Annotated in this window: 51 protein-coding genes and 1 pseudogene; 26 read left to right on the forward strand and 26 right to left on the reverse strand. The window is 71.2% G+C overall.

The window, feature by feature from the left end:
- Nucleotides 1-222: 222 nt before the first annotated feature.
- A complete protein-coding gene (locus ACFU8Q_RS05045; protein ID WP_384447890.1) occupies nucleotides 223-741 on the reverse strand; it encodes a nitroreductase family deazaflavin-dependent oxidoreductase in 519 nt (172 codons plus the stop codon).
- A complete protein-coding gene (locus tag ACFU8Q_RS05050) occupies nucleotides 741-1,988 on the reverse strand; it encodes an acyl-CoA dehydrogenase family protein (protein ID WP_384447893.1) in 1,248 nt (415 codons plus the stop codon). The genes ACFU8Q_RS05045 and ACFU8Q_RS05050 overlap by 1 nt, the downstream gene beginning before the upstream one ends.
- Nucleotides 1,989-2,166: 178 nt before the next feature.
- Here ACFU8Q_RS05050 and ACFU8Q_RS05055 point away from each other — a divergent pair, with 178 nt between their 5' ends.
- Complete coding sequence (locus tag ACFU8Q_RS05055; RefSeq protein WP_384447896.1) at nucleotides 2,167-3,336, forward strand: acetyl-CoA acetyltransferase; 1,170 nt, start codon at nucleotides 2,167-2,169, stop codon at nucleotides 3,334-3,336.
- An 82-nt stretch (nucleotides 3,337-3,418) separates the two neighbouring features.
- Nucleotides 3,419-4,084, forward strand: coding sequence for a pyridoxal 5'-phosphate synthase (locus tag ACFU8Q_RS05060; RefSeq protein ID WP_384447899.1), 666 nt, complete (start codon nucleotides 3,419-3,421; stop codon nucleotides 4,082-4,084).
- A 147-nt stretch (nucleotides 4,085-4,231) separates the two neighbouring features.
- On the opposite strand, the gene ACFU8Q_RS05065 is transcribed toward ACFU8Q_RS05060, so the two are convergent.
- Entirely contained in the window at nucleotides 4,232-4,420 is a 189-nt protein-coding gene (locus ACFU8Q_RS05065; RefSeq protein ID WP_384447901.1) for a ferredoxin, read from the reverse strand.
- Nucleotides 4,421-4,450: 30 nt separating this feature from the next.
- The gene (locus ACFU8Q_RS05070) at nucleotides 4,451-5,647 is read right to left on the reverse strand and encodes a cytochrome P450 (protein ID WP_384447904.1); all 1,197 of its coding nucleotides are present in this window, start codon (nucleotides 5,645-5,647) and stop codon (nucleotides 4,451-4,453) included.
- Between the two features lie 374 nt (nucleotides 5,648-6,021).
- Between ACFU8Q_RS05070 and htpX the strand changes: the two genes are divergently transcribed.
- Both htpX and ACFU8Q_RS05080 read left to right on the forward strand, forming a co-directional pair.
- Complete coding sequence (gene htpX, locus ACFU8Q_RS05075; protein ID WP_384447906.1) at nucleotides 6,022-6,933, forward strand: zinc metalloprotease HtpX; 912 nt, start codon at nucleotides 6,022-6,024, stop codon at nucleotides 6,931-6,933.
- Between the two features lie 87 nt (nucleotides 6,934-7,020).
- A complete protein-coding gene (locus tag ACFU8Q_RS05080; RefSeq protein ID WP_384447909.1) occupies nucleotides 7,021-7,611 on the forward strand; it encodes a hypothetical protein in 591 nt (196 codons plus the stop codon).
- A gap of 193 nt (nucleotides 7,612-7,804) precedes the next feature.
- Here the strand turns inward: ACFU8Q_RS05080 and ACFU8Q_RS05085 are convergent, their stop codons facing one another.
- Both ACFU8Q_RS05085 and ACFU8Q_RS05090 read right to left on the reverse strand, forming a co-directional pair.
- Nucleotides 7,805-8,236: a Zn-ribbon domain-containing OB-fold protein gene (locus ACFU8Q_RS05085; protein ID WP_384447912.1), complete on the reverse strand. Its 432-nt coding sequence runs from the start codon at nucleotides 8,234-8,236 to the stop codon at nucleotides 7,805-7,807.
- Nucleotides 8,233-8,685, reverse strand: coding sequence for a DoxX family protein (locus ACFU8Q_RS05090; protein ID WP_384447914.1), 453 nt, complete (start codon nucleotides 8,683-8,685; stop codon nucleotides 8,233-8,235). The genes ACFU8Q_RS05085 and ACFU8Q_RS05090 overlap by 4 nt, the downstream gene beginning before the upstream one ends.
- Before the next feature lie 190 nt (nucleotides 8,686-8,875).
- Between ACFU8Q_RS05090 and ACFU8Q_RS05095 the strand changes: the two genes are divergently transcribed.
- The 4 genes from ACFU8Q_RS05095 to ACFU8Q_RS05110 all read left to right on the forward strand — a co-directional run bounded on the left by ACFU8Q_RS05095 (nucleotide 8,876) and on the right by ACFU8Q_RS05110 (nucleotide 13,976).
- The gene (locus ACFU8Q_RS05095) at nucleotides 8,876-10,063 is read left to right on the forward strand and encodes a flavin-containing monooxygenase (protein WP_384447917.1); all 1,188 of its coding nucleotides are present in this window, start codon (nucleotides 8,876-8,878) and stop codon (nucleotides 10,061-10,063) included.
- Between the two features lie 188 nt (nucleotides 10,064-10,251).
- Nucleotides 10,252-10,764 carry a DUF6333 family protein gene (locus ACFU8Q_RS05100; RefSeq protein WP_384447920.1) on the forward strand — a complete coding sequence of 171 codons (513 nt, stop codon included), beginning with the start codon at nucleotides 10,252-10,254 and terminating at the stop codon, nucleotides 10,762-10,764.
- A gap of 73 nt (nucleotides 10,765-10,837) precedes the next feature.
- Entirely contained in the window at nucleotides 10,838-13,066 is a 2,229-nt protein-coding gene (locus tag ACFU8Q_RS05105; protein ID WP_384447923.1) for an acetate--CoA ligase family protein, read from the forward strand.
- Between the two features lie 70 nt (nucleotides 13,067-13,136).
- Nucleotides 13,137-13,976 (forward strand): enoyl-CoA hydratase/isomerase family protein, encoded by an 840-nt coding sequence (locus tag ACFU8Q_RS05110; protein WP_384447926.1) that lies wholly within the window; start codon nucleotides 13,137-13,139, stop codon nucleotides 13,974-13,976.
- 139 nt (nucleotides 13,977-14,115) lie between these two features.
- Here ACFU8Q_RS05110 and ACFU8Q_RS05115 read toward each other — a convergent pair whose 3' ends face one another.
- The 3 genes from ACFU8Q_RS05115 to ACFU8Q_RS05125 all read right to left on the reverse strand — a co-directional run bounded on the left by ACFU8Q_RS05115 (nucleotide 14,116) and on the right by ACFU8Q_RS05125 (nucleotide 15,974).
- The gene (locus ACFU8Q_RS05115; RefSeq protein ID WP_384447929.1) at nucleotides 14,116-14,355 is read right to left on the reverse strand and encodes a hypothetical protein; all 240 of its coding nucleotides are present in this window, start codon (nucleotides 14,353-14,355) and stop codon (nucleotides 14,116-14,118) included.
- Nucleotides 14,356-14,474: 119 nt separating this feature from the next.
- A complete protein-coding gene (locus ACFU8Q_RS05120; RefSeq protein ID WP_384447930.1) occupies nucleotides 14,475-15,257 on the reverse strand; it encodes a helix-turn-helix domain-containing protein in 783 nt (260 codons plus the stop codon).
- A 276-nt stretch (nucleotides 15,258-15,533) separates the two neighbouring features.
- Nucleotides 15,534-15,974 (reverse strand): ATP-binding protein, encoded by a 441-nt coding sequence (locus ACFU8Q_RS05125; RefSeq protein ID WP_384447933.1) that lies wholly within the window; start codon nucleotides 15,972-15,974, stop codon nucleotides 15,534-15,536.
- A 156-nt stretch (nucleotides 15,975-16,130) separates the two neighbouring features.
- Between ACFU8Q_RS05125 and ACFU8Q_RS05130 the strand changes: the two genes are divergently transcribed.
- The 5 genes from ACFU8Q_RS05130 to ACFU8Q_RS05150 all read left to right on the forward strand — a co-directional run bounded on the left by ACFU8Q_RS05130 (nucleotide 16,131) and on the right by ACFU8Q_RS05150 (nucleotide 20,413).
- Nucleotides 16,131-17,009 (forward strand): helix-turn-helix domain-containing protein, encoded by an 879-nt coding sequence (locus tag ACFU8Q_RS05130; RefSeq protein WP_384447936.1) that lies wholly within the window; start codon nucleotides 16,131-16,133, stop codon nucleotides 17,007-17,009.
- Nucleotides 17,006-17,215 (forward strand): DUF397 domain-containing protein, encoded by a 210-nt coding sequence (locus tag ACFU8Q_RS05135; RefSeq protein WP_384447939.1) that lies wholly within the window; start codon nucleotides 17,006-17,008, stop codon nucleotides 17,213-17,215. The genes ACFU8Q_RS05130 and ACFU8Q_RS05135 overlap by 4 nt, the downstream gene beginning before the upstream one ends.
- A gap of 162 nt (nucleotides 17,216-17,377) precedes the next feature.
- A complete protein-coding gene (locus ACFU8Q_RS05140; RefSeq protein ID WP_384448013.1) occupies nucleotides 17,378-17,992 on the forward strand; it encodes a flavin reductase family protein in 615 nt (204 codons plus the stop codon).
- 295 nt (nucleotides 17,993-18,287) lie between these two features.
- Nucleotides 18,288-19,493: an NAD(P)/FAD-dependent oxidoreductase gene (locus ACFU8Q_RS05145; protein ID WP_384447941.1), complete on the forward strand. Its 1,206-nt coding sequence runs from the start codon at nucleotides 18,288-18,290 to the stop codon at nucleotides 19,491-19,493.
- The gene (locus tag ACFU8Q_RS05150; RefSeq protein WP_384447944.1) at nucleotides 19,490-20,413 is read left to right on the forward strand and encodes an RNA polymerase sigma-70 factor; all 924 of its coding nucleotides are present in this window, start codon (nucleotides 19,490-19,492) and stop codon (nucleotides 20,411-20,413) included. Before ACFU8Q_RS05145 ends, ACFU8Q_RS05150 begins: the two co-directional genes overlap by 4 nt.
- 135 nt (nucleotides 20,414-20,548) lie before the next feature.
- Here ACFU8Q_RS05150 and ACFU8Q_RS05155 read toward each other — a convergent pair whose 3' ends face one another.
- Nucleotides 20,549-21,892: an MFS transporter gene (locus tag ACFU8Q_RS05155; protein WP_384447947.1), complete on the reverse strand. Its 1,344-nt coding sequence runs from the start codon at nucleotides 21,890-21,892 to the stop codon at nucleotides 20,549-20,551.
- 174 nt (nucleotides 21,893-22,066) lie between these two features.
- Between ACFU8Q_RS05155 and ACFU8Q_RS05160 the strand changes: the two genes are divergently transcribed.
- Complete coding sequence (locus ACFU8Q_RS05160) at nucleotides 22,067-22,396, forward strand: hypothetical protein (protein WP_384447949.1); 330 nt, start codon at nucleotides 22,067-22,069, stop codon at nucleotides 22,394-22,396.
- Here ACFU8Q_RS05160 and ACFU8Q_RS05165 read toward each other — a convergent pair.
- On the reverse strand, nucleotides 22,353-22,799 hold the full coding sequence (locus ACFU8Q_RS05165; protein WP_384447952.1) for a DUF2809 domain-containing protein: 447 nt from the start codon (nucleotides 22,797-22,799) through the stop codon (nucleotides 22,353-22,355). The two genes, ACFU8Q_RS05160 and ACFU8Q_RS05165, sit on opposite strands and share 44 nt — an antisense overlap.
- The gene (locus ACFU8Q_RS05170; protein WP_384447955.1) at nucleotides 22,796-24,076 is read right to left on the reverse strand and encodes an MFS transporter; all 1,281 of its coding nucleotides are present in this window, start codon (nucleotides 24,074-24,076) and stop codon (nucleotides 22,796-22,798) included. Before ACFU8Q_RS05170 ends, ACFU8Q_RS05165 begins: the two co-directional genes overlap by 4 nt.
- Before the next feature lie 133 nt (nucleotides 24,077-24,209).
- Here ACFU8Q_RS05170 and ACFU8Q_RS05175 point away from each other — a divergent pair, with 133 nt between their 5' ends.
- The 4 genes from ACFU8Q_RS05175 (at nucleotide 24,210) to ACFU8Q_RS05190 (ending at nucleotide 26,405) form a co-directional block, all read left to right on the forward strand.
- The gene (locus tag ACFU8Q_RS05175; RefSeq protein WP_384447958.1) at nucleotides 24,210-25,193 is read left to right on the forward strand and encodes a GlxA family transcriptional regulator; all 984 of its coding nucleotides are present in this window, start codon (nucleotides 24,210-24,212) and stop codon (nucleotides 25,191-25,193) included.
- A 275-nt stretch (nucleotides 25,194-25,468) separates the two neighbouring features.
- Nucleotides 25,469-25,720: a DUF6400 family protein gene (locus ACFU8Q_RS05180; RefSeq protein WP_382943482.1), complete on the forward strand. Its 252-nt coding sequence runs from the start codon at nucleotides 25,469-25,471 to the stop codon at nucleotides 25,718-25,720.
- Nucleotides 25,704-25,949 carry a hypothetical protein gene (locus ACFU8Q_RS05185; protein ID WP_384447961.1) on the forward strand — a complete coding sequence of 82 codons (246 nt, stop codon included), beginning with the start codon at nucleotides 25,704-25,706 and terminating at the stop codon, nucleotides 25,947-25,949. The genes ACFU8Q_RS05180 and ACFU8Q_RS05185 overlap by 17 nt, the downstream gene beginning before the upstream one ends.
- Nucleotides 25,950-26,009: 60 nt before the next feature.
- Nucleotides 26,010-26,405 carry a DUF6597 domain-containing transcriptional factor gene (locus ACFU8Q_RS05190; RefSeq protein WP_384447964.1) on the forward strand — a complete coding sequence of 132 codons (396 nt, stop codon included), beginning with the start codon at nucleotides 26,010-26,012 and terminating at the stop codon, nucleotides 26,403-26,405.
- On the opposite strand, the gene ACFU8Q_RS05195 is transcribed toward ACFU8Q_RS05190, so the two are convergent.
- The 3 genes and pseudogenes from ACFU8Q_RS05195 to ACFU8Q_RS05205 all read right to left on the reverse strand — a co-directional run bounded on the left by ACFU8Q_RS05195 (nucleotide 26,402) and on the right by ACFU8Q_RS05205 (nucleotide 28,688).
- The gene (locus tag ACFU8Q_RS05195) at nucleotides 26,402-27,451 is read right to left on the reverse strand and encodes a Zn-dependent alcohol dehydrogenase (protein WP_384447967.1); all 1,050 of its coding nucleotides are present in this window, start codon (nucleotides 27,449-27,451) and stop codon (nucleotides 26,402-26,404) included. The genes ACFU8Q_RS05190 and ACFU8Q_RS05195 overlap by 4 nt on opposite strands.
- A pseudogene (locus ACFU8Q_RS05200) lies at nucleotides 27,448-27,736 on the reverse strand (acyl-CoA dehydrogenase family protein); the annotation flags it as partial. The gene ACFU8Q_RS05195 and the pseudogene ACFU8Q_RS05200, both read right to left, overlap by 4 nt.
- 37 nt (nucleotides 27,737-27,773) lie before the next feature.
- On the reverse strand, nucleotides 27,774-28,688 hold the full coding sequence (locus ACFU8Q_RS05205) for an SDR family oxidoreductase (RefSeq protein WP_384447969.1): 915 nt from the start codon (nucleotides 28,686-28,688) through the stop codon (nucleotides 27,774-27,776).
- A gap of 83 nt (nucleotides 28,689-28,771) precedes the next feature.
- On the opposite strand from ACFU8Q_RS05205, the gene ACFU8Q_RS05210 reads away from it, so the two are divergent.
- Entirely contained in the window at nucleotides 28,772-29,698 is a 927-nt protein-coding gene (locus tag ACFU8Q_RS05210; RefSeq protein ID WP_384447972.1) for a cyclase family protein, read from the forward strand.
- Nucleotides 29,699-29,825: 127 nt separating this feature from the next.
- Here ACFU8Q_RS05210 and ACFU8Q_RS05215 read toward each other — a convergent pair whose 3' ends face one another.
- The 4 genes from ACFU8Q_RS05215 to ACFU8Q_RS05230 form a co-directional block, all read right to left on the reverse strand.
- Nucleotides 29,826-30,326 (reverse strand): ATP-binding protein, encoded by a 501-nt coding sequence (locus ACFU8Q_RS05215; protein WP_384447975.1) that lies wholly within the window; start codon nucleotides 30,324-30,326, stop codon nucleotides 29,826-29,828.
- Between the two features lie 516 nt (nucleotides 30,327-30,842).
- Nucleotides 30,843-31,862, reverse strand: coding sequence for an acyl-CoA dehydrogenase family protein (locus ACFU8Q_RS05220; protein WP_384447978.1), 1,020 nt, complete (start codon nucleotides 31,860-31,862; stop codon nucleotides 30,843-30,845).
- A gap of 7 nt (nucleotides 31,863-31,869) precedes the next feature.
- Nucleotides 31,870-33,024, reverse strand: coding sequence for an acyl-CoA dehydrogenase (locus tag ACFU8Q_RS05225; protein WP_384447980.1), 1,155 nt, complete (start codon nucleotides 33,022-33,024; stop codon nucleotides 31,870-31,872).
- A gap of 7 nt (nucleotides 33,025-33,031) precedes the next feature.
- The gene (locus ACFU8Q_RS05230) at nucleotides 33,032-34,231 is read right to left on the reverse strand and encodes an amidohydrolase family protein (RefSeq protein WP_384447983.1); all 1,200 of its coding nucleotides are present in this window, start codon (nucleotides 34,229-34,231) and stop codon (nucleotides 33,032-33,034) included.
- A 149-nt stretch (nucleotides 34,232-34,380) separates the two neighbouring features.
- Between ACFU8Q_RS05230 and ACFU8Q_RS05235 the strand changes: the two genes are divergently transcribed.
- The gene (locus tag ACFU8Q_RS05235; RefSeq protein WP_384447986.1) at nucleotides 34,381-35,925 is read left to right on the forward strand and encodes a class I adenylate-forming enzyme family protein; all 1,545 of its coding nucleotides are present in this window, start codon (nucleotides 34,381-34,383) and stop codon (nucleotides 35,923-35,925) included.
- A gap of 90 nt (nucleotides 35,926-36,015) precedes the next feature.
- On the opposite strand, the gene ACFU8Q_RS05240 is transcribed toward ACFU8Q_RS05235, so the two are convergent.
- Together ACFU8Q_RS05240 and ACFU8Q_RS05245 are read right to left on the reverse strand one after the other, a co-directional pair.
- On the reverse strand, nucleotides 36,016-36,537 hold the full coding sequence (locus tag ACFU8Q_RS05240) for an EF-hand domain-containing protein (protein ID WP_384447989.1): 522 nt from the start codon (nucleotides 36,535-36,537) through the stop codon (nucleotides 36,016-36,018).
- Between the two features lie 116 nt (nucleotides 36,538-36,653).
- On the reverse strand, nucleotides 36,654-37,022 hold the full coding sequence (locus tag ACFU8Q_RS05245) for an STAS domain-containing protein (protein ID WP_384448015.1): 369 nt from the start codon (nucleotides 37,020-37,022) through the stop codon (nucleotides 36,654-36,656).
- Between the two features lie 367 nt (nucleotides 37,023-37,389).
- Between ACFU8Q_RS05245 and ACFU8Q_RS05250 the strand changes: the two genes are divergently transcribed.
- Both ACFU8Q_RS05250 and ACFU8Q_RS05255 read left to right on the forward strand, forming a co-directional pair.
- Nucleotides 37,390-37,992 (forward strand): RNA polymerase sigma factor, encoded by a 603-nt coding sequence (locus tag ACFU8Q_RS05250; protein WP_384447990.1) that lies wholly within the window; start codon nucleotides 37,390-37,392, stop codon nucleotides 37,990-37,992.
- 218 nt (nucleotides 37,993-38,210) lie between these two features.
- Entirely contained in the window at nucleotides 38,211-39,530 is a 1,320-nt protein-coding gene (locus tag ACFU8Q_RS05255; protein WP_384448018.1) for a zf-HC2 domain-containing protein, read from the forward strand.
- 61 nt (nucleotides 39,531-39,591) lie between these two features.
- On the opposite strand, the gene purU is transcribed toward ACFU8Q_RS05255, so the two are convergent.
- Nucleotides 39,592-40,470, reverse strand: coding sequence for a formyltetrahydrofolate deformylase (gene purU, locus ACFU8Q_RS05260; RefSeq protein ID WP_384447992.1), 879 nt, complete (start codon nucleotides 40,468-40,470; stop codon nucleotides 39,592-39,594).
- A gap of 28 nt (nucleotides 40,471-40,498) precedes the next feature.
- The gene (locus ACFU8Q_RS05265; RefSeq protein ID WP_384447995.1) at nucleotides 40,499-40,936 is read right to left on the reverse strand and encodes a hypothetical protein; all 438 of its coding nucleotides are present in this window, start codon (nucleotides 40,934-40,936) and stop codon (nucleotides 40,499-40,501) included.
- Nucleotides 40,937-41,119: 183 nt separating this feature from the next.
- Between ACFU8Q_RS05265 and ACFU8Q_RS05270 the strand changes: the two genes are divergently transcribed.
- Nucleotides 41,120-42,409 carry an ABC transporter substrate-binding protein gene (locus ACFU8Q_RS05270; RefSeq protein ID WP_384447998.1) on the forward strand — a complete coding sequence of 430 codons (1,290 nt, stop codon included), beginning with the start codon at nucleotides 41,120-41,122 and terminating at the stop codon, nucleotides 42,407-42,409.
- A gap of 142 nt (nucleotides 42,410-42,551) precedes the next feature.
- Here ACFU8Q_RS05270 and ACFU8Q_RS05275 read toward each other — a convergent pair whose 3' ends face one another.
- Together ACFU8Q_RS05275 and ACFU8Q_RS05280 are read right to left on the reverse strand one after the other, a co-directional pair.
- On the reverse strand, nucleotides 42,552-44,006 hold the full coding sequence (locus ACFU8Q_RS05275; RefSeq protein WP_384448001.1) for a hypothetical protein: 1,455 nt from the start codon (nucleotides 44,004-44,006) through the stop codon (nucleotides 42,552-42,554).
- 175 nt (nucleotides 44,007-44,181) lie between these two features.
- Nucleotides 44,182-45,564 carry a transcriptional regulator gene (locus ACFU8Q_RS05280; protein ID WP_384448004.1) on the reverse strand — a complete coding sequence of 461 codons (1,383 nt, stop codon included), beginning with the start codon at nucleotides 45,562-45,564 and terminating at the stop codon, nucleotides 44,182-44,184.
- A 356-nt stretch (nucleotides 45,565-45,920) separates the two neighbouring features.
- Between ACFU8Q_RS05280 and ACFU8Q_RS05285 the strand changes: the two genes are divergently transcribed.
- From ACFU8Q_RS05285 to ACFU8Q_RS05295, 3 genes are read left to right on the forward strand one after another with little or no spacing between them, the layout of a single operon-like run.
- Nucleotides 45,921-46,586, forward strand: coding sequence for a bifunctional DNA primase/polymerase (locus ACFU8Q_RS05285; RefSeq protein ID WP_384448021.1), 666 nt, complete (start codon nucleotides 45,921-45,923; stop codon nucleotides 46,584-46,586).
- Nucleotides 46,587-46,643: 57 nt separating this feature from the next.
- A complete protein-coding gene (locus ACFU8Q_RS05290) occupies nucleotides 46,644-47,483 on the forward strand; it encodes an ABC transporter ATP-binding protein (protein WP_384448007.1) in 840 nt (279 codons plus the stop codon).
- A complete protein-coding gene (locus ACFU8Q_RS05295; protein WP_384448010.1) occupies nucleotides 47,480-49,132 on the forward strand; it encodes a transporter in 1,653 nt (550 codons plus the stop codon). Before ACFU8Q_RS05290 ends, ACFU8Q_RS05295 begins: the two co-directional genes overlap by 4 nt.
- 289 nt (nucleotides 49,133-49,421) lie before the next feature.
- Here the strand turns inward: ACFU8Q_RS05295 and ACFU8Q_RS05300 are convergent, their stop codons facing one another.
- Entirely contained in the window at nucleotides 49,422-50,315 is an 894-nt protein-coding gene (locus ACFU8Q_RS05300) for an alpha/beta fold hydrolase (protein ID WP_384448024.1), read from the reverse strand.
- Nucleotides 50,316-50,585: the final 270 nt, after the last annotated feature.

The raw sequence follows: 50,585 nt of genomic DNA on the forward strand, positions 1-50,585 counted from the left end.
ACGCAGGTGGTCCGCCGTCGGCGCGCCCGGACCGTTCCGGTGATCGCCCCAACGGCCGTTTCCGCACACGGCGTTCGCGCGCAGCGTTCACGCACGCGGTGTTCCCGCACCGTTCCCGAGGCCTCGCGTCCGGCGCACCGATTCCGCCCCCGGCCGTCGCCGCCGGTCCGGCCTCCTCCGGCCACTGCCTCCGACCGTCTCAGGCCGCCGCCTCCGGCCGCCTCAGGCCGTGGCGTCGTCCCGTCGCTCCAGCCTGAAGAGCCGGATCTCCCGCTCGACCCGCGCCTGGTATGCCGCGTACGGCGGCCAGAACTTCAGCGCCGCCTGCCACACCGCTTCCCGTTCCGCGCCCTTCAGCAGCGTGGCGCGCACCGGAATGTCCCGGCCCTTCCAGTTGACGACGGCCGCGTCGGGACCGGCCAGCAGATTCGCGGTCCAGGCCGGGTGCCCCGTACGGCCGAAGTTGCTGCCGACCAGGATCCAGCTCTGCTCCGCCCCGTTGCCTTTCCGGGACTCCGGTCCTCGCTCCGGCATGCAGGCCAGCGGAGTGGACCTGAGCTGCCCGCTCCGCGCGCCCGGCACCGTCAGGATCAGCCCCGGCAGCATCCGGGCGCTGAGCAGCACCTTGCCGCGCGTGAGCCGGTGCACCGTACGGTCCATGGCGGGCACGACATGCGGGGCGATCCTCGCGAACGTGCGTGTCGAGGAGACCTTCTGGATCAGCCGGACGCCGGGCGCCATCAGACGGCCACCTGCCCGGCCGAGCCCGGGGTGACCGGTTTCGGGGCGGCCGGTTCCGGGGCGGCCGGTTCCGGGGCGGCGAAGAGCCCGGCCCGCTGGGCCGCACGGTCGCGGAGCCGTTGGACGGGGCCGAAGAGCAGTTCGTCGGCGGCGGCCCGCTTGAAGTACAGATGCGCCTCGTGTTCCCAGCTGAAGCCGTTCCCGCCGTGCAGCTGGACGGCCTCGGCGGTGGTGATCCGCAGCGCCTCCAGTGCCTGGGCGAGAGCGAGCCCCCCGGCCGTGGCCGGGTCCCGGGCCGCGTAGTACGCGGCGGAACGGGCCGCCTGCACCCGTACATACAGATCCGCGAGGCGGTGCCTCACGGCCTGGAGGGAGCCGAGTGCCCGGCCGAACTGTTCGCGCGCCTCCACGTATGCGACGGTTCGCTCCAGTGCTCCCGCCGCCGCCCCCACCGCCTCCGCCGCGAGCAGGGCGGCGGCCCCCTGTCCGACCGAGGCAAGAACGCCGGTCACGTCCGCGGAGTCGTCCGCGCCGAGCAACTCGGCCTCGGCGTCGCGGAGTTCCACCCGGGCCAGCGGGCGGGTCTCGTCCAACGAGGTCCGGCGGGTGCGGACGACTCCGGGCGCCCTGTCCGGGCGGACCAGGAAGAGGAGCGTACGGCTGCGCGGGAAGCCGCCGGCATGGGCCGCGACCAGGAGGAGCCCCGCGCTGTGCCCGTCGAGGACCTGGTCGGCCTCCCCGTACAGCCGCCAGCCCGCCCCGCCGCCGACCGGCCTCGCCTGGACGCCGCCCGCCCGGCCGCCGCCCGCCCAGGCGCCGCCGGTCGGGTCACCGGTGAGGCCGAGCGCGGTGCCGAGGGAGCCGCCGGGGACGGCCGGCGTCGCGGTCAGTCCCCCAGCGGCGATGCGCGGCAGCAGGGCGGCGCGCTGGGCCCCGGTGCCGAGTGCGGCGATCAGGGGCGCCGCGAGTGCGGCGGTGGCGATCAGGGGTGACGGCAGCAGCGCGCGGCCGGTCTCCTCGCAGGCGACGGCGAGGTCGACGAGGCCGCGGCCGACACCTCCGTACTCCTTCGGGAGGGCGAGACCGGGCAGCCCCAGGTCCTGGGCGAGCTGCCGCCACAGAGGCGCGTCGTACCCGTCGGTGGTCCGCACGGCGCTCCGAACGTCGTCGGGTCCGCCGTGTTCGGCGAGCAGTTCGCGCAAGGCGCGGCGGATCTCGTCCTGTTCCGCGGTGAAGGCGGCATCCATCTCGGGCTCCTTCTCCTCAGGGGCGTTCAGCCTCTGATCTGACGGCCCGTCATGCTAGAGGTGAATCTTCGAGATTCCCAGAGCCGCGCACGTCGGCAGCCCGCCCCGCGCCTCACAACCCTGCCCCACACCCCACTCGACGGCCCGCTCGACACGCATCTGATGTACCGTCAGATCCATGCCTTCTTCCCACCGCAAGGTCGCTGTCGTCGGCATATCCCTCGCCGACTGCGGACGCGTCGACGAGGCCACGCCGTACGCCCTGCACGCCCAGGCCGCCCGCCGGGCCCTCGCCGATTCGGGGCTGGACCGGTCCGTCGTCGACGGTTTCGCCTCCGCCGGGCTCGGCACGCTCGCCCCGGTGGAGGTCGCCGAGTATCTGGGGCTGAAACCCACCTGGATGGATTCCACCGCGGTCGGCGGCTCGACCTGGGAGGTGATGGCGGCCCACGCGGCGGACGCCGTCGCCGCCGGGCACGCCAATGCCGTACTGCTGGTGTACGGGTCAACGGCCCGGGCGGACATCAAGGCGGGCCGCCGGACGTCCAACCTCTCCTTCGGGGCGCGCGGCCCGCTCCAGTTCGAGGTGCCGTACGGGCACTCGCTGATCGCCAAGTACGCCATGGCCGCCCGCCGCCATATGCACGAGTACGGGACGACCCTGGAGCAGCTCGCCGAGGTGGCGGTCCAGGCACGGGCGAACGCGGCGGCCAACCCGGACGCGATGTTCCGTGACCCGATCACCGTGGACGACGTGCTGTCGGGGCCGATGATCGCGGACCCGTTCACCAAGCTGCACTGCTGCATCCGCAGCGACGGCGGCTGCGCGGTGCTGCTGGCCGCCGAGGAGTTCGTACCGGACACGGCGAAGGAACCGGTGTGGATCCTCGGTGCCGGCGAGCATGTCTCGCACTCCACGATGTCCGAGTGGGACGACTTCACGGTCTCCCCCGCGGCGGTCTCCGGCCGACTTGCGTTCGAACGGGCCGGGGTGCGGCCGGGCGACATCGACCTCGCCGAGATCTACGACGCGTTCACCTATATGACGCTGGTGACGCTGGAGGACCTTGGATTCTGCGCGAAGGGCGAGGGCGGCGCGTTCGTGGAGAAGGGCCGGACCAGCCTGACGGGCGAGCTGCCAGTCAATACGGACGGCGGCGGCCTGTCCGCCTGCCATCCTGGGATGCGCGGGCTGTTCCTGCTGGTGGAGGCAGTGCGGCAGCTGCGCGGCGAGGCGGGCGATCGCCAGGTGCGCAGGGCCGGCGGCCGGCTGCCCGAGCTGGCGGTGGCGTCGGGGACGGGCGGCTGGTTCTGCTCGTCCGGGACGGTGGTGCTGGGGCGGGGGTGAGCGAACACCGGCATGCGCGAGGGTGATCCTCCGGACGTCCTGCCCAAGAGTTCCTGTCCGAGAGGTCGTGTCCAATAGGGCCATGAGTGATGCGCAGAAGACCTTCCGTGACCTCCTTCACGCCCAGCGCGTCTGGGACGTCGACCTGCCGGTCTTCGTCCCGGCCACCGCACCGCCCGCCCCGCTCCCCCTCTTCCACCTGTGGTTCGCCGAAGCCGTGGACGCGGGGCAGTTGGAGCCGCACACCATGACGCTGGCCACCGTCGACGCCGAGGGCCACCCCGACGTACGGACACTGATGCTGCACGACGCGGACGAGCGCGGCTGGCACTTCGCCACGCACCGCACCAGCGCGAAGGGCCGCCAGCTCGCCGCCCACCCGTACGCGGCGCTCGGCTTCTACTGGCCGGTCCAGGGACGGCAGGTACGGGTACGAGGACCGGTCACCGCTTGCGCGCCCGCCGAGAGCCGAGCCGATCTGCACGCCCGCTCGACCGGGGCGCTCGCTTCGGCGCTGGTCGGACGGCAGAGCGAGGTACTCGGCTCGTACGAGGAACTGAACCGCGCCTCCGACGCGGCCTGGGAGCGGGCGCGGACGGAACCGGAGGCGGATGCGACGAGCTGGACGCGGTACGTGGTCGATCCGCACGAGGTCGAGTTCTTCCAGGGGGACGCGAGGCGGCGGCACCTCCGGCTGCGTTACCGCCGACAGGACGCCGCCTGGGAGCGGGAGCTGCTCTGGCCCTAGCGGCAGTGTCCCCAGGCCGTCGCAGGGGTCGTTCCCAGGTCGTCCGTCCCGAGGTCGCGCCCGTACAGCCCCACCCGGTCCGCCCGCGACGCCCGGCGGGAATGCACGGACACGGCCTGGCAGTCAGTCAGTCAGTCAGTCAGTCAGTCAAGTGAGGGTGATCGCCTGCACCGGGCAGGCACGGGCGGCCTCCTTGACCAGGGGGCCTTCGAGGGCTTCCTCGTGGTCGGGCAGTAGTTCGCTGAACCCGTCGTCGTCCTGGGTGAACACCTTCGGTGCGGTGAGCACACACTGAGCCGCGCCGACGCATCGGTTCCTGTCGATATTGATCTGCATCTCAGCAAGGCCTTTCCGGTCGAATTTCGATCACCATGTCACGGGAAGTTCCACCATGCCTTGGATGGTGTCACCCGGTTTGAACGGGATTTCTTCGGCGGGTGCCGCCAGCCGCAGGCCCGGAAGACGGTCGAAGAGCGTGAACAGCGCGATCTCCATTTCGGCTCGTGCCAAATTCTGTCCCAGGCATTGATGGATTCCGAACCCGAAGGCGACGTGGTTGCGCGCGTTCCGCCCGAGGTCCAGCTCGTCCGGCGACGGGTACGCGACCTCGTCCCGGTTGATCACCGCCGTGGACAGGATGACGCCGTCCCCCGCCCGGATGGTCACCCCGCTCACGTCGATGTCCTGGACGGCCACCCGGGAGATGCCGTCGGCGATGGACAGGAAGCGGAGGAGTTCCTCGACCGCGGAAGGCATCAGGCCGTCGGAGTCGCGCATCCGGGCCAGCTGATCGGGATGCTGGAGGAGCGTGAACGTGCCGAGCGAGATCATGTTCGCAGTCGTCTCGTGTCCGGCCACGAGCAGGATCTCGGCCAGCCGCACGAGCTGGTAGTGGTCCACGGCCCCGGTCTCCAGCTGCTTGACGATGAGCTCGTCGAGCAGTCCTTCGCCGGGCGCGGCCCGCTTCTGCTCGATCAGTACGCGGAAGTAGTCGTCGAGGGCGTCCCGCGCGGCCTCGACATCCGCGGCCGTGGGGCCGCGGAGCAGCTTGCGCGACTGCGCCTGGAAGAACTCGTGGTCGGCATAGGGCACCCCGAGCAGCATGCAGATGACCATGGAGGGCACCGGCAGGGCGAAGGCACTGACGAGATCGGTCGGTGGACCCTGCTCGACGAGTTCGTCCAGCAGCCGGTCCACAGTCTCCTGGATCTGCGGCCGAAGGGCCGCCGTCCGCTTGACCGTAAAGCTCGGGATCAGCATCCGGCGCTGGACGTTGTGCTCGGGATCGTCGACGCCGAGCAGTTCGACGCGCCGCACGGTGGTCGCGGCCAGCCGCTCGGCGAATATCGGAAACGCCGGGTTCTCCCGGTCGGACGACAGCCTCGGGTCCACCAGAAGCGAACGCGCCTCGGCGTGCCCGGTCACCAGCCACACCGTTCGGCCGTCGAAGAGCCGAGCGGGCGACACCGGCTGGTGCCCGGGACCTGCACTTCGATATCCGGTCGGCGGGTGATAAGGACAGCTGCGGTTCTGCGGAAAGGAGATGGTCTCGGCGTCTGCCATGGCGGACCTCGCAGGGGATGGGGGGAGTCCTGCTTGATTTCTGCCCACTAGATGCCTCAGGCACCTAAAGGGTCCGGGTTGTGTGCGGCCAAATGTCCTCGGAGAGATCTATTTTCCCCCCGCCGGACCGAGCGGGCATTTCGATTCACCCACTCGGTGAGCGGCGCACCCAGTCGGTGTGCGGATGGGACCGGAGATCTGGCCGGAGATCGGGGCGGGTGCCGTCAGTGAACGCGGGGCATCTCGACCGCGCCGCTCCGGACCCACCCGGGTCTCTCTTGTCTCCTCACCTTCCTTGCCTCCTCGGCTCCCTTATCTCCGCTTTCCATGGGAAAGGGGCAAGATGGAAGGCACTAGGGCGACTGGAGGCAACGATGAGCCGAACCCGTTCCCGCTACGCCCCGGACCGCGGGCTGACCACACGCATGGTGAGCACCATGTTCCTGATCGGCTTGCTGTACGTGGTCCTGGTCGGCGTGCTGCTCGCGGTGCTGCGCGGCGCCTGGCCGATCATTCTGATCCTTGTCGGCGGCATGTTCATCACGCAGTTCTGGTTCAGTGACCGCATCGCGGCCTTCAGCATGGGAGCCCGCGAGGTCACTCCGGAGGAGGCTCCCGAGCTGCACGGCGCCATCGACCGGATCTGTGCCCTGGCCGACATGCCGAAACCGCGCGTGGCCATCGCCCAGAGCGATGTGCCGAACGCGTTCGCCACCGGCCGCAACGAGAAGTCCGCTCTCGTCTGCGCCACCACGGGGCTCCTGCGCAGATTGGATCCCCCGGAGCTGGAGGGCGTGCTCGCGCACGAGATGTCACACGTCGCGCACCGCGATGTCGCCGTCATGACCATCGCCTCGTTCCTCGGTGTGCTCGCCGGCATCATCACCCGCGTCGCCCTCTGGGGTGGTCTCTCCCGCAACAGCCGCAGCAACGACCCCGTCGGCATCGCGATCATGCTCATCCCGTTGGCCAGTGCGGTCGTGTACTGCCTCAGCTTCCTGCTCACCCGACTGCTCTCGCGCTACCGCGAACTCTCCGCCGACCGCACCGCGGCCCTCCTCACCGGTCGCCCCTCGGCGCTCGCCTCGGCGCTCACCAAGGTGAGTGGTCAGATGGCCCGGATCCCGACCGAGGACCTGCGGAAGGCGGAGCCGTACAACGCCTTCTACTTCGTCCCGGCGTTCTCCTCGAAGGAGAGCCTCAGCCGGCTGCTCTCCTCGCACCCGACCCTCGAACAGCGCCTCGACCAGCTGGCCCGTATCTCCGCCGACCTCTCCCGTCCGTAGGGGCCCGCCGCAGGAACCCGTAGCGCTCCGCCGCAGGAATCCACTCGTGGCGACCCGCCCGCAAGAACCCGACCGTGAGGAACGTTCATGGGTCTTCTCGACACCATCCTGGGCCGCAGCAAACCGGTCCGCCCCGACCTCGACCAGCTCTTCGCCGTACCCTCCGCCGCCCTCACCCTCCAGGCGGGCGCCGGCTTCACCCCCACCGGTCTCGGCTCGGTCTGCTTCGCGGGCGTCGAGGGGGGCACCTTCGCCCGTATCCAGCAGGACGTACAGGAGCTCTTGGACGCCGACACCGACAAGGGCGGCATCCCGGTGGAGTTCAGTCAGGACCCCTACGGCTACACCTGGCTGCTCGCCCGCCAGTCCCCCGACGACGTGGCCTCTCTCGTCAACGACCTGCACGCGGTCAACACCCTGCTCCAGGACGGCGGCTTCGGGCCCCAGCTGCTCTGCTCACTGATCGCCTTCCGGGACGCACGGGACCGTCCGCTGGCGCTGGTCTATCTCTACAAGCGCGGCACGTTCTACCCGTTCGCGCCCCTGCCCGGCGGTGTCGAGAAGCGTGACAACCAGCTGGAGTTGCAGGTGAGGGCGGTGCTGGGGGACGACCTCCGGATGGAGAAGGACCTGGCCCGGTGGTTCCCGGTGTGGGGAGCGCCGGGACTGCAGCCGTGACGGCACAGCGAGTGCTCCCGAACGCTTCACCGGTGTCGCCGTGCCGTTCCTGAAGGGACAGTTGAAGTCCGACACGCTTCCCCAGTTCCGTGCCATGAACGAGGCCGTCGCGCGGCGCGCGGAGGCCATGGACACCCGACGGGGGCAGTGAACGCCCGGCTGCCACCCGACCGGCGGCCCCTCGGCAGCCCGGCTACTCGCGGCGTCGAGAAGGCCGAGGCCGGAAGACCGGGATCACCTCCTCGCCGGCCTCCCGCCGGAAGGCCACCCGCAGCGCCATGCCGATCGCCAGGCTCGATTCCTCGCACTCCACGACCTCCGTCATCATCCGCGGCCCCTCGGCCAGGTCGACGACGGCGGCGGTGTACGGCACGCGGGCGCCGAACGGTGGCAGGTCGTTGCGGTGGACGACGGACCAGGTGTAGAGCGTCGCGTGCCCGCTCGCCCGTTCCCAGCCGACGTCCTCGCTCCAGCAGTGCGGGCAGAACTCGCGGGGGTAGTGGTGGGCGCGTCCGCAGGCGCGGCAGCGGCGCAGCAGCAACTGCCCCTGGGCGGCGGCGTCCCAGTAGGGGCGGGTGAAGGCGTCGGGCTCGGGGAGGTCGAAACGTACGGCTGCCGGGGTCACGGGAAGAGTCCGATCGCGTCGTCGAGGGACCAGGTCTGCCAGGACATCGCGAACAGCGCGACGAGCGAGATGAGCGCCATCATCGCGTTCTGCCCCTGCTCGGCCCAGTCGTGGATCATCAGCACCAGGTAGAGGAGGTTGAGGAGGAGGCCGGCGACGAGCGCGACGGGGGTGAGGAATCCGGTGATCAGGCCGAGGCCCAGGGCGAGTTCGGCGTACACGACGAGGTAGGCCATGGCCTTGGGGCGCGGGGCGACGATCCGCCGGAAGCCCGTGCGTACGGCCGCCCACCGGTGCTTGCCCGCGACGTCGGCGGCCCAGGCGATGCCCGTACCGCGCTCGAACCACCCCTTCTTGTCCTTGTGCCGCCAGCTCTCCAGCCACCACAGGCCGAGGCCTATCCGCAGGACGGCGAGCCACTCGGCGCCACCGAGCCAGATCGTCTGCATGGGTCTCCCGCTCACTGGAAACAACATCTGACGGTACGTCAGTTCACCTGATGGCGAAGGCCGCCGCAAGAGGTGTGCGCAATCAGCCGGCCGCCCGAAGCAGTCAAGAACGTGCACGCGTGATCAATTCGCAATCGATTCCCCTCTTGACCGAGACCCATCAAGTAGGTGCGCGATTACGCTCCGAACCATGCCCGACAGCACACTGACCGCCGGCAACACCGCCCCGGCCCCCACCGACCTCACCGAGGGCCGGCCCGTATACGTCATCGGTGGCGGCCCGGGCGGCCTCGCCGCCGCCGCGGCCCTGCGCGAGCGGGGGGTACGGGCGGTCGTGCTGGAGAGGTCCGAGAACGTCGGGGCGTCCTGGCGCCGCCACTACGACCGGCTCCACCTCCACACGACCCGGCGCCGGTCCGCGTTGCCGGGGCTCGCGATGCCGCGCCGGTTCGGACGCTGGGTGGCCAGGGACGATGTGGTGCGCTATCTGGAGAAGTACGCCGAGCACCACGAGCTTGAAGTGGTGACGGGCGTCGAGGTGTCCCGGATCGACCGGGCCCCGGACGGAGCCGGCTGGCAGCTGACCGCGACCGGTGGCCGGATGCTGACCGGCCGGGCCGTCGTCGTCGCCACCGGCTACAACCACACCCCGCGCATCCCCGACTGGTCCGGGCGCGACACCTTCACCGGCGACCTCGTGCACGCCTCCGACTACCGTAATCCGGCCCCGTACGCGGGCCGGGACGTTCTCGTCGTCGGCATCGGCAACACGGGTGCGGAGATCGCCGTCGACCTGGTGGAGGGCGGGGCCTCCCGGGTACGGATCGCCGTGCGCACCGTGCCGCACATCGTGCGCCGCTCCACCGCGGGCTGGCCCGCCCAGGCGACCGGCATCCTGGTACGCAGACTGCCGGTCCGTCTCGTCGACCGGGCCGGGGGTCTGATGGCCCGGATCGCCGTTCCCGACCTCGCCGCGCAGGGGCTCCCGCGCCCCGACACCGGCCTGTACTCACGGGTCCGGGACGGCGCCATCCCGGTGCAGGACGTGGGACTGATCGACGCGGTGAAGAGCGGCCGGGTGGTACCGGTGGCAGCCGTCGAGTCGTTCGACGAGGACGCGGTGGTGCTGGCCGACGGGGACCGGATCACCCCGGACGCGGTCATCGCGGCGACGGGCTACCACCGGGCCCTGGAGAGCCTGGTCGGTCACCTCGGCGTCCTGGACGCCCGGGGCCGGCCGGTGGCGCACGGCGCACGCACGCCCAAGCAGGCCCCCGGTCTCTACTTCACCGGGTTCACCAACCCGATCAGCGGCATGTTCCGCGAAATGGCCCTGGACGCACGGAAGATCGCCAAGAGGCTGGCGCACACGCACTGAAACCGCCCGGTACGAGGCGACCCCAGGCCCCCCGCAAGGGAGGTCGGTCGGATCGCCCCGCACTCCCCACCGCGTCGGTCCGTCAAGGACCCTCGCCGTCCTGGCGCTCTTGACGCTCTCCTCCTTCGAGGGAGGGGATGCCCACGGCCCGCGCCGTGATCCTTCTTGATCGCCGCGGAGGTAATCCGATGGCTGACAACGACTTCTGGGAGTACCCGCCGGAGCAGGGCGTCGCGCAGCATGGGGAGTTCAGACTCACTCTCATCGAGCGGCCCTTGCCCACCGGCGGAGGGGTTCTGCCCGCTCATGACCCGGCACGGGCACGAGAGTTCGCCGCCGCTTTCGGCACCATCGACACGGTGGTGGAGGAGGCTGACCGGATCGAGGCGACCGAGCGGCCCCCCTTCGTCACCCGCGCGGACCTCGACCTGGTCGGCGTCGGATGCTGGGGAACGGTGACCGAGATCAACGATCCCGCCCTGGTGTTCACCGGGGGGACCTTCCCCCTCGCGGAGCAGGAGGACGAGACAGGCCTACTTGCCCCCGGAGCCTCCGGCGAAGGACCCAACCGCAGTCGGACGGGCACCGGCCCCACGCGTGCGGGGCGGGGCCGGAAGGTCCGGCACCGGCCCCGCGCCCGGACATCCGTCCTCTCAGCCTTTGCCTGCATACCCATTCCTGACGGGCCGTCAGTTCAGTAACCTGACAGAGTGTCAGCTTCACGCTGGCCGGGCACGATCACCCGACGGACCCCGAGCAGGAGTGGGCGGAACGATGCTTGGATCGACTCACGGCACCCTCACCACCGACTTCCGCGCCAGGGTGGTGGCCTGCGGCGAGGAGCCGTACGCCATCGTCCACAGCATGGCTGCCGCCGCCGCGGAAGGCGATCTCGATGTCAGCGGCCGCCCGCTGCACGCGCCCGTGCCGGATCTGGACCGGTTCTTCCGGCCCGAGTCCGTGGCCGTCATCGGCGCGTCCGACACCGAGGGGCGGCCCAACACCGGGATCACCCGACAGCTGATCGGCTGGGCCGAGCGGGTCGGGGCGCGGCTGCATCCGGTGCACCCCAGCCGGAAGTCCGTGTTCGGGCGGGCCTGTTCTCCCTCCGTCGCGGACCTGCCGGAGCAGGTCGACCTGGCGGTGCTGCTGGTCGGCGATCCGCTCCCGGTGATCGAGGAACTCGCACAGGCCAAGGTGAAGTTCGCCGTCGCCTTCGCCTCCGGGTTCGCCGAGACCGGCGAGGAGGGCGCTGCCGCCCAGGCGCGGCTGGCCGCGGCGGTGGAGCGGTCCGGGCTGCGGCTGCTCGGGCCGAACACCAACCTCAACGCCTTCGAGAAGTTCCGCGACGATCTGGAGGGGCCGGCGATCGCGCTGATCACCCAGTCCGGTCATCAGGGGCGCCCCGTCTACGCGCTTCAGGAGCTGGGTGTGCGGCTCTCGCACTGGGCGCCCACGGGCAACGAGGCTGATCTGGAGACCGCCGACTTCATCTCGTACTTCTCGCAGCGCCCCGAGGTCGGGGCCATCGCCTGTTACGTGGAGGGGCTCAAGGACGGGCGCTCCTTTCTGCTGGCCTCGGACCGGGCGGCGCGGGCCGGCGTTCCGGTGGTGGCGGTCAAGGTGGGGCGTACGGAGACGGGGGCCCGGATGGCCGCCTCACACACCGGCAAGCTGACCGGCGCCGACCAGGTGGTGGACGCGGCGATGCGGCAGTTCGGCGTGATCCGGGTGAACGGGCTCGACGAGCTCCAGGACACCGCGGCCCTGCTGGCCCGGGCCCGGAAGCCGCAGGCCGACGGCGTCGTCGTGTATTCGATCTCGGGCGGCACGGGCGCGCACTTCTCGGACCTGGCGACGGGAGCCGGACTGAAGATCCCCACCCTGTCCGAGGAGAAGCAGCGTGAGCTGCACGAGTGGATCCCCGACTATCTGAACGTGGCGAACCCGGTCGACAACGGCGGCCACCCGGTCGGCGACTGGCGCGGCCGGAAGATCATCGACGCGATCCTCGCCGACCCCGCCGTCGGCGTGCTGATCTGCCCGATCACCGGCCCGTTCCCCCCGATGAGCGACAAGCTCGCACAGGACCTGGTGGATGCGGCGGAGACCACGGACAAGCTGGTGTGCGTGGTGTGGGGCTCGCCCGTCGGTACGGAGGACGCATACCGCACGACGCTGCTCGGCTCGTCGCGCGTCGCCACCTTCCGTACCTTCGGCAACTGCATCACCGCCGTGAATGCCTATCTGGACCACCACCGGTTCGCCGCCTCGTACCGCTCGCCCTTCGACGAGGCACCGCGCACGCCGTCGCCCTCGTTCCGCAAGGCGCAGGCACTGATGCGCCCGGGCCGACAGCTGAGCGAGCACACGGCGAAGCAGCTGCTGCGGGCGTACGGAATCCGTGTTCCGCGCGAGCAGTTGGTGACCAGCGCGGCGGCGGCCGTCCGGGCCGCGGGGCAGGTCGGCTACCCGGTCGTCATGAAGGCCTCGGGCACCAGGCTCGCCCACAAGACCGAGCTCGGCCTGGTCAAGGTCGGGCTCACCTCCGCCAGCCAGGTACGGGACACGTACCGCGAACTGACCGACATCGCGCGGTACGAGGGTGTCGAGCTGGACGGGATCCTGGTCTGCCAGATGGTCGAGCGGGGCGTCGAGATGATGGTCGGTGTCACACAGGACGCGTTGTTCGGGCCGACGGTGACGGTCGGGCTCGGTGGCGTACTCGTCGAGGTGCTGCACGATGCGGCGGTACGGGTGCCGCCGTTCGGCGAGGACCAGGCGCGGTCGATGCTCGGCGAACTGCGCGGCCGGGCCCTGCTGGAGGGCGTACGCGGCGGTCCGCCGGTGGACGTGGACGCGCTCGTCGAGGTCGTGCTGCGGGTACAGCGGATGGCCCTGGAACTGGGCGACGACCTCGCCGAACTCGACATCAACCCACTGATGGTGCTCGGGCGGGGGCAGGGCGCGGTGGCGCTGGACGCGCTCGCCGTCTGCCGCTGAGCGGTCACCCCGCCGGCCGTCTCGACGACCGCGCCGCCACCGGCCACACCACCTACCCAGGAGCTGTCTCATGCCGTCCTCCCCCGAAGACACCACCGAGTCCACCGAGTCCACCGACCCGCTTGACTCATTGGTACTCCACACCACTGACAACGGAGTCTCCTGGATCACGCTCAACCGCCCCGAGGCCATGAACGCCGTCACCTGGGACCAGCGGGAACGCGTCATCGCCCTGCTCTCCGACGCCTCCGCCGACCCGGCGGTCCGGGCCGTCGTCCTCACCGCCACCGGTCGCGGCTTCTGCGCGGGCGCCGACCTGCGCGGGGCCCCCGCGACCGGCGACCGGGTGCCGGGGGATGTGGCCCGTACGATCCGGCTCGGCGCACAACGCCTGACAGCCGCGGTCCTGGATTGCGAGAAGCCGGTGATCGCGGCCGTCAACGGCACGGCGGCCGGTATCGGCGCCCACCTCGCGTTCGCCTGCGATCTGGTGCTGGCCGCCGAGTCGGCGAAGTTCATCGAGGTGTTCGTGCGCCGCGGACTCGTACCGGACGGCGGCGGCGCGTATCTGCTGCCGCGCCTGATCGGCCCGCAGCGCGCCAAGGAGCTGATGTTCTTCGGCGACTCGCTCTCGGCGAGAGAAGCGGAACGCCTGGGTCTGGTCAACCGGGTCGTACCGGACGAGAAGTTGACGGAAACAGCCGGCGCATGGGCTCAGCGGCTGGCCGAAGGACCGACCCGTTCCATCGCCCTCACCAAACAGCTGGTGAACGCATCGCTGGAGTCCGACCGGGCAACGGCCTTCGCGGCGGAGGCGACGGCTCAGGAGATCAACATGACGACGCACGACGCCAACGAGGGCGTGTCGAGCTTCGTGGAGCGACGCACTCCGAAGTACCGGGGGCGGTGAGGTCTACAGCGACGGTGCCGCCATCCGGCCTTCACAAGGCGGAACGGCCCGAGGCCACGGCCGCCGGGTTCCTCCAGCGCCGTGCGGCCGGGGCCCACCGACTAGCGCGGGCCATCGGCGGTTCCCGGCCGCGGGCCGCCTACTTCTCGGCGAAGACGTCCTCGACCGATGTCGCAGTGGGAGCACGCAGGAGCCAGCGGCTCAGAGTGTCGAGGTCGGTGCAGCTCGTGATCCGTTCGCGCGCCTCGTCGGACACGTCGATACCGGCCCGGGCAAGGAACAGCAGGATGCCCCGCGCGAGACCTTCCGTACGACCTTCTGCCCGGCCTTCGTCCCGGATTTCCTCCGAGAGGGATGACTTGTAGAAAGAAAGGTCCACGGCCACCAGGTTCCTCCACTGTTGTGCGGCCGGGCGGTTGCCCAGGCCCTGTGCGGTGAGTTCGACGATGGGGTCGGCGATGGTTTCCGGTACGTCGCGCAGAGCGGTCGACAGCGTTTTCAGTATGGCACCGATGTCCGGATCGCCTGCGTGAGCCGATGCGCGAGGAGCCCGGCCGGTCGGCGCAGCCCTTCGGCTGGGAGTTCGCTGGTCAAGGCGTGCTCCACGGCGCTGGGGCCGACCTCGCGCTCCAGCCAGGCGGCGACCCCCGGGGCCAGGACGTCCACGTCCTGCGCGGAGAGCAGCAGGCGCGGGTCCTGATGGTGCAGCCCGGCAAGCAGGTCGGTCGCGGTCCGTAGGAGGGACGCGGCGGGGAAGGCCGGCTTCGGTACGAGCAGGGGCGTGGGCTCACGACGGGGCGCGGGCTTGGTGTGGGTCCGGGGCCTGGACCTGGCCGGATGCACGTCGTCGGCCTCGGGCTCGGTACAGGGCCGGACGGGCGTAGGCGGGCGGACCGTACGCTGCGGGCAGTCGCGGCCCGGCAGAGCGGCCGTGCGCCGCTGGTCCGAAGGCTGGTTGCAGGAGACCGTACGGGTGACGATCCGACCGTTGGCCAGACGCGTCCGGGTGCGTCGCAGATAGCCGTGGGCTTCGAGTTCGCGTAACGCGGCGGCGATCCGGCCCTCGCTCTCAGGGAAGCGGGCGGCGAGGTCCTTGATGCCGATCCTGGCTCCGGCGGGCAGCGACTGGATGTGTGCGGCCAGCCCGATCGCGGTGAGGGAGAGCTCGCGGTGCTGGGTCAGGTGGTTGCCCACGACCGTGAAACGGCTGGTGTGCCGGGAGTTGTCGTGCACGACACCGGACGAGGCGCGCGAGGGCGCGCTAATCTGCTGGGTATCCATCGGGAAGCGTTCTCTTCCTCGTTGGTCAGGCCCTCGATCGGGATGCCAGTCCCGGCCGGGGGCCGTCGCATGTCTGGGGTGGTTCGTCGCGGCGAGCATATGCCAGCCAACCGGCCCGAATAGCAGCCAAGTTGCCCACTCTCACCCATGTGGGTGACGGGCGGCAGGGTGGGGGTTGGAAAGGTTCATTTCCCCAGTTATTCAAGGCTTTTGATGTCGTGCGGAGCCGCGTCGCGGACCACCGGATCGCGGAAATCCGCGACCCGGTGGCGGCGGTCACGGTACGAGGTCGAGTTCGGCCCATACGGTTTTACGGGGAAGGGGCCCGGGACTGACGCCCCAACGATCCGCGAGCGCCTCGACGATCAGCAGGCCGCGCCCGGATTCGCAGTCGCCGTCCGGGACGGCCGTGCCGCCCGGACCGGGCGGAAGGCATTCGCCACGGGCGTCGCTCACCTCGATCCGCAGCAGCGCACCGCCGTCGTAGATCGTGAGGTCGAGCCGGAAGTCCCTGCCCGGTACGCGGCCGTGCACCACGGCATTGGTGGCCAGTTCCGCGACGATCTGCACGGCCGACTCCGACGGGATCCCCCACTCGCCCAGATGCGCGGCGGTGAGCAGCCGGGCCAGCCTGGCTCCCCGGCGGGTAAGTGAGAGCAACACAGTGAACGTGCGGCCGGGGGTGGGGGGTTGAGGGAGGGTGATTTCTTGTTTCACGTCACTCAGCGTGGCCGCACACGCATACGCTGACCAGTGATCAGTCAGATGCGTACGGTGACTGTCCGGAGCTTGTCCGGCGCTGTCCGAGCTGTCCGGAGGGGGCGTGCGGGTAGGAGGCGTCGAGGTGTGACGGCACATCGGAGGTGGCGCGGGATGCAGGTGGACGCGAACGGAACGGAACGGCCCGGGGGCGAGGCGGACGAACCCGGTTGGGACGTCGACCCGGACGACGAGTCGGGTGCGGCGGTCGTCGCCACGGTGGGGCGGCAGCTGAGGCTGCGGCGAGAGGCGGCCGGCATGCGGGCGGCCGAGTTCGGCGTCGCGATCGGGTACGGGGAGGACCAGGTCTACAAGGTCGAGGCCGGGAAACGGATTCCGCGCCAGGAGTATCTGGACAGGGCGGACGAGGTGTTGGGCGCGGACGGGCTGATCGCCGCAATGAAGAAGGACGTGGCGGAGGTCCGGTACCCGAAGAAGATCCGGGATCTGGCGCGGATGGAGGCGCGGGCGGTCGAGCTGCTGTCGTACGGCGACCACAACCTGCACGGCCTCCTGCAGACGGAGGATCACGCTCGGGCGTTGCTGAGGACGAGGCGCCCAGCCCTGTCGGACGACGAAGTGGAGCGTGGTGTCGCAGCCCGTATGGCCCGGCGCTCCATCTTCGACCGCTCACCGGCCCCCGAGCTGAGCTTTGTTCAGGAAGAGGCGACGCTCAGCCGTCCCACTGGGGGCAAGGCGGTGCTGCGCAGGCAGCTGGAACACCTCCTGGAGGTAGGGCAGTTGCGCAACGTCGAAATTCAGGTGATGCCGACCGCCTATTGGGACCATCCTGGGACAGGCGGGCGGATCCAGATGCTGAAGTTCGAGGACGGCACGGCAGTCGGGCGTTCTGATGACGAGTTCAGCGGTCGTCCCGTCTCCAGCCCGAAGCAGCTACGGATCCTTGAACTCCGCTATGGCATCATCCGGGCGGAGGCTCTCAGCGCACGGGAGTCGCTGGCCTTCATCGAGCGAGCGCTGGGAGAGACATGATCCGGAAGACCTCCGCTGGGGACGGCTCCGAGTTGGCATGGTTCAAGAGCAGCTACAGCGACAGCAGCAACCCCAACGACTGCGTCGAGGTCGCCACCACCCCCGGCACCGTCCACGTCCGCGACTCGAAGAACGCGCAGGGCCCCCGGTTCGCCGTAGCCCCCGACGCATGGGCGCGCTTCGTGACGTACGCCGCCGGTAGCTGACCCTGAAGACTCGCCCCCGGCCCGGCCCGGGCGGGTTCGGGGTGCGCCTCAGCCCGGCCAGCGGCGGGACTCGCGGCCTTTCGCGCCCGGAACCCTCTTCCCTCGCCCTTCCTATCTGACGTGCCGTCAGTTTCAATGGGAAGCGTGATGGGACACGCAGGCATGGCCGCCACCGCCGTCCGGTACCTCAGGTCCGTCGGCGCCGCCACCACCGCAGGGCCGACGCCGGTCGACCCATTGCCGCGCCCGGATCTGCGGGCCGTCGCGGACGACGAGCGGCTGCCGGTCGACTCGGCCGAATTCCGGCGCGTACTGGGGAACTTCGCGAGCGGCGTCACCATCGTCACCGCACACGATCCGGACGACGCGCAGGGACCGGCGGGCTTCGCCTGCCAGTCGTTCGCGTCGCTCTCCCTCGACCCGCCGCTGGTCACCTTCATGGTCGCCCGTACGTCGACGACCTGGCCGCGCATCGCCCGCGCCGGGGCCTTCTGCGTCAACATCCTGGGCGCGGACCAGGGCGCACTGTGCCGGAGCTTCGCGGTGAGCGGGGCCGACAAGTTCGCGGGAGTGGCGTACGAGGCGGCTCCCGCGACCGGGTCGCCGCTGCTGGACTCCGTACCGGCCTGGATCGACTGCCGCATCCAGGCCGTCCACACCGGGGGCGACCATCTGATCGTCGTCGGCCGGGTGGAGGCGCTGGGGGCGACGGACGGTGACGGGCCGCTGCTTTTCCACCGGGGGACGTTCGGGCGCTTCGGACCGCTCGGCGGGTGAACACTCACCACACCCCGGCTCGGACCGGCATGTGAACGCACACCACGGGCCCGATCATGCCCGGCGGACGGCGGCTCGGCCGACGGCGCCGTGCAGCAGATCCCGCAGCCTCAGCGCCTCCTGGAGCGGCGCGGCGGGCTGATACGTCCTCCGGGGGGCTTCCCGGACCTCTTCGGCAGCCTCCGGCGGACCTGCCGACCTCGGCTGTGCCGTGCATCACATCCACCTCATGTCACAGACGGGGCGGCATCTTCCATCTGGTGGTCGTCAGCAGCGAGTGGAGGAGGACGGAACAATGAGCGCACAGCATGAGGCCTGCATGACGACCACCCACCGTGTGGTGATTCTGGGGGCGGGGTACGCGGGGATGGCCGCGGCCATCCAGCTCGCGGCCCGGGTCAAGGGGCGCGAGGGCGTGCAGGTCGTCGTGGTGAACGCGCAGGAGCGGTTCACCGAGCGGCTGCGGCTGCACATGACGGCGACCGGGCAGCAGCTCGCCGAGCTGAGCATCCCGGAGATGCTGGAGGGTACGGGGGCGCAGTTCGTGCGCGGCTGGGTGACGGCGGTGGACGCGGACGCGAAGACCGTGCGGATCGACGACCATCGAGTTCTGCACTACGACACGCTGGTGTACGGGCTGGGCGGGGTCGCCGAAACGTCGGCGGTGCCGGGTGTCGAGGACCATGCGTACACCCTGAGCAGTGCCCAGGACGCCGAGTTGCTGGCGGACCGGCTGGGGCGGCTCGGCAGTGGCACGGTGGTGGTCGGCGGCAGCGGGCTGACCGGCGTCGAGTCGGCCGCGGAGATCGCCGAGCGGTATCCGGAGCTGAACGTCGTGCTGCTGGGCCGGCAGGAACCCGGTGCGGCCATGAACCCGAAGGCCAAGGCGTATCTGCACGCCGCGCTCGACCGGCTGGGCGTGGCGGTGCGCAGCGAAGTCGAGGTGGCCAAGGTACTGCCCTACGCGGTCGAGTTGGCGGGCGGGGAGAGCATCGCCGCCGACGTGGTGTTGTGGACGAGCGGTACGCGGGTGTCACCGCTGGCGGCCGCCGCCGGGCTGGCCGTCGACGAGCGCGAACGCATCGTCACCGACGCCGCGCTGCGGTCGGTGTCCCACCCGGAGGTGTACGCCATCGGCGACGCGGCCGCGATCCGCCAGGGCTACGGCGTCATGCACGGTACCTGCCAGGGCGGCATGCCGACCGGTGTGCACGCCGCGCTGTCGATCGACCGTGTGCTCAAGGGCAAGCAGCCCAAACCATTCCGCTTCGGCTACTACCACACGCCGGTCAGCCTGGGGCGGCACGACGCGGTCGTACAGTTCACCCGCCCCGATGACAGCCCGCGATCAGTTCATCTGACCGGCCGCATGGCGGCCCGGTATAAGGAGACGGTGACTGCCTCGCCCTGGCCGGCCTACGGCCGTATGAAGAAGATGCCCGCCTCGGGCGCGTTCTGGCCCCGCGGCGGCCGCTCCACCCGGGTCCGGGAGGCCCGGTGAACGACCTGTCCGCCCACCACCCCGGCCAGCAGGTCTTCCACGAGCACCGGCGGCTGCTGTTCTCCGTGGCCTACCGCGTCCTCGGCAGCGCGGCCGATGCCGAGGACGCGGTCCAGGACACCTGGATCAAGTGGTCGGCCGCCGACCGCTCGCAAGTGGCCGACCCCAAGGCGTACTTGACGCGGATCGTGTCGAACCTGGCGCTGGAACGGCTGCGCTCCACCCGGCACAAGCGGGAGACCTATGTGGGGCCGTGGCTGCCGGAGCCCATCCTCACCGGTGGAGATGCCTCCGAGGCCGTAACGGACGCCGAGTCCGTGTCGATGGCCATGATGGTGGTGCTGGAGACGCTCAGCCCGCTGGAGCGCGCGGTGTTCGTACTGAAGGAGGTCTTCGACTTCAGCCACGCCGAGATCGCCGAGGCGGTGGAGCGTTCCGAAGCCGCGGTGCGGCAGGCCGCGCACCGGGCCCGCGAGCATGTGCGGGCCCGACGGCCGCGCTTCGCCGCCGACCGCTCAAGGCGGCGCGAGGCCACCGAGCGGTTCTTCGCCGCCACGACCGGCGGGGACCTCAACGCCCTGATGGAGTTGCTGTCCCCGGACGTCACCCTGTGGACCGACGGCGGCGGCAAGGTCCGCCAGGCCCTGCGCCCGGTCGTGGGCGCTCAAACGGTGGCCGCCTGGTTCGCAGCCATCGGCACCGTTACCTACCAGGGCATCGAGCCCGCCGACATGAAGGCCGAACTCGTCGAGATCAACGGCGGGCCGGGCATGGTGTTCAGCGGGCCGGGACGCGTGATCGCCACCGTCACCTTCGACTTCGACGCCGACGGCCGCATCACCACCATCCACAACGTGGCCAACCCGGACAAACTCCAGACCGTCGGCGACGGCACCACGTACGACATCGGGACACGGTGAACGTCGTCACCGCCTGCTGCCACCGCAGGCAGGCTGGTGACCCTCGCTGTCTTCCTGCCGGTCGCCGAGAACCTCTCCGCCCGAGACCGGCCCCGACACCGGGCGCCGGTCGGCGTCCGTTCCTGTCCGGCACCGTCAGCCGAGTCCGGCGGCGGTGCCCGACGGCTCCCGGACCCGCCGGATCACCAGCGCCATCAGTGCCGCCGTCGCGCACAGCGCCCCCGACGCGTACCAGACCACGTCGTACGAGCCGAACACGTCGCGCGCCACACCGCCCAGGAACGCCACCAGCGCGGCGCCCACCTGGTGGGAGGCGAGCACCCAGCCGAAGACGATGGCGCTGTCCTCGCCGTACTGCTCGCGGCACAGGGCCAGCGTCGGCGGGACGGTGGCGACCCAGTCCAGGCCGTAGAAGACGATGAAGAACACCATCGGCGGATGGACCGTCGGCGCCATCAGCATCGGCAGGAACAGCAGCGAGACGCCGCGCAGCGCGTAGTAGACGGCGAGGAGCCGACGGGCGTCGAAACGGTCGGTGAGCCAGCCGGAGAAGACCGTGCCGATGACGTCGAAGACCCCGATGACGGCAAGCAGCGAGGCCGCGGCGGTGATGGGCATGCCGTGGTCGTGGGCCGACGGCACGAAGTGCGTACGGATCAGGCCGTTGGTCGAGGCCCCGCAGATCGCGAACGTGCCGGCCAGCAGCCAGAACGGCCCGGTGCGCGCCGCGTCGAGCAGTACGCGCACGGTCCGCCGCGCCGCCCCGTGAGCGGGTGCGGGCTTCTCCACGTAGCTGCCGCCGTACGGGGCGAGGCCCACATCGGCCGGGTGGTCGTGCAGCAGGAGCCAGACGAACGGGACGACGACCAGGGCGGCGAGCGCGACGGTCACCGAGGCCGGGCGCCAGCCGTGTTCCGCGACGATCCACGCGCACAGCGGCAGGAACACCAGCTGGCCGGATGCGCCCGCCGCAGTGAGGATGCCGGTGACCAGGCCGCGCCGGGCCACGAACCAGCGGTTGGTGACCGTGGCGGAGAAGGCCAGCGCCATGGACCCGGTGCCGAGGCCGACGAGCAGCCCCCAATAGAGCATCAGCTGCCAGGAGGCCGTCATCCAGACGCTGGCCAGCGCCCCGGCCGCCACCACGCTCAGCGCGGCGACGACGACCCGGCGGATGCCGAAGCGGTCCATCAGCGCGGCGGCGAACGGTGCGGTGAGCCCGTACAGCGCCATGTCGATGGAGACGGCGAATCCGATCTCCCCGCGCGACCAGCCGAACTCCGTGTGGAGCGGGTCGATGAGGAGGCCGGGCAGGGAGTTGAAGGCGGCGCCGCCGATGATCGTCACGAAGGTGACGACGGCGACGATCCAGGCACGGTGAACGCGCCGACGGGAACGCCGACCGGGGACTGCGGGAGTGGCCTGCCGGTCGTCGTCCCGGGCGGCGCTTTCGGTTGTCTGGGTCACGTCACCCAGCATCGGGGCGCGGCATGTCCGTTCACGAGTGGCCCGAGGGCCACCCTTCGCAGGAATCGGGCCACGCGCCGCGAGCGGTCCCGGCACTGTGCGTACGATCACTTGTCGGCCGGCGGCCGTACGCCGCGCCGTCGTCGCGCGCCGAAGCCTTCGCCACGTACCGATCCGGGGGATCTCATGCAGTGGGTAGCACGCCAGCAGTTCCACCACCGCTCCGCGCTGATGCAGGGCTGGGGCGCCGTGCTTCTGGTCGTCGCCTGCGCCCTGTGGATCTGGCTGGGATTCCTGCTGGTGGAACAGCAGGACGCGTACTGCTACCGGATCACGAACGACTGCGAGATGATCACCGAGTGGCCGAAGCAGCTGGCCGTTCTGGCGATCTCCGCCCCCTTGTCCGTATGCGGTGCGGCGCTGCTGGTCTGCGGCAGTGTGCGCAGGCAGACCAGCGCCCATGTCTTCCAGGTCATCGAGATGCAGAAGTCCGAGGAGCGCTCCCGGAGCAAGTAGCCGAGGCCGCCACGGCCCAGGCGCACCCCGCCCCCACCGCGTACCAGAACAGGTCGGGTGCGTTGAAGGACGAGCCGAGCACCAGCCGCGCCGCCACGCTGTGCCGGGAGAGTTCCGCGGGCACCCCGGTCAGTTGCAGCAGCTCGACCGCCCAGCTGAACGCGAGCGCCGCCCCGGCCGTGACGGCCGGCCGCGCCCGCGGGGCGATCACGGTGGCCAGGGCGCAGATCAGCACGGTGTAGAGCGCGTCCCCGGCGTACTTGGCGACGGCACCGTCCGCGAACGCCCTGACCCCGAGCCCCGCGGCGACGGTCAGCGCCGCGGCCCCGGCCGCGACCGCGCGTACCCGCAGAGTCGTCCGCACCGCCCGGGGAACGACCGTCTCCGGCCCTGCGGCGGTCATCCGATCCGCTCCAGCCGCCTGATCGGCCGGGCCGCCAGCAGGACCGCCACCACCACCATGTTGATCACCGCTCCGGCCAGCAGCACCTCCGGTGCGCCCACCCGGTCCGCGACCGGTCCGGCCAGCGCCCGGCCCGCCGCCAGCATCAGCAGCGAGCCCGCCACGTCGTACGCGTGCAGCCGGTTCAGCGCCTGCGGCGGCACATGGGTCTGCACCGTCGTCGACCACATCACCAGCCAGAACGCGAACGCCGCACCCGCCACGAACTGCCCCACCCCGAGCGCGGACACCGGCATCCCGAGGCCCAGCACCACCAGGTTCACACAGACCGCGGTCAGCGCCACGGCCCCCGCCGCGAGCGGGCGGCGCGGTCTCAGGCGCAGGGCGAGCAGCCCGCCGGCGACACTGCCCGCGCCGTTCACCGCCATCATCACGCCGTACGTCCCCGAGCCGTGCGCCTCGGTGACCTCGACCGCGGTGAGCGGCAGCATCGGGCCGAGCACCGCGAAGCCGTACACCGTCCAGATCGCGATCACCCCCCACAGCCAGCTCCGGGCCCGGAACTCCCGCCAGCCGTCGACCAGTTCGGCGACGAAGGTGCCGTGCCGCGCCTCGTCCGCCGGGGCCGGGGCCAGCCGCAGCAGGAACAGGCACAGGCCGGAGACCAGGAACGTCGACGCGTTCGCCGCGTAGACCGCTCCGGCGCTGGCGAGCCCGACGAGCATGCCCGCGAAGGCCGGGCCCGCCATGGTCATCAGCGCCTCGGAGACCCGGAGCACCGCGTTGGCGCGCTGCACGTCCGAGGCCACCCGCGGCACGGTCGACGCGACGCCCGGCTGGAAGAGCGCGGCACCCACACCCGCCACCGCGCTGAGCGCGTACACCACCCACAGCGGCGGGTTGCCGGTGGCGAAGGAGACCGCCAGCACCGAGGCCCCGACCAGTCGCAGCGCATCGGCGATGATCATCATCCGGCGAGGGGTGAACCGGTCCGCCAGTACGCCGCCGAAGAGCACGAAGAGGGCCAGCGGCCCCATCCAGGCCGCGAGCGCGAACCCCACCGACGAGTGCGGCCGGCCCGCCCCCAGCAGGCCCGCGGTGAGCGCCACCGGGATCATGCCGTCGCCGAAGAGCGCGGCGGTACGGGCGACGAAGAAGAGCCGGAAGTTACGGTTCCAGAGCTCGACCGGCCGGCCGTGGCCGATCAGCTCCGGATCCGGACCCGGGCCCGATCCTGAGACCGGGCCGGACACCGGGACCGGGGCCGAATCCGGCATACGGGGTGACGGGGACGGTACGCTCGCGCGCTCCGTGGCGGGAATGCGCGGATACTTCGCTGACTTTTCCTTCACGGCAGTGACATGTATCAGCTGGAGGTCTATACCAGCTAGGGATGAAAGGGGTCCGCCCGTGCCGCACCGCATCGCAGTCCTGGCCCTCGACGGGCTGCTCCCCTTCGAACTGGGCATCCCCCAAAGGATATTCGGCCGTTCGCTCGGCTCGGATCCCCGCACCAAGGGCCGCAATCTCTATGAAGTCGTGACCTGTTCCGTCCGCCCGCCGGGCCCGGTCCGCACCGACGCCGACTTCACGATCACCGTGGAACACGGCCCGGAGGCCCTGGCCACAGCCGACACCGTCGTGATCCCCGCCAGTTACGAACTCGGCCCCGTCTACACGAAGGGCAGGCTCACCGACGAACTCGCCGCCGCGTTCGCGCACATCAGGCCGGGCACCCGGATGGTCTCCATCTGCACGGGCAGTTACGTGCTGGCCGCCGCCGGATATCTCGACGGGCGGCCCGCCACCACGCACTGGTCCTCCGCCGACCATTTCCAGCGGCTCTTCCCCAAGGTCCGCGTCGATCCGGACGTCCTGTTCATCGACGACGGCGACGTCCTGACCTCCGCCGGGGTCGCCGCCGGAATCGACCTCTGCCTGCACATCGTGCGCCGCGACCACGGCACGGCCGTCGCCAACGACGTCGCCCGCCGCACGGTCGTACCCCCGCACCGGGACGGCGGGCAGGCGCAGTACATCCAACGCCCCGTGCCCGAGACGCAGTTCGCGACCACCACCACCGCGCGCGCCTGGGCGCTCGGGCGGCTGGAGCGGCCGATCCTGCTGCGCGACATGGCGCAGCAGGAGTCGATGAGCGTACGGACGTTCACCCGCCGCTTCCGGGAGGAGGTCGGGGTCAGCCCCGTCCAGTGGCTGACCCGGCAGCGGGTCGAACGGGCCCGGCAACTGCTGGAGTCGACGGACCTGTCGATCGACCAGGTGGCGCGGAACGCGGGCTTCGGGACGGCGACGTCGCTGCGCCAGCATCTCCAGGCGGCGCTGGGGGTGTCCCCGACGGCGTACCGGCGCACATTTCGCGCGGGGAAGGCCTGACCGGGCGCTCCGGCCGTCGCCCCTCCGCATCGTTCGGATCACCCCGCCCGACACCCTGGACGACCACGTGAAGTACGTCACAGTGCCGCCCGTGGAACGCGTCGGCCGTCGGGGCCCCGATGCCGGCAACGCCCCACCCCTGCCGACCGATCCGAGGGTTCCTCCCCCGGAGGCCGGGGGCCGCTTCTCCTCGGAGCGACTTAGGTCACCCTTCCCTGTCGCCGCTTCCGCCTGATAGGCATGTGGAGTTCCACCGGCACTTCGGAAGTTTCGCCATGAAAAAGGGAAATTCAGACAGCCTCATACCCTTCACGATCGATCTGACGTTCGAGGAAGCGCGGCGCCGGGCCGAGGTCGTGACCGCACTCGGGCCCGACTGGGACCCGATCGCCGCCCTCCAGGGCGAGGACGAGGCGTACGCGCTCCTCTACTCGGGCCTGGACGCCGAACAGCAGCGCACCTACGACCTGCTGGTGGCGACCGGCGTCCTGCCGGGAAGGGGGCCGGGTCGTGCGACTGCCGATTGATCCGCAGGCGGACGTGGCCCGCCGCGCCTGGATGCCCTGCCCCGTCTGCGACGACGCCCGTCATTGCGAGAACTGCGCCGACCTCCGTACCTGCCGTGAGCACTGGCGCTATCTGATATCCAACAACGGACCGGTCGTTCACCTCCAGTGCCCGCAGTGCACCCACATGTGGTCCGTGAACACGCGTCCCGACGTCACCCCGCGCGACAGCAGCGCCTTCGGCGACTGACCGACGGCAACCTGGGAGATCGAGCGACCGTCGCGGGCTACCGCGCTCCCTGGGATCGACGTGGCCGGATTCCGCATTCACGGCGACAGCCCCATCGAACTACGAGCCATCCCCCACCCAGCCGTCACCGTGGCCGTCGAGTTCGGTGACCGCCTGTTCGACATCAACAGCGCGGCCGGCCCAATGCGGTCGGAGAGCCTGGCCGCCGGGCTCGCCTTCAGCGCGTTCCAGGTGCGCGCCGAGGGCGTCGAGTGTGTGCAGATACGCCTGTCTCCGCTTGCAGCGCACCCCGTGCTCGGGTTCCCGCTCGCGGAGTTGCGCGGGAGCGTCATCGCACTCGACGACCTGTGGGGCCGCGACACGCCGCGCCTGCGGGAGCGGGCTCCCGGCCGCCTTGCGATCGCACGCACCGGACGACGCTCTTCATGGGGCAAACATTGCCGGTCACGGCACTAGAAGACGAGCACCCCCCGTGCCACCCGGCCGTGGTGCGCGTCGTCCGCCGCCTTGGCGAAGTCCTCCACCGCATAGGTCTCGGTGACGAGTTCGTCCAGGAGCAGACTGCCCTCCCGGTACAGGTCCGCATAGAGCGCGATGTCCCGCTGCGGGCGCGAGGAGCCGTACCGGCAGCCCAGAATCGACTTGTCCAGGTACATCGACGAGACGAGGAACGACGCCTCGGCCGTCGCCGCGGGGACACCCAGCAGGATCGCCTGGCCGTGCCGGTCCAGCAGGTCGATCGCGGTACGGATCAGTTCTGTCCGGCCCACGCACTCGAAGGCGTGGTCCGCGCCGCTCGGCAGGATCTCCCGTACACCGTCGGCCGATGTCAGGAAGTGCGTCGCACCGAACTGCCGCGCCACCGCCTCCTTCGCCGGGTTGGCGTCGACGGCGACGATCGTCAGGGCCCCCGCGATCCGGGCGCCCTGGATCACATTGAGTCCGATGCCGCCCGTGCCGATCACCACGACCGTGTCGCCCCGGTCGACCTTCGCCCGGTTGAGTACGGCTCCGACTCCCGTCAGCACCCCGCAGCCGATCAGGGCCGCCGAGGTGAGCGGCAGATCGGCGGGGATCTTCACCGCCTGCACGGCCTTGACCAGGGTCCGTTCGGCGAAGGCCGAGTTGGACGCGAACTGGTACAGCGGATTCCCGCGCCGCGAGAACGGCTGCCCCGGCATCCCGATCGCCTTGCGGCACATCGTCGGCCGGCCCCGGTCGCACTGGGCGCACGCCCCGCAGTTGGCCAGCGTGGACAGCGACACATGGTCGCCGGGCACCACATGGCCGACGCCCGCACCGACGGCCTCCACCACGCCCGCGCCCTCGTGCCCGAGGACCACCGGCGCCGGGAACGGAATCGTCCCGTCGATCACCGACAGATCGCTGTGGCACAGCCCGGCCGCTGCCACCGCCACCAGCACCTCACCGGGGCCCGGATCGCGTATCTCCAGATCGTCGACGACCTCGGTCCGCTTGCCGTCGAAGACGACGCCTCTCATCTCGGCTCCCTCGGTAGGCCGAGCACCCGCTCGGCGATGATGTTCCGCTGGATCTCGTCCGAGCCGCCGTAGATGGTGTCGGACCGGGTGAACAGGAACAGGCGCTGTGCCTCGTCGAGTTCGTACGGTGTCCGCGCCGACCAGTCGTCCGGGCCGACGGCACCCCGCCGCGCCCCTGATCTCCACGGTCGGCTCGCGGAGGCGCTGGCGCCGGCCGCCCCAGAGCAGTTTCGCCACGCCGGGTGCGCCGGGGTCGCCCGTGGAGCCCAGGGTGCGCAGGGCATTCGAGTGTGTCGGCCGCACCTCGATGCTGCCCGGCTGGTCACGCGTTCGGCCGCGCTCTCGCCGCCGCCGCGGCCGCCATCTCCTCCAGCTGCGCCAGCATCGGCATCGGGTCCGAGCCCACCGTCCCCGGCAGGAAGTCCGCGATCCGTTCCGGGGTCCAGGCCCCCTCCGCGTAGCCGGCCCGCAGCTCCCTCGGCTGGGCCCAGACCGCGATCTTCGGGCCGGCGATCGTGTACACCTGACCGGTGATCTTCTCCTTGCGGGCCCGCTCACTGAGCAGGTAGACGACGAGCGCCGCCACATCCTCCGGCTCGCCGATCTCCTTGAGTTCCATGGGCACGTTGGCTGACATCCGGGTACGGGCGACGGGTGCGACGGCGTTCGCCGTGACGCCGTACTTGTGCAGGCCGAGCGCCGCGCTCCGTACCAGCGAGATGATCCCGCCCTTCGCGGCGCTGTAGTTGGCCTGGGCGACGCTGCCCTGATGGTTGCCGCTGGTGAAGCCGATCAGCGTGCCGCCGTCCTCCTGCTTCCGCATCACCGCCGAGGCGGCCCGGAAGACGGTGAACGTGCCCTTGAGGTGCGTGGCGACCACCGGGTCCCACTCCTCCTCGGACATGTTGAACAGCATCCGTTCCCGCAGGATCCCCGCCACGCACACGACCCCGTCGATCCGCCCGTACTGAGCCAGCGCCGTGTCCACGATCCGTTGCCCGCCCGCCATCGTGGAGATGTCGTCGGCGACGGCCACCGCCGTACCGCCGGCCGCCTCGATCTCCTTGACGACGGACTCGGCTATCTCGCTGCTCGGCTCGCCGCCCTCGATGGACACGCCATAGTCGTTGACGACGACTCTCGCCCCCTCGGCCGCCGCCGCGAGCGCGACCGCCCTCCCGATGCCGCGCCCGGCTCCGGTCACGGCCACCACTTTGCCTGCCAAGAAGTTCCCCATGCCCGGCCCCTTCCCGCGGTTTCTGACGGACCGTTAGATTTTATGGGCCATCAGGTCCACGAACACAAGCCCCGGGAGGCTCCATGTCACTGCCGGCCGAGTTCCACGACATCGCCAAGCGGGTGAACAACTGGGGCCGTTGGGGCGCCGACGACGAGATCGGCACGCTCAATCTGATCACCGACGCGGTCGTACGGGAGGCGGCCGGCGCCGTCCGCACCGGGCTGCGTGTGCCCCTCGCGTTGCCTCTCCAGCAGGACGGCGTCCAGAGCGGACTGATCCCCGGGCGGATCAATCCGCTGCACACCATGATCCAGATCAATCAGGAGCTCTTCGGCCCCGGCACCGTCGCCACCAGCGACGACACGGCGGTCCTGAGCCTCCAGACGGCCACCCACTGGGACGCCCTCACCCATGCCTCGCACTCTGGGAAGATCTACAACGGCCGCCCGGCCGCCACGATCACCGCCCACGACGGAGCGCGGTTCAGCGGGATCGACAAGGCGCCGCACATCGTCTCGCGCGGGGTGCTGCTCGATGTGGCCCGCGCCCACGGTCTGGACAGGCTGCCCGGCGACCACGCCGTCACTCCCGAGGACCTGGACGCGGCCGAGGATCTGGCGGGGGTCCGGGTCCGGGCCGGTGGCATCGTGCTCGTACGGACGGGTCAGGTGCAGGTCTACCTGGCGGGCGACAAGCAGGCGTACGGCTATCCGTCGCCCGGCCTCTCGATCCGGACGCCCGAGTGGTTCCGGGCGCGCGATGTGGCGGCGGTCGCCAACGACACCCTGACCTTCGAGATCTTCCCGCCCGAGATCGAGGATCTGTGGCTGGGGGTGCACGCGCTGGACCTCGTCGAGATGGGCATGCTGCAGGGCCAGAACTGGAACCTGGAAAAGTTGTCCACAGCCTGTGCGGACGAGGGGCGCTACAGTTTTCTGCTCTCCGCGATGCCGGAGCCGTTCGTCGGCGCCACCGGCACTCCGGTCGCCCCGGTCGCCATCCTCTGAAGGCGCTCGGACCGGCTGAAGACGCTCGGACCGGCGCCGGATGCGCGGGCCTGTGCCGGGCGGCCGGACCCACGCCGGACCGCTCGGATCGCCGCCGGACCGCGGGCCGAACCGGCCGCTTAAACCTTTATGCGGGATTCGTCACAGCGTGCGAAGCCTTGCGCGCCCCGAGGTCCGTACCGCCCGCGCCGTGAACGCCCGGCACGGCCTCGATCAGCGGGGCGTCCCGGTCGACCTCGCACCAGATGCGCTTCCCCGCGCCCTCCGGCTGCCAGCCCCAGCGGTCGGCGAGGCCGTCCACGAGCTCCAGGCCCCGACCGCCGGTGTCCTCACCCTCCGCGTGACGCTGCTGCGGGGGGCGGCAGCTGGCGTCGGCCACCTCGACCCGTACGGTCCCGGCCGCCCCAGCCGCGCCCGTCGAGCCGAACAGCATGCGCAGCACGGCCGGGCACCCGGTGTGGACCACCGCGTTGGTGACCAGCTCCGAGATCAGCAGGATGAGCGTCTCGGCCAGCGGCTCGTCGTCTCTTATCCCGGACCCGACCAGTCTCGATCGCGCCCATCTGCGGGCCCGCCCGACCTCCGCGGGATCCGGCCCGACCTCCAGCTGAACCTGAAGCACCTGCACCGCTCACACCATCCGAACCGGCGGACACATCGCCTCGCGCCTCCTCAGGGTCACGGAACGTGATTCCCTTACGAGACAGCATGGTTGACGTACAGTCACCGCAACAAGCGCTTCGGGCATATTCCAGCGCGAAGGAGTACGCGTGATGCATACTGTGCGACGCACGCTGCGGGAAGTCGAACAGAGGCGCATCGAGGCCGTGGGAGTAGCCCCCCGAGCAGGCTCGGCGCTTCTGCGTGGAAGGCGATCAGGGCATCTCTTCCGGACCGGAGTCGCCGCACGGGCCACACCCGGATTGCCCGGTTCCAGATCCTGTCGCATCCAACGGAGCGTACCCGAGCCCGGCGCCGACTCCACCCCGTGACGAATCACGCAAAGGACACAACCCGGCTCCGCAGTCGGCCGACTGCACTGCGTAACTCCACTGTGTGAGGCTCAGCGGCCTGCTTGTCCCGTGCGGGCCCCGTCCGGCCCCCGCCGACGTGCGGAGGAAACCTGCACGGAACCCGTCGGGGATCAGCACAGGTCAGCCGCAAGCGCCTCCTCGGCCGTCGCCGCCGTCAGCCACTGGCCGGAGCGCAGCCAGGCCCGCTTGAGGTGCAGATGGACGTCTGCCTCCCAGGTGAAGCCCATTCCGCCGTGCACCTGGAGACAGTCGCGCGCGTTGCGGACCGCCGCGTCGTCGGCGAGCAGTTTGGCGCCCGCGATCTCGACCCGGTCCGCGGTCACGGCTGCCGCGTAGACGGCGCCGCGAGCCAGTTCGGTGCGGACCAGCATCCCGGCGCACAGGTGTTTGACCGCCTGGAAGGACCCGATCGGCGATCCGAACTGTTCACGTTCACCGGCGTGTTGGACGGCCATCTCGGTCGTACGGGCGGCGCTGCCGAGCTGTTCGGCGGCGGCGAGCAGGGCACCCTCGGCGCGCAGCGCCCCGCCGGGCAGGTGCGCGCCGCCGGACAGCCGCTCGACGGGCCCGACGCGGCCTGTGACCTGCCACAGGGGCGTGAACGGGTCGAGCGACCGTACGGGCTCGGCGGCCTCCCGTATCCGTACGACATCCCGCAGGATCCCGTCGGCCGGGCCCGGGGCATCCCCCGCCCCGGACCTCGCCCCGGGCCCCGACCCCGCCCCGGACGCCGCGCCCCCCGCCCCGAGCACGAGCAGCCCGTCCGCGTCGCCCAGGTGCCCCACCGGCTGCCCCGCGTCCAGCACGGCGATCACCGCCTCGCCCGTCGCCGCCCCCTTCACCGCACCGGCGGCGAGGTGGGTGGCGATCAGCGGTCCGGGCAGCAGCGACCGCCCCACCTCCTCGAAGAGGAGGACCGACTCGGGCAGGCCGAGCCCGACACCGCCCGCCGTCTCCGGCAGCCGCAGCGCGAAGAACCCGGCTTCGCCGAGCTCCCGCCACAGGGCCCGGTCGACGCCCGTACCGCCGTCGAGGGCCGCCCGCATCCGGTCCCTGCCGAAGCGTCCGGCGAGGAGTTCCCGTATCCCCGTCCGCAGAGCCCGCTGGTCGTCCGAGAGCTGGAAGTCCACCGTCCGCTCACCGCCCCTTCGGCAGGCCGAGGATCCGCTCGGCCACGATGTTCCGCTGGATCTGCGAGGTGCCCGCGGCGATGGTGTACGAGAGCGAGGAGAGCCGGTCCAGGACCCACTCCCGGTCCAGATCGGCGCCGTCCGCGCCGAGCACCTCGGCGGCCGCCTCGTACAGCTCCTGGCGGGCCTGCGAGTAGCGCAGCTTGAACACCGAGCCGCCCGTCCCCGGCACTCCCCCACTGCGCTGCGCCTCGCTGACGTTCCACTGGGTGAGCCGCCACAGCGCCCGGAATTCGGCGTTCAGCCTGCCCAGCCGGCGGCGCAGGACCGGGTCGTCCCAGCGGCCGTTCGCCCGTGCCTCGGCGGCCAGGGCGGTCAGGGTGCGGCGGCAGGCGACGACCTCGCCGACGAAGGCCGTACCGCGCTCGAAGGAGAGGGTGACCATGGTGACCCGCCAGCCGTCGTTCTCCGCGCCGACGCGGTGCGAGACCGGTATCCGCACCTCGTCGAGGAACATCTCGGCGAACTCGGTGGACCCGGCGAGGGTGCGCAGCGGGCGGACGGTGACGCCGGGGGCGTCCATCCTCATCGCGAGCCAGCTGATCCCGCGGTGCTTGGGCGCCGCCGGGTCCGTGCGCACCAGCAGCTCGCACCAGTCGGCGACCTCCGCGTGCGAGGTCCAGATCTTCTGCCCGCTCACCACGTACTCGTCGCCGTCGCGCACCGCCCGGGTCCGCAGCGAGGCGAGGTCCGAACCGGCGTCGGGCTCGCTGAACCCCTGGCACCAGATCTCGTCGCCGCGCAGCACCGGCGGCAGCCAGCGGGCCCGCTGTGCGGCGGTGCCCTCGGCCGCGATCGTCGGCCCGGCGTGCAGCAGCCCGACGAAGTTCGCGCCGACGTACGGGGCGCCGGCCTTCTCCGTCTCCTCCAGGAAGATCAGGTGCTGGGTCGGGGTGGCGCCCCGCCCGCCCGCGTCGACGGGCCAGTGCAGGCCCGCGTAGCCCGCGTCGTACAGCATCCGCTGCCAGGCGGTGTCGTACGCGCGGCGGCCCGGCCAGTCGTCGGGTCCGGGCTTCGCGGGCAGTGCGGGCAGCACGGCGGCCAGCCACTCGCGCAGCCGCGCCCGGAACGCCTCTTCTTCCTCCGTGTACGCGAGATCCACCGCGCGCCTACTTGTCGAGGTCCAGATCGAGCATCCGGATCGCGTTTCCGCGCATCAGTTTGTAGACGGTCTCGTCGTCCAGTCCCTTGACGTGGTCGAGGGCGACCTCCTTGGTGTGCGGGAAGGTCGAGTCGACGTGCGGGTAGTCGGTCTCGAAGGTGGCGTTGTCCCGTCCGACGACGTCGAGCGAGGCGACCCCGTGCTTGTCGCGGAAGAAGCAGCAGAACATCTGCCGGTAGTAGTACGTGGACGGCGGCTCAGGAATCAGATCGCGCACCCCGCCCCAGGCCCGGTGCTCCTCCCAGACGTCGTCGGCGCGCTCCAGGGCGTACGGGATCCAGCCCATCTGGCCCTCGCTGTAGGCGAGTTTCAGCCGGGGGAACTTCACCAGGACTCCGCTGAACAGGAAGTCCATCATCGAGGCCATGGCGTTGTTGAAGGAGAGGCTGGCCTGCACGGCGGGCGGGGCGTCCGGTGAGGCGGCGGGCATCTGCGAGCTCGACCCGATGTGCATGTTGACGACCGTGCCGGTCTCCTGGCAGACCGCGAAGAACGGGTCCCAGTAGCCGGTGTGGATGGACGGCAGCCCGAGGTAGGTGGGGATCTCGGAGAAGGTCACCGCGCGCACGCCACGCGCCGCGTTCCGCTTGATCTCCGCGACCGCCAGGCCGATGTCCCAGAGCGGGATGATGCAGAGCGGGATGAGCCGGCCGCCGCTGTCGCCGCACCACTCCTCCACCATCCAGTCGTTGTAGGCGCGGACGCAGGCGAGCGCCACTTCTTTGTCCCGCGCCTCTGCGAAGGTCTGGCCGCAGAAGCGCGGGAAGGTGGGGAAGCAGAGGCTCGCCTCGACGTGGTTGAGGTCCATGTCCTTGAGCCGCTCGGCCGGGTCCCAGCAGCCGGGCCGCATCTCGGCCCGGGTGATCCCCTCCAGCGTCATGTCGTCGCGGTCGAAGCCGACAGCGGCGATGTTCCGCTTGTACGGGAATTTCAGGTCCTCGTAGATCCACCAGTCGGTGGGCGGCCCGTCCGGGTCCATCGTGATGACGTACTTGCCCCCCGTGTACGCCAGCTCCCCGATGCCCGCGGTGAGCGGCTGCGGGCCGCGCTCGCGGTACTTGGCGGGCAGCCAGGTCGAGAAGAGGTGCGGCGGCTCGATCACATGGTCGTCGACGCTGACGATCCGAGGCAGTTCCGCTGACGTCATGGTGTCCCCTTCGGCGCACACTGAAATTATCTGATGGTTCGTCAGATTCAGTTTCGGCACAGGTTAGCCCCGCACCCCTGGACCGACAAGGCGCAGCGCTCTACGCTCTCCGCACTATCTGACTATCCGTCAGCTGTGAGGGGTTCGCCGTGAACGAGACCGCACACGCGCTGAGCGCATCGGGCACCTTCTGGGAGCTCGTCGAAGGCCGCGCCGCCCTGACCCCGGACCGCCCGTTCCTGATCCAGGACGACCGCACGCTGACCTTCGGGGAGCTGCGCAGCCGCGGCGAGCGGGTCGCGGCCGGGCTGTGGGGGATGGGCGTGCGCCCCGGCGGCGTCGTCGCCTGGCAGCTGCCGACCCGGATCGAGACGGTGCTGCTGTCGTTCGCGCTGACCCGGATCGGGGCCGTGCAGTCGCCGGTCATCCCGTTCTACCGGGACCGCGAGGCGGGGTTCGCGCTGCGCGAGTCGAAGGCCGGCTTCTTCGCCGTGCCGGGCACCTGGCGCGGCTTCGACCACACGGCGATGGCGCGGCGGCTGGCGGCGGAGGCCGAGCGTCCGCCGCTGGTCTTCGAGGCGTACGAGTCGCTGCCGGACGGCGACCCGTCCGTGCTGCCGCCGCCGCCCGCCGACGGCACGACGGTGCGCTGGATCTACTGGACCTCGGGGACGACCTCCGACCCGAAGGGCGTCCTGCACACCGACCGCAGCCTGATCGCGGGCGGCTCCTGCCTGGCCCACGCGCTGCACCTGTCGGCCGACGACGTCGGTTCGGTGGCGTTCCCGTTCGCCCATGTCGGCGGGCCGGACTACGCGGTGATGCTGCTGCTGTACGGGTTCCCCGCGGTCCTGTTCGAGCACTTCACGATGCCGGACTCGCTGGCGGGCTACCGGCGTCACGGGGTGACGGTCGCGGGCGGGTCCACGGCGTTCTACTCGATGTTCCTGACCGAGCAGCGCAAGGCGCCGGACCGGAAGCTGATCCCCACCCTGCGGCTGCTGGCGGGCGGCGGGGCGCCGAAGCCGCCGGAGATCTACCACGCGGTGGTGCGGGAGATGGGCGTCCAGCTCACCCACGGCTACGGCATGACCGAGGTCCCCATGATCACGATGGGCGCCCCCGACGACACGGCGGAGCACCTCGCAGGGACGGAGGGGTGCCCGCCCGCGGGGATGGAGATACGGATCACCGACGAGGACGGCAAACCACTGCCGTACGGCACCGACGGCGAGGTACGGCTGCGCGGCGAGGCCGTCTGCTCGGGCTATCTGGACCCGGCGGCGACCGCGGCGGCCTTCGACGCGGACGGGTTCCTGATCACCGGCGATGTCGGCCATGTCGAGACGAGCGGGCACCTGGTGCTCACCGGCCGGCTGAAGGACATCATCATCCGCAAGGGCGAGAACATCTCCGCCAAGGAGATAGAGGACCTGCTGCACCGGCACCCGGGCGTCGGCGACGCGGCGGTGATCGGGCTCCCGGACCCGGAGCGCGGCGAACGCGTCTGCGCCGTCGTGGAACAGCCGGCGGGGGCGGCCCCGCTGACGCTGCCGGACGTCACGGGGTACCTGCGCGCGGAGGGGCTCTCCGTGCACAAGCTGCCGGAACAGCTGGAGGTGGTGGCCGCGCTGCCGCGCAACGAGGCCCTGCGGAAGGTGCTCAAGTACCGGCTGCGCGAACAGTTCTCCTGAGCCGCCCCCCGGACGGGGCGGCCGCCGGGGCGGGCCGCCGCACGACGACCGCCGGACGGGACGGCCCTGCCCCGGCTGCCCCGGCCCCGGCTACGCGTCCGGTGCGATCACCGTGAAGTAGTCGGCGAACGCCGCCACCACGGCGTCCTCGGCGACCTTGCCCTCGTGGTCCGCGTCCAGGCTCTGCGCCGCGAACGCCGCCGTCTCCGGGGTCGCGCCCAGCACCCGGAGCGCCCGCTCCACGGCGGGTACGGAGGCCGCGCCCTCGTTGTCCCGGTCCGCCACGGCGAGCGCGGCGCGCAGGAACGGGCGGGCGATCTCCGCGAAGCGCTCGGGGTTGTCGCGCAGCCGTTTCACGGCTCCGCCCACGAACTCCGCACGGGTGACGCGCTGGTCCCCGTCGACGTCCGCGATGCCCGCCATGCCCTGCCAGAGGGCTTCGGCCCCGGTGTAGAGCGCCTGGCCCTTGTCGCAGCGGGCCGTCGTACCGAATTCGGTGAGCAGACGGGCCGCGGCGGCACTGAAATCCGCGCGATCGATGTATCCGTTGCCGTCCTGGTCGAAGGCGGCGAAGCGGAAGGCGATCTTGCGCTCGTACTCTGCGCTGTCCATGCGGGGAGCGTACGACGCCGACCGGCGCCACGTGTCACTTACGCGCGCCGCCGGGGTGACGACTCGGTCGGCGGCGGCCCTTACGTCACATGCATGCGCGTCGCTCGCACGCACGCTCACGCCGAGAGCGGCTGGGCCTCGTCGTCGACGGCCGTGTACCGGTCGGGGTAGACGTCGAAGAGCCGACGCACGCCGAGGGCGGCGAGCACCCGGTTGACGTGGGAGCCCTCTTCCGCGCCGCGGGCCGGGAGGATCAGCCGCAACCGGCCCCCGCAGGAACGCATCAGGCGGCGGGACGCGATCAGCACGCCGACGCCGCTGGAATCGCAGAACAGGACCTCGGAGAGGTCGAGCACCACGTCGTGGCGGCCGGTGGCGACCGCCTCATGGACGGACTGACGTACGACGGGCGACGACACCAGATCCAGTTCGCCGCGTATGCGCAGCACCGTCCAGTCGTCCTGCACGGTCTCGACCACTTTCAGTGACTTCCGGGAATGTTCCTGGGCGAGCCAGGGGGCGTGGGTGGCCGCAGCCGGAGGGTGGTTTCCAGGAGGGCAAGGATTCCTCACGCGACTGGGCCTCTCGTTCCGGGGGATTCCGACGATCCGGAAGTTTCCGTTCCTCCTCGCGGCTGCCCGCGCCGCGGAGCCATGAAACACCGGACCGCTCGACAGACTCAGCCAGGTTCGGACCGAAATGATCGATTCGGGTCCGACCCCCGTCATCCGTGGATGGCGCATTCCTTATCATCTCCGGCCCCTTCAGGGGCGTACTTACCGTAAAGGGACGTACATGGCCGGTGCCGCCGACTACATTCGATGTGACGAGGGGAACAGGGCTGGGGGTCGCATGGCGAGAAACGCACCACCCCGCTGGGACCGCAAGATGCAGCAGCGGCTGGCACGCGGTGAGGCGGCTGCGCTCGGCGAGCTCTACGACCGGTTCGCCGCGCTCGTGCACAGCCAGGCCCACCGGATGCTCGACGACGCGACCGCCGCCGACCTGGTGACCCGTGAGGTCTTCGGTTACGTGTGGGAGAACCCGGACGCGTACGACCCGAAGCAGGGTTCGATGCGGTCCTGGGTGGCCCGGCTCACGCACCGCCAGTCCGTGCGTCGGCTGCGCGAGGAGGCGGACGGCCTCCATGACGGTACGCCCGGCACGGATGAGGATTCCGGGGCCGCCTCCCCCGTGGATCTGGAGGAGCGGGTGCGCCGGGCCACCGCCGCCGCCCGCGCCGACTACATCGTCGCGTCCATGCCCGCCCCACTGCGGGCCGCGCTGGAGCTCGCGTACGTCCAGCGCCGGGACTACCGGCAGACCGCGACCGACCTCGGGGTCACCGAGGACGAGGCCCGCCGCCGGCTGCGGCTCGGGCTCCAGCTGCTCTCCACCGCGCACACCCGCCCGCTGGAAGGGTCCTCGCCACCCGGATACGGACGGCCGCTGTGAGCAGTGACGACGACGCGAACGGACGCGAGGACGGCAAACGCGAGGACGCCCGACCCGGGGACGGCAGACGCGAGGACGCCCGACCCGAGGACGGCAGACGCGAGAACGCCCGACCCGAGGACGGCAGACGCGAGAACGCCCGACCCGAGGACGGCGAGCCCGAGGACGGCGCACGCGGCGACGGCGGGTGCGGCGACGAGACGTGGGGCGCACGGCGCATACCGGGACCGCGGGCCGCCGCGGACGACTTCGACCTCGGCGCCGTACCCCTGCCGCCGCCCGTTCCCCCGTCCGAGCCTCAACCCCAGTCCTCGCGGCCGACCCCGCGGCCGACGACACCGGAACCGGAATCTGCCGTGGCACCACCGGACCCACCGGGCTCACCCGTCCCCTCGGACCCGCCCGCCGCACCGGCCCTGGTGCTCCCCCACCGCATCCTCAAGGCCCTCCTCGGCGCCTGGGCGCTGGCCGCCTGCTCGGCGGAGGAGACCGAGGCCGTCGAGGCGCATCTGACCGAGTGCGCCGCCTGTGCCGACGAGGCCCTCCGGCTGCGCGACGCGGTCGGCCTGCTCCAGACCGACCGCAGTCTGGACCTCGATCCGACGCTGCGTTCCCGGGTGATCGACACCTGTCTGAGCCGCCGCCCGGCCAGGATCCCGGTGCCGGACTGGGCCGCTCCGTACGACGCGGAGACCGCGCGGCTCGACGCGCTGCTGCGTGACATCGGTGGCTCGGAGTGGCATGCCCCGTTGCGGCTGAGATGGTTCGAGGGCGAGACGCAGGTCAGCCGCAAGACGACGGTCGCGGGTGTCATCGGCCATCTCATGACCGTCGACGGGCTGGTCGCCACCGCCCTCGGCCTCGACGTACCGCTCGGCGACGGCACCACGGGCCGCGGCGACGACTGGCCGCTCCCACCCGCCGCGCGCACCGAGAAGTACTGGTCCGCGGCCCGCCGGCCACCCACTCGCGCGGTCCACGAACCGTGGCGCGGGCAGAGCCACACCCTCATCCGCACGGTGTCCTTCGCCGGCCGCGGATCCGCCGAACTCTCGGTCTCGTACGGCGACTTCGCCCTTCCGATGCGCGACGCGCTGCTGGACCGGGCCTTCGAATGCTGGGTGCACGGCGGTGACATCGCGGGTGCGGTGGACTACCCGTACGAGGCGCCGTCCGCCCCCCATCTCCACCGGATGGTCGACCTGGCGGCCCGGCTCATCCCGGCCGCCCTCGCCCAGCGCCGCAGATCGGGACTGACCGGGCCGGCCCGCCATCTGGTGACGGCGGGTTCACCTGGCCGTTCGCTGCACCTGGAGATCGAGGGCACGGGCGGCGGCAACTGGTACATCCCGCTGGACTCCCCCGCCGCGATCGGCTCGCCCGCCCACGCGGTGGCGCAGGTCGCGCTGGACGGCGTCGAGTTCTGCCAGCTGGTGGCCGGACACGTGCCTCCGATGGAGGCGGCGGCCGGCCAGGAGGGCGACCGCGAGGCGATCCGCGACGTACTGTTCGCGGCGGCGTCCCTGAGCAGGCTGTAGGAACTCCGTACCGTCCGGCTTCCCCGGTACCGCTCCGCGGCCGGCTCCGCCCGTCACGGCACTACGCGAAGATCACCGTACGGCGGCCGTTGAGCAGAATGCGGCGTTCCGCGTGCCACTTCACCGCGCGCGCCAGTGCCTGGCATTCCACGTCGCGGCCGATGGCGACCAGCTGGTCCGGGGTGACGCCGTGGCCCACCCGCTCGACCTCCTGCTCGATGATCGGCCCCTCGTCGAGGTCGGCCGTCACGTAGTGCGCCGTCGCACCGATCAGCTTCACGCCGCGGGCGTGGGCCTGGTGGTACGGCTTCGCGCCCTTGAAGCTCGGCAGGAAGGAGTGGTGGATGTTGATGATCCGGCCGCTCAGCTGCTTGCACAGATCGTCGGAGAGGACCTGCATGTAGCGGGCGAGGACGACCAGCTCGACGTTCTCCTCGCGGACCAGCTCCAGCAGCTCCGCCTCCGCGGCGGCCTTGGTCTCCTTGGTCACCGGGATGTGCCGGAAGGGGACGTCGTAGGAGGCGACGAGCTCGGCGAAGTCCGTGTGGTTGGAGACGACGGCGGCGATCTCGATCGGCAGCGCCCCGATCCGCGAGCGGAACAGCAGGTCGTTGAGGCAGTGGCCGAACTTGCTGACCATCAGCACGACCCGCATCCGCTCCGAGGAACGGTGGATCTGCCAGTCCATCCGGAAGGAGTCGCCGATCGCGGCGAAGCTGGCCCGCAGCTTCTCCACCGTCACCGGGCTGTCCGCCGAGAAGTGGACCCGCATGAAGAACAGACCCGTGTCGTGGTCGCCGAACTGCTGACTGTCCTCGATGTTGCAGCCGGTCATGAAGAGATAGCTCGACACGGCGTGCACGATGCCCTTTTTATCCGGGCAGGAGAGGGTGAGGACGTACTGCTCCGGTGCGGTTTCAGCAGGCTGCGGCGCGGTCATCCCCGTAGCGTGCCACATCGGGCCGGTATCAGGCCGACCTGGTCAGGATGCGGAGCACGTCCAGGGAGCGCGGCGGGGTGTCCGGGTCCTCGCCGTCGTTGGTGGCGAGCAGCACATGGGCCTCGCGGGCGGCCCGTACGGCCTCCGGCCAGCCGTGGTGCTCCAGATAGGCCGAGACGGCGGCGTCCGCGCCGACCTGGTGCATGATGCGCAGCACCCGGAGCACGGCGACGTCGACGAGGGCGGACTCGTTGGCGTCGCGGAAGATCGTCCCGATGTACTTCTCGGCGGACCAGTTGTCCAGCCAGGTGTCCTCGACCAGGCGGTACACGGCGTCGGTGACGTCGCCGTACCCTTCCAGGCCGGCCAGCCAGCACTCGTGGTGGAAGACGGGGTCGGAGAGCATGTGCAGCGCCGAGCGCACGTTGCTGCGCCAGCGCCACCAGGGCATGTCATTCAGCGGCATGCCGCCCATGGTGGAGGAGCGACGGCCGCGACGGGAAGTGTTCTCCGAACCTTGCTGCACGGTTGTCGATCGTACGTTCCCTTTCCGCCTCCCCGCACAGGCCCCCGCAATTCACCTGGATGTCACCGAGCGTTGCACGGAGCACACTGCGGCGTTACCCCGCGGGCGGAAATGTTCATCCCCATGACCGGACGGCTACGCCCCACCTCACAACGCCCCTACAGGTTCCTCATGAGTACGGCGGCGGCCGGGGCTTTGCTGGTCACCGGCTGCGGTGTGCTCCCTGGGGCCTCGGGGGACTCCAGAGAGACCCTCACCGTGGTGACGTTCGCCCCCGGCGGCGCGGCGAAACCGGACATGGTCGACACGTTGAACATGTCGGGCATGACCGCCATGGCGCGTGCGTACGCGCGCTGGGTCAACAACAACGGCGGGCTCGACGGTCACCGGCTGCGCGTCGTGACCTGTGACGAGTCGGACACCTCGACCGGCGCGGGGAACTGCGCCCGGCTGGCCGTCAAGGAGAAGGCGGTGGCGGTCGTCGGCTCGTACAGCCGGTACGGGTCGTCGTTCATGCCACCGCTGGAGGCCGCCGGAATCCCCTACATCGGCGGTTACGGGGCCTCCGAGGAGGAGTTCAGCAGCTACACCTCCTACCCCGTCAACGGCGGCCAGGCGGCGCTCCTCGCGGGCAACGCCGGGCAGCTCGCCCGCAGTTGCGAGCGGGTGTCCGTGGTGCGGCCCGACACCCTGGGCGGCGACGGCCAGGCCTGGCTCCTGGGCACCGGTCTCACCGACGCAGGCCGGCCCGAGCCCGTCGACATCCGGGCGGAGGAGTCGGCGACCTCGTACGACGAGGCCGCCGGGCGGGCGCTCCAGGCCGCGGGGGCGGACGGCGGCTGTGTGACGGCCGTGCTCGGGGACCGTACGGGGACGTTCTTCGACTCCTTCCGGCGGCTCGAACCGTCGTACGGGAACGTACGGATCTCGTCCGTCCTCGGCAGCGTCGCGCAACCGCTGATCGACAGCACCGGCGGCCGGAACAGCCCGTTCGAGGGGGCGTACGTCACCGGCTGGTACCCGGCCTCGGGCGACGCCCGCTGGGACCGGATGCGGGAGGTGATCCGTAAGCACGCCTTCGGCGACAACCGGATCGACCCGGCCGACACGGGCGTCCAGACCACATGGATCGCGTACACCGCGCTGAGCGAGGCCGTGAAGGCGATCGACGCCCCGCGGATCACCGGCCGGAAGCTCGCCTCCGCGCTCAACCGCGGCACCCCGGTCGACACCGGCGGCCTCACGCCGAAGCTGCGCTGGCGCTACGAGGACATGCTCGGCTCGTCCGCGTACCCGCGCATCGTGAACACCAAGGTGACGTTCCAGGCGGTACGGGACGGGCGGCTCGTTGCGGACAAGAAGGGCTTCGTGGACGTCACGAGGACGCTGTCGGACGCGAGCACCAAGGGGTGAGCTGCCGGGGTCGCGACCCGGCACCCCGCTCCCGGACCGCCCGGGACCAAGGCCTCTCGTTCGGATCAAGCCGGGCTCGCGTGCCCCGGCACCGGACCCCGCTCCCTGATCCGGCCCGATCCGAACGAAAGGCCCTGGATCCTCAGAGCTCGGTCGCCGCTCGCCGGGTCAGGCCGTACTTCGACGCGACCGAGTTCCACAACCCCGACGCCTCCTGCTTCGCCTGGCTCGCCTCACCGCTCTTCACGGTGGCCTGCTGGAACTCGGAGGTGTTGGTCCGGGCCTTGCCGTGCTTGCAGAACTTCTTGCCGTTCTTGGCCTGGCCGGCCCACGCGGCGTAGTGCTCGTCGGCGGCGGCGGACGCCTGCCAGGCCTTGGTGAGGGAGGCGGTGAGCCGTTCGTGGTCCGGCAGCTTGTCGACGCTCAGCCCCTGGAGCCGGGTCACCAGATCACGGCGCTGCTGGGCGGCACCCTTCAGATCGGTCATGGCCTGGTCCAGGTCTGTGCACTTCTTGGTCTTGTCGACGGCCCCGATGACCGCGGCACGGCTGTTGTTGCTGTCGGCCAGGAGCTTGTCGAGCGCCTCGGCCTGCGGCTTCGCCGGATCGGCCGCGGCCTGCGCGGAGGGCTGGTCGGCGGGCGAACTCGCGGCCGCCACCGGCTGCTTGTTGTCCTTGCCCTTGTCGTCGCCACCGCTCATCAGCGCACCCGCGCCGAGGCCGACGACCGCGCAGCCGACGACGACCGCCGCGATGAGCGTGACGTGCGCCGGTCTCTTGCGCGGTGCGGCCCGCCCCTGCGGCTCGTCGTCCACGGGCTGGTACTGCGGCTGCGGGGCCTGCGACGCGTGGGGCGGCTGCGGGGGCCGGTAGGCCCCCTGGTGCTGCTGTCCGGGGTCGAACTGGGGCATCTGCTGGGTGGCGCCCGCGGACTCCTCGTTACGGAACAGGTTGTCGAACTCGGCGGGCGGCTGCCGGTCGCCGGGGGCCCCGGGCCTGATGTCGTACGGGGCGCCGCCGGGGACCGGCGGGATGTACTGGGTCGCTTCGGCGTCCCCCCCGTGTCCGGGCCGCTGCTGCTGGTACGCCTGTGTCTGGGGCTGCGGGGCTCCGTGGGTGAGGAACTGGGTGGCCTCGGCGGGGCTCCCCGGCGGGGATCCGGGGGGCACCGGCGCGATGTACTGCGTGGCGTCCGCGTCCCCGGCCATGCTCATCCCGGGCACGGCCTCGGGCGGCAACGGTTGCGCGTACGGCTGTTGGGGCTGGTGGTGCTGTTGTTGCTGGGGCTGTGCGGGGGGCAGCGGCTGGGCGGCCTGAGGCTGTCCGTACGCCTGCGCCGGCTGCCCGTACGCCTGCGCCGGCTGCCCGTACTGATCGACACCCTGCCCGTACGACCCCTGCGGCTGCGACGAGGCGTCCTGGTGCGTCGCCTGCGGCCCCCAGGGCTGCCCCCACGGCTGGCCGCCCGCCGGGGCGGCCTGATCCGCGGGCCCCCCTGGTATCCAGGGCTCACCGCCACCCGCGGGCAGCACGACACCTTCGTGCGCGGGCCGTACAGCAGGGAGCTGCGGCTCGTCACCCTGTCCGCTCTGCGTCACCGGGACTCCTACGTGTAAACCTACGGAATCGTCGGCTCACGCTACCGGGTGGCTGCCGCCGTTCGCCAAGCGCGTGTGGTCACTCACGACCCCTTCACACGAGCTGTAACACGCAGCGCCCTCAAGACGCAGTTAAAGGGGCACCCGAACGCGATCCCCCGGTCCGGCCTCCCCGTCACGCCGCCTGGAGCTCCAGCCGCGCCCCGAACTCCCGCACCGCCGCCTCGTCCTCGTAGGGCACCAGCCGCTGCTGCAGATCGTCCAGATACTCCGCGCCCCGGCTGGAGCGGACCGACGCCAACAGCTCCATCGCCCGAGTGCCCGTGTGGCAGGCCTGCTCCACCTCGCGCAGCTGGACCTGGGCCGTGGCGAGGAGCACCAGGCCGATGCCGCGACGGCGGGTCCGGGACTCCGGGTGGCCGTCCAGGGACTCCTTCGCCCGGCGTGCGGCCGCCTCCGCCTGGCCGAGGTCGCGGTGGCAGTGCGCCAGCTCGTCGGCGAGGTAGGCGTGGTCGAAGTGGGCGATCCAGTCGGGGTCGTCGCCGGCGTCCGGTTCGGCGTGCTCCATGGCCGTCAGCGCCCGGCCCGTCACCGCCTGGCAGGTGCGGGCGTCACCGAGCAGCGCGTGTCCGCGCGCCTCCGCCGCGTAGAACATCGCCTCCGCCCTCGGGGTGACCCGCCCGCGCGCGCCCTCCTGCGCGGCCCGCGCCAGTTGGGCGATCTCGCGCGGATTGCCGAGCTGCGCGGCGAGATGGCTCATCGACGCGGCCAGGACGTAACCGCCGTACGCCCGGTCGCCGGCCGCCTGCGCCAGGCGCAGCGCCTGGATGTAGTAGCGCTGCGCGAGACCCGGCTGGCCCGTGTCGATGGCCATGTACCCGCCGAGTTCGGTGAGCCGGGCGACCGCCGCGAACAGTTGCCGGCCGACCGATTCGCGGTACGCCCCCGAGAGCAGCCCGGAGACCACGCTGTTCAGGTAGTGCACCAGGACCGGCCGCACGTGTCCGCTGCCGAACCGGTGGTCGAGATCGACGAGCGCGGCCGTCATCGCCCGCACCGCCGCCACGTCGGACATCCCGACGCGGGCCCCGGCGGACCGTGCCACCTGCGGGTCGGCGCCGGTGATCAGCCAGTCGCGGCTGGGTTCGACCAGCGCCGAGGAGGCGACCGTCGAACCGGACAGGAAGTCGCGGCGGCCGACGTCGCTGCGCCACAGCTCACAGACCTGCTCGATCGCGCCGATCACGGTCGGGGCGAACTGCAGGCCGACGCCGGACGCCAGATTCTTGCCGTTGGCCATGCCGATCTCGTCGATCGTGACCGTACGGCCGAGCTTGCGGCCGAGCGCCTCGGCGATGATTCCCGGTGCCCTGCCGCGCGGTTGCTGTCCACGCAGCCAGCGGGCCACGGAGGTCTTGTCGTACCGCAGGTCGAGCCCGCGTTCCGCGCCGACCATGTTGACGCGGCGGGCGAGGCCGGCGTTGGAGCATCCGGCTTCCTGAATGAGTGCCTGGAGCCGTTCGTTCGGCTGGCGGGCGACGAGAGGCCTGGCTGCCATGTTTCCCCCTGAGGCCGCAGTGATCGATGAGCGGATCAATGCCCGGCAATTGCACGGAAAATGCGCACATTCATCGTGATCGTCAGGTCCGTCGTATTCCTTGTCATTCGTGTCGGCATACGGTCGGCATACGTGCGTCATAGGTGTCGGCATATGACAGAGGCCGACCGTTCCGAAGGTGCCCGTAAGGGGCTACCCGCCCGGCCGGGCACCGCCTCACGCGCGCCCCCGCCCATGCATCCGTGCGCCCCGTATGCCGGATCGGTACGCCGTGACCGCGCTCACCACGCCCGTAACCCCGCGTGGTGACAGTAGTTGTGTTGTGCGTGGAAGAGCCCATCGGAGCCGAAGAGCCCATCGTGATCACTGAAACCGCGCAGGTCCCCCGGCAGCGGGGCGAGCAACTGCTCGACGCCGCCGTGCGGTACGCGGAGGAACGGCACTGGGACGTGTGCCCCGGCACCTGGCTGGAGGCCGCGGAGGGGGCCGAGCGGTGCTCCTGCGACGACGCGGACTGCGCATCCCCCGGCGCCCATCCCGCCGGAGCCGACTGGGCGGGCCGGGCGACCGGCAGCGGTGCCGCGGCCCGCCGGATGTGGTCCAGGCACCCGGAGGCGTCGATCCTGCTGCCCACCGGCCGCGCCTTCGACGCGATCGAGGTACCGGAGTCCGCCGGGTTCCTGGCGCTGGCCCGGATGGAGCGGCTGGGACTCCCGCTCGGGCCCGTCACCCGCACCCCCGACCGGCGGATGTACTTCTTCGTCCTGCCGGGCACGGCGGCCAAGGCGGACGATCTCGTACGGGAGTTGGGCTGGCGGGCCGCCTCGATCGACCTCGTCGGCCGCGGGGACGGCCACTACGTGACGGGGCCGCCGACCCGGGTCGGCGGACGCGGGGCGGTGCAGTGGGCCCGCCGGCCCACCCACGCCAACCGGTGGCTGCCGGACGCGGAGGAACTCATCAGCCCGCTCGCGTACGCCTGCGGGCGGGAAGCGGCCGATGCGCGAGAACGCCTTTCGTAGAGCGCCCTTTCGTAGGGTGGTCCCCATACACGGGGACACCGAAAGGCAGTGCAGACCATGCAGGACGGGACACAGGCGGACAGAGCGGTACGAGCCGGGGCCGCGGAAGAGGCGGGCGACGCGCGGACGGCGCCGCCCGCCGTTCGCGCACAGGGGCTGTGGAAACGGTTCGGGGAGCAGACCGCGGTCGCCGGGATCGATCTGGAGCTGCCCGCGGGCAAGTTCATCGGTCTGGTGGGACCCAACGGCGCGGGCAAGACCACCACACTGTCGATGGTCACCGGACTGCTCCGCCCCGACCAGGGACTGATCGAGGTCGGCGGCCATGATGTGTGGCGCGACCCGGTCGAGGTGAAGTCCAGGATCGGTGTACTCCCGGAGGGGCTGCGACTCTTCGAACGCCTCTCGGGACGCGAACTCCTCGGGTACACCGGCAGATTGCGCGGGCTGCCGGGCGCCGAGGTCGACAAGCGCGCCACCCAGCTCCTCGATGTGCTCGACCTGGCGGGCGCCCAGCACAAGCTGGTCGTCGACTACTCGACCGGCATGCGGAAGAAGATCGGGCTTGCGGCGGCGCTGCTGCACAACCCCGAAGTACTCTTCCTGGACGAGCCGTTCGAGGGCGTCGACCCGGTGTCGGCGCAGACCATCCGCGAGGTTCTCGAGCGGTACACCCGCTCCGGGGCGACCGTCGTCTTCTCCAGCCATGTGATGGAGCTGGTGGAGTCCCTCTGCGACTGGGTGGCCGTCATGGCCGCCGGCACGATCCGGGCCCAGGGAACCCTGGAACAGGTACGCGGTGAGGCGTCCTCGCTGCAGAACGCCTTCCTCGAACTCGTCGGCGCGGGCTCCCGGACCACCGGCGAATCCCTGGACTGGCTGGGCGGCGACCGATGAGCGTGCTCGACACCCCAGTGGGCACCGCCCCCGGCCGGGACACCACGCGCGGCGGTGGCGAGGGGCTCGTCCCCGTCTTCGTACGGCTCAAGCTGACCCTGCTGCGCAACGGGCTGCGGCAGTCGACGGGCCGCCGGGCCGCGTACATCACCTCCGTCGTCGTCACCCTGCTGATCGCGGCGGGCCAGCTGATCGGGCTGATCGCGCTGCGCGGGCACGCCCACGCCGGTTCCCTCGTCGTCGCGCTGGCCGGCGTGCTGGCGGTCGGCTGGACCGTGATGCCGTTGTTCTTCCCCAGCGGTGACGAGACCCTCGACCCCAGCCGTCTGGTGATGTTGCCGTTGCGGCCGCGCCCGCTGATCGCGGCGCTGCTGGTGGCGTCGCTCGTCGGGATCGGTCCGCTGTTCACGCTCTGCCTGGCGGCCGGTTCCGTGTTCGCGGTGGCGCACGGGGCGGCGGGGGCGGTGTTCGCCGTGGTGGCCGCGCCGCTCACACTTCTGCTGTGCGTGGCGCTGACACGGGCCGTGGCCACGGCCAACACACGGCTGCTGACCTCGCGCAAGGGCCGCGATCTCGCGGTGCTCAGCGGGCTCGTGATCGCGGTGGGCTTCCAGGTCGTCAACTTCGGTGCGCAGCGGCTCGGCCGGGCGGGCGGCCTCGCCGCGCTCGATCCGGTCGCGGACGTGCTGCGCTGGCTGCCGCCCGCCTCGGCGATCGGGTCCGTGGACGCGGCGTCGCAGGGCTCGTACGGGCAGGCCGCCGTACAGCTGCTGCTGTCCGTGGCGGCGCTGTTCGCACTGTTGTGGCTGTGGCAGCGGAGTCTGGTGAAGCTGATGACGGCCCCGGACGGCTCGACCCTCGCCGCCGGGCCGGGCCGCGAGAAGTCCGGCAGGAACGGCTCGGGGCTCGCCGCGCTGCTGCCCGCGGGGCGTACGGGGCCGGTGCTGGAACGCAGCCTGCGGTACATCGCACGCGACCCGAAGACCAAGGCCTCCTGGGTCACGGCGCTGGCGATCGGGCTGATCGTGCCGATGTTCAACGCGTTGCAGGGCACCGGTTCGCTCTACTTCGCCTGCTTCGCCGCCGGGATGCTCGGCATGCAGATGTACAACCAGTTCGGGCAGGACACCTCCGCGTTCTGGATGGTGACGCTGACGATCTCCTCCACCCGGGACGCGTACCTCGAACTGCGCGCGCGGGCGCTGGCGTTGCTGCTGATCACGCTGCCGTACACGGTCCTGGTGACGGTGGCGACCGCGGCGGTGCTCGACGACTGGGGAGCACTGCCGGGGGTCATGGGCCTTTCGCTCGCCCTGCTGGGCGCGATGCTGGCGACGGGGGCGGTGGCGTCGGCGACCTTCCCGTACTCGATCCCGCAGGACGGCGCGTTCAAGAACGTGGCACCGGGGCAGGCCGGGCTCGCCTGGATCTCGATCTTCGGCGGCATGGTCTCGGCGGCGGTGCTGTGCGCGCCGGTGATCGCGGTGACGATCTGGCTGCGCGTCGCCGGTATGGATCCGTGGCTGTGGCTGCTGCTGCCCGCGGGGGCCGGGTACGGGGCACTGATCGCCTGGACGGGGCTACGGCTCGCCGCGCCCCGCACGGCGAACCGGCTCCCGGAGATCCTGGCGGCGGTCAGCAAGGGCTGAGAGAGGGGCGGGCGGGTCCCGTGCCCCTCTCTTGCGACGGGTACGGGCTCGCGTCCTGCGCGAATACGGGCTCGCGGTCGCTTACGCGGACACGGGCTCGCGGTCCTCTACGCGGACACGGGTTCTCGGTCGTCTACGCGGACACGGGCTCGGGGTCCTCTACGCGAATACGGGCTCGCGGTCGTCTACGCGGACACGGGCTCGCGGTCGTCTACGCGGACACGGGCTCGGGGTCCTCTACGCGGACACGGGTTCGCGGTCGCTTACGCGGACACGGGTTCGCGGTCGCTTACGGGGATACGGGTTCTCGGTCGTCCTGCGAGTCCTCGGCGAACTGTTCCAAGAAGGGTTCGACCGCCGCGCGCCAGCCCTCCGGCTGGTCGTAGTGGACGAGGTGACCGGCGTCGGCCACCTCCGCGTACTGCCCGCGCGGCAGGACGCGGACCATCTCCTGGGCCTCCGCCCGGCCCAGCTCGCCGTCGAGGCCGCGGAGCACCAGGGCCGGGCACCGGACCTGTGCCAGCTCCTCCCAGTGCGCGTCGAAAACCCAGGTCGCGCGGGACTGGAGCATCTGGCGGCGGGAGAAGAGGGGGCGCCAGCCGTCGGCCCGCTCGGTCATCACCTCGGCGAAGAACTCGCCGCGGGCCGGGTTGGGCCGCTCCACCCAGGGGTCGTCCTCGCCGAACCACTTCCGTACGTCGGAGAGCGTCGCGAACGGCACCGGCCAGGACGTGAACCAGTCCTCCCACTCCCGCTGCGAGGCCGCGCCGAGCGCGGAGACCCGCATGTCGCAGATGACCAGCGCCCGGACGAGATCGGGGCGCTTCGCGGCGAGCTGCCAGGCGGTGAGCGCTCCCATGGAATGGCCGACGAGGGTGACGGGGGCGAGGCCGAGCTGTTCGATCGCCGCCTCGACGTCGCAGACGTACGCCTCACGGGTGTACGGGCCTTCGGCCGGCTTCTCGCTGCGGCCGTGCCCGCGCTGGTCGAGGCCGACAGCACGGTACCGCTCGGCGAGCCAGCGGGTGGTCGAGGCCCAGTGCGCGGCCCGGCCCATCAAACCGTGGAGCAATAAGACCCCTGGGGCGCTCTCGCCCTCCGTGCGCCCCTTGGGCGGGTCGGCGAACTCCCAGGCCGCGAGGCGTACGCCGCCGGTCCCGGTCACATCAATGCGCCGCACCATATGTCCTGGCACCCCCTTCTGGTCCTCGATCACCGCTTGATCCCGCGTGGTCACCGCGTGGTCACACCACAGCAGACTATCGAACCTTTATTCGAAAACCGGGTTCCGACGTCCAACACCCCTCGTTCGAGTGACCGGCGCCAAGGATTGACCGCGGCCTCGGAGGGGAGATCTTCATCGGGAGGCGGGCCACTCGGGGATGAGGGCCTGTGGGGACCGACCCTGGGAGCTCGGGGCTCCGGGTCGGAACAGGGGAGGACAGGCCCCGGC

Source organism: Streptomyces sp. NPDC057543 (assembly GCF_042801895.1).
Lineage (GTDB): Bacteria > Actinomycetota > Actinomycetes > Streptomycetales > Streptomycetaceae > Streptomyces.

Bases quoted from the DNA above. Each gene is read 5' to 3' on its own strand.
- ACFU8Q_RS05070 (WP_384447904.1), bottom strand. From the start codon at position 5,647: ATGGCAGACGCCGAGACCATCTCCTTTCCGCAGAACCGCAGCTGTCCT.
- ACFU8Q_RS05170 (WP_384447955.1), bottom strand. From the start codon at position 24,076: ATGCCGGATTCGGCCCCGGTCCCGGTGTCCGGCCCGGTCTCAGGATCG.
- ACFU8Q_RS05090 (WP_384447914.1), bottom strand. From the start codon at position 8,685: ATGCAGACGATCTGGCTCGGTGGCGCCGAGTGGCTCGCCGTCCTGCGG.
- ACFU8Q_RS05230 (WP_384447983.1), bottom strand. From the start codon at position 34,231: ATGACGTCAGCGGAACTGCCTCGGATCGTCAGCGTCGACGACCATGTG.
- htpX (WP_384447906.1), top strand. From the start codon at position 6,022: ATGAGCCGAACCCGTTCCCGCTACGCCCCGGACCGCGGGCTGACCACA.
- ACFU8Q_RS05240 (WP_384447989.1), bottom strand. From the start codon at position 36,537: ATGGACAGCGCAGAGTACGAGCGCAAGATCGCCTTCCGCTTCGCCGCC.
- ACFU8Q_RS05265 (WP_384447995.1), bottom strand. From the start codon at position 40,936: ATGCCGCTGAATGACATGCCCTGGTGGCGCTGGCGCAGCAACGTGCGC.
- ACFU8Q_RS05135 (WP_384447939.1), top strand. From the start codon at position 17,006: ATGATCCGGAAGACCTCCGCTGGGGACGGCTCCGAGTTGGCATGGTTC.
- ACFU8Q_RS05110 (WP_384447926.1), top strand. From the start codon at position 13,137: ATGCCGTCCTCCCCCGAAGACACCACCGAGTCCACCGAGTCCACCGAC.
- ACFU8Q_RS05130 (WP_384447936.1), top strand. From the start codon at position 16,131: ATGCAGGTGGACGCGAACGGAACGGAACGGCCCGGGGGCGAGGCGGAC.
- ACFU8Q_RS05160 (WP_384447949.1), top strand. From the start codon at position 22,067: ATGCAGTGGGTAGCACGCCAGCAGTTCCACCACCGCTCCGCGCTGATG.
- ACFU8Q_RS05065 (WP_384447901.1), bottom strand. From the start codon at position 4,420: ATGCAGATCAATATCGACAGGAACCGATGCGTCGGCGCGGCTCAGTGT.
- ACFU8Q_RS05080 (WP_384447909.1), top strand. From the start codon at position 7,021: ATGGGTCTTCTCGACACCATCCTGGGCCGCAGCAAACCGGTCCGCCCC.
- ACFU8Q_RS05140 (WP_384448013.1), top strand. From the start codon at position 17,378: ATGGCCGCCACCGCCGTCCGGTACCTCAGGTCCGTCGGCGCCGCCACC.
- ACFU8Q_RS05295 (WP_384448010.1), top strand. From the start codon at position 47,480: ATGAGCGTGCTCGACACCCCAGTGGGCACCGCCCCCGGCCGGGACACC.
- ACFU8Q_RS05060 (WP_384447899.1), top strand. From the start codon at position 3,419: ATGAGTGATGCGCAGAAGACCTTCCGTGACCTCCTTCACGCCCAGCGC.
- ACFU8Q_RS05270 (WP_384447998.1), top strand. From the start codon at position 41,120: ATGACCGGACGGCTACGCCCCACCTCACAACGCCCCTACAGGTTCCTC.
- ACFU8Q_RS05050 (WP_384447893.1), bottom strand. From the start codon at position 1,988: ATGGATGCCGCCTTCACCGCGGAACAGGACGAGATCCGCCGCGCCTTG.
- ACFU8Q_RS05165 (WP_384447952.1), bottom strand. From the start codon at position 22,799: ATGACCGCCGCAGGGCCGGAGACGGTCGTTCCCCGGGCGGTGCGGACG.
- ACFU8Q_RS05180 (WP_382943482.1), top strand. From the start codon at position 25,469: ATGAAAAAGGGAAATTCAGACAGCCTCATACCCTTCACGATCGATCTG.
- ACFU8Q_RS05045 (WP_384447890.1), bottom strand. From the start codon at position 741: ATGGCGCCCGGCGTCCGGCTGATCCAGAAGGTCTCCTCGACACGCACG.
- ACFU8Q_RS05250 (WP_384447990.1), top strand. From the start codon at position 37,390: ATGGCGAGAAACGCACCACCCCGCTGGGACCGCAAGATGCAGCAGCGG.
- ACFU8Q_RS05120 (WP_384447930.1), bottom strand. From the start codon at position 15,257: ATGGATACCCAGCAGATTAGCGCGCCCTCGCGCGCCTCGTCCGGTGTC.
- ACFU8Q_RS05280 (WP_384448004.1), bottom strand. From the start codon at position 45,564: ATGGCAGCCAGGCCTCTCGTCGCCCGCCAGCCGAACGAACGGCTCCAG.
- ACFU8Q_RS05055 (WP_384447896.1), top strand. From the start codon at position 2,167: ATGCCTTCTTCCCACCGCAAGGTCGCTGTCGTCGGCATATCCCTCGCC.
- ACFU8Q_RS05205 (WP_384447969.1), bottom strand. From the start codon at position 28,688: ATGGGGAACTTCTTGGCAGGCAAAGTGGTGGCCGTGACCGGAGCCGGG.
- ACFU8Q_RS05195 (WP_384447967.1), bottom strand. From the start codon at position 27,451: ATGAGAGGCGTCGTCTTCGACGGCAAGCGGACCGAGGTCGTCGACGAT.
- ACFU8Q_RS05300 (WP_384448024.1), bottom strand. From the start codon at position 50,315: ATGGTGCGGCGCATTGATGTGACCGGGACCGGCGGCGTACGCCTCGCG.
- ACFU8Q_RS05155 (WP_384447947.1), bottom strand. From the start codon at position 21,892: ATGCTGGGTGACGTGACCCAGACAACCGAAAGCGCCGCCCGGGACGAC.
- ACFU8Q_RS05100 (WP_384447920.1), top strand. From the start codon at position 10,252: ATGGCTGACAACGACTTCTGGGAGTACCCGCCGGAGCAGGGCGTCGCG.
- ACFU8Q_RS05095 (WP_384447917.1), top strand. From the start codon at position 8,876: ATGCCCGACAGCACACTGACCGCCGGCAACACCGCCCCGGCCCCCACC.
- ACFU8Q_RS05105 (WP_384447923.1), top strand. From the start codon at position 10,838: ATGCTTGGATCGACTCACGGCACCCTCACCACCGACTTCCGCGCCAGG.
- ACFU8Q_RS05145 (WP_384447941.1), top strand. From the start codon at position 18,288: ATGAGCGCACAGCATGAGGCCTGCATGACGACCACCCACCGTGTGGTG.
- purU (WP_384447992.1), bottom strand. From the start codon at position 40,470: ATGACCGCGCCGCAGCCTGCTGAAACCGCACCGGAGCAGTACGTCCTC.
- ACFU8Q_RS05210 (WP_384447972.1), top strand. From the start codon at position 28,772: ATGTCACTGCCGGCCGAGTTCCACGACATCGCCAAGCGGGTGAACAAC.
- ACFU8Q_RS05290 (WP_384448007.1), top strand. From the start codon at position 46,644: ATGCAGGACGGGACACAGGCGGACAGAGCGGTACGAGCCGGGGCCGCG.